This is a genomic window from Microcoleus sp. B3-D7, assembly GCF_036705305.1.
In the GTDB taxonomy this organism is placed as follows: Bacteria; Cyanobacteriota; Cyanobacteriia; order Cyanobacteriales; family Microcoleaceae; genus Microcoleus.
Genome location: NZ_JAUBUE010000032.1, coordinates 1 through 57,671 on the forward strand (window position 1 = coordinate 1; position 57,671 = coordinate 57,671).

Annotated in this window: 40 protein-coding genes and 1 tRNA gene; 26 read left to right on the plus strand and 15 right to left on the minus strand. The window is 46.1% G+C overall.

Translation table 11 applies throughout. From position 1 onward, the window contains the following. Positions 1-89 precede the first annotated feature (89 nt). Both QUB25_RS20135 and QUB25_RS20140 read left to right on the plus strand, forming a co-directional pair. Complete coding sequence (locus tag QUB25_RS20135) at positions 90-521, plus strand: DUF6932 family protein (RefSeq protein WP_333185417.1); 432 nt, start codon at positions 90-92, stop codon at positions 519-521. Positions 522-532: 11 nt separating this feature from the next. Continuing rightward, positions 533-1,084, plus strand: coding sequence for a helix-turn-helix transcriptional regulator (locus QUB25_RS20140; RefSeq protein WP_333185419.1), 552 nt, complete (start codon positions 533-535; stop codon positions 1,082-1,084). An 85-nt stretch (positions 1,085-1,169) separates the two neighbouring features. On the opposite strand, the gene QUB25_RS20145 is transcribed toward QUB25_RS20140, so the two are convergent. Next, on the minus strand, positions 1,170-2,108 hold the full coding sequence (locus QUB25_RS20145; RefSeq protein ID WP_333185420.1) for a serine hydrolase: 939 nt from the start codon (positions 2,106-2,108) through the stop codon (positions 1,170-1,172). A gap of 108 nt (positions 2,109-2,216) precedes the next feature. Between QUB25_RS20145 and QUB25_RS20150 the strand changes: the two genes are divergently transcribed. Together QUB25_RS20150 and QUB25_RS20155 are read left to right on the plus strand one after the other, a co-directional pair. Beyond that, entirely contained in the window at positions 2,217-2,948 is a 732-nt protein-coding gene (locus QUB25_RS20150; protein ID WP_333185421.1) for a C40 family peptidase, read from the plus strand. Positions 2,949-3,000: 52 nt separating this feature from the next. After that, positions 3,001-4,005 (plus strand): glycosyltransferase family 2 protein, encoded by a 1,005-nt coding sequence (locus QUB25_RS20155; protein WP_333185423.1) that lies wholly within the window; start codon positions 3,001-3,003, stop codon positions 4,003-4,005. Positions 4,006-4,138: 133 nt separating this feature from the next. Here the strand turns inward: QUB25_RS20155 and QUB25_RS20160 are convergent, their stop codons facing one another. Beyond that, positions 4,139-5,311 (minus strand): IscS subfamily cysteine desulfurase, encoded by a 1,173-nt coding sequence (locus tag QUB25_RS20160; protein ID WP_333185425.1) that lies wholly within the window; start codon positions 5,309-5,311, stop codon positions 4,139-4,141. A gap of 96 nt (positions 5,312-5,407) precedes the next feature. On the opposite strand from QUB25_RS20160, the gene QUB25_RS20165 reads away from it, so the two are divergent. From QUB25_RS20165 to cheB, 10 genes are all read left to right on the plus strand, one after another. Next, positions 5,408-6,076 carry a hypothetical protein gene (locus tag QUB25_RS20165; protein ID WP_333185427.1) on the plus strand — a complete coding sequence of 223 codons (669 nt, stop codon included), beginning with the start codon at positions 5,408-5,410 and terminating at the stop codon, positions 6,074-6,076. A 192-nt stretch (positions 6,077-6,268) separates the two neighbouring features. Further along, entirely contained in the window at positions 6,269-7,591 is a 1,323-nt protein-coding gene (locus QUB25_RS20170; RefSeq protein WP_333185429.1) for a four-carbon acid sugar kinase family protein, read from the plus strand. Between the two features lie 426 nt (positions 7,592-8,017). Next, a complete protein-coding gene (ldpA, locus tag QUB25_RS20175) occupies positions 8,018-9,169 on the plus strand; it encodes a circadian clock protein LdpA (RefSeq protein WP_333059861.1) in 1,152 nt (383 codons plus the stop codon). Positions 9,170-9,291: 122 nt separating this feature from the next. Continuing rightward, the gene (locus QUB25_RS20180) at positions 9,292-11,058 is read left to right on the plus strand and encodes a R3H domain-containing nucleic acid-binding protein (protein WP_333185431.1); all 1,767 of its coding nucleotides are present in this window, start codon (positions 9,292-9,294) and stop codon (positions 11,056-11,058) included. 389 nt (positions 11,059-11,447) lie between these two features. Further along, positions 11,448-13,124, plus strand: a complete 1,677-nt coding sequence (locus QUB25_RS20185; RefSeq protein ID WP_333185433.1) for a CheR family methyltransferase — start codon at positions 11,448-11,450, stop codon at positions 13,122-13,124. Positions 13,125-13,127: 3 nt separating this feature from the next. Further along, positions 13,128-14,258, plus strand: coding sequence for a chemotaxis protein CheW (locus tag QUB25_RS20190; RefSeq protein ID WP_333185435.1), 1,131 nt, complete (start codon positions 13,128-13,130; stop codon positions 14,256-14,258). A gap of 402 nt (positions 14,259-14,660) precedes the next feature. Next, positions 14,661-16,121 (plus strand): methyl-accepting chemotaxis protein, encoded by a 1,461-nt coding sequence (locus QUB25_RS20195; RefSeq protein ID WP_333185437.1) that lies wholly within the window; start codon positions 14,661-14,663, stop codon positions 16,119-16,121. A 534-nt stretch (positions 16,122-16,655) separates the two neighbouring features. Further along, positions 16,656-18,365 carry a methyl-accepting chemotaxis protein gene (locus tag QUB25_RS20200; RefSeq protein ID WP_333185439.1) on the plus strand — a complete coding sequence of 570 codons (1,710 nt, stop codon included), beginning with the start codon at positions 16,656-16,658 and terminating at the stop codon, positions 18,363-18,365. Between the two features lie 126 nt (positions 18,366-18,491). Next, on the plus strand, positions 18,492-20,990 hold the full coding sequence (locus tag QUB25_RS20205; protein ID WP_333185497.1) for a hybrid sensor histidine kinase/response regulator: 2,499 nt from the start codon (positions 18,492-18,494) through the stop codon (positions 20,988-20,990). Between the two features lie 279 nt (positions 20,991-21,269). Next, positions 21,270-22,355: a chemotaxis-specific protein-glutamate methyltransferase CheB gene (cheB, locus tag QUB25_RS20210; RefSeq protein WP_333185441.1), complete on the plus strand. Its 1,086-nt coding sequence runs from the start codon at positions 21,270-21,272 to the stop codon at positions 22,353-22,355. A gap of 152 nt (positions 22,356-22,507) precedes the next feature. On the opposite strand, the gene QUB25_RS20215 is transcribed toward cheB, so the two are convergent. Continuing rightward, positions 22,508-22,894: a response regulator gene (locus QUB25_RS20215; protein WP_015175702.1), complete on the minus strand. Its 387-nt coding sequence runs from the start codon at positions 22,892-22,894 to the stop codon at positions 22,508-22,510. Positions 22,895-23,635: 741 nt separating this feature from the next. Between QUB25_RS20215 and QUB25_RS20220 the strand changes: the two genes are divergently transcribed. Beyond that, positions 23,636-26,443 carry a GAF domain-containing protein gene (locus QUB25_RS20220; protein ID WP_333185443.1) on the plus strand — a complete coding sequence of 936 codons (2,808 nt, stop codon included), beginning with the start codon at positions 23,636-23,638 and terminating at the stop codon, positions 26,441-26,443. 101 nt (positions 26,444-26,544) lie between these two features. Continuing rightward, a tRNA-Gln gene (locus QUB25_RS20225) sits at positions 26,545-26,616 on the plus strand. 527 nt (positions 26,617-27,143) lie between these two features. Here QUB25_RS20225 and QUB25_RS20230 read toward each other — a convergent pair. Continuing rightward, positions 27,144-28,646 (minus strand): serine hydrolase, encoded by a 1,503-nt coding sequence (locus QUB25_RS20230; RefSeq protein ID WP_333185445.1) that lies wholly within the window; start codon positions 28,644-28,646, stop codon positions 27,144-27,146. A 192-nt stretch (positions 28,647-28,838) separates the two neighbouring features. On the opposite strand from QUB25_RS20230, the gene QUB25_RS20235 reads away from it, so the two are divergent. Further along, positions 28,839-29,945 carry an N-acetylmuramoyl-L-alanine amidase-like domain-containing protein gene (locus tag QUB25_RS20235; protein WP_333185447.1) on the plus strand — a complete coding sequence of 369 codons (1,107 nt, stop codon included), beginning with the start codon at positions 28,839-28,841 and terminating at the stop codon, positions 29,943-29,945. Positions 29,946-30,087: 142 nt separating this feature from the next. Here QUB25_RS20235 and QUB25_RS20240 read toward each other — a convergent pair whose 3' ends face one another. Continuing rightward, positions 30,088-31,473 carry a D-alanyl-D-alanine carboxypeptidase gene (locus tag QUB25_RS20240; protein ID WP_333059846.1) on the minus strand — a complete coding sequence of 462 codons (1,386 nt, stop codon included), beginning with the start codon at positions 31,471-31,473 and terminating at the stop codon, positions 30,088-30,090. 421 nt (positions 31,474-31,894) lie between these two features. Beyond that, positions 31,895-32,230 carry a hypothetical protein gene (locus QUB25_RS20245; protein ID WP_333059845.1) on the minus strand — a complete coding sequence of 112 codons (336 nt, stop codon included), beginning with the start codon at positions 32,228-32,230 and terminating at the stop codon, positions 31,895-31,897. A gap of 567 nt (positions 32,231-32,797) precedes the next feature. Between QUB25_RS20245 and QUB25_RS20250 the strand changes: the two genes are divergently transcribed. Both QUB25_RS20250 and QUB25_RS20255 read left to right on the plus strand, forming a co-directional pair. Then, the gene (locus QUB25_RS20250) at positions 32,798-33,313 is read left to right on the plus strand and encodes an HNH endonuclease (RefSeq protein WP_333059844.1); all 516 of its coding nucleotides are present in this window, start codon (positions 32,798-32,800) and stop codon (positions 33,311-33,313) included. A gap of 269 nt (positions 33,314-33,582) precedes the next feature. Further along, complete coding sequence (locus QUB25_RS20255; RefSeq protein WP_333185451.1) at positions 33,583-33,981, plus strand: alr0857 family protein; 399 nt, start codon at positions 33,583-33,585, stop codon at positions 33,979-33,981. Positions 33,982-34,095: 114 nt separating this feature from the next. Here QUB25_RS20255 and QUB25_RS20260 read toward each other — a convergent pair whose 3' ends face one another. The 3 genes from QUB25_RS20260 to QUB25_RS20270 form a co-directional block, all read right to left on the minus strand. Further along, a complete protein-coding gene (locus tag QUB25_RS20260) occupies positions 34,096-39,915 on the minus strand; it encodes a CHAT domain-containing protein (RefSeq protein WP_333185453.1) in 5,820 nt (1,939 codons plus the stop codon). A 578-nt stretch (positions 39,916-40,493) separates the two neighbouring features. Next, positions 40,494-42,614 (minus strand): ShlB/FhaC/HecB family hemolysin secretion/activation protein, encoded by a 2,121-nt coding sequence (locus QUB25_RS20265; RefSeq protein WP_333185455.1) that lies wholly within the window; start codon positions 42,612-42,614, stop codon positions 40,494-40,496. 428 nt (positions 42,615-43,042) lie between these two features. After that, positions 43,043-43,912, minus strand: a complete 870-nt coding sequence (locus QUB25_RS20270; RefSeq protein WP_333185457.1) for a DUF928 domain-containing protein — start codon at positions 43,910-43,912, stop codon at positions 43,043-43,045. A gap of 423 nt (positions 43,913-44,335) precedes the next feature. Between QUB25_RS20270 and QUB25_RS20275 the strand changes: the two genes are divergently transcribed. Both QUB25_RS20275 and QUB25_RS20280 read left to right on the plus strand, forming a co-directional pair. Further along, positions 44,336-46,027, plus strand: a complete 1,692-nt coding sequence (locus QUB25_RS20275; RefSeq protein WP_333185499.1) for a transglutaminase domain-containing protein — start codon at positions 44,336-44,338, stop codon at positions 46,025-46,027. A 108-nt stretch (positions 46,028-46,135) separates the two neighbouring features. Beyond that, positions 46,136-46,276 (plus strand): hypothetical protein, encoded by a 141-nt coding sequence (locus tag QUB25_RS20280; protein ID WP_190660773.1) that lies wholly within the window; start codon positions 46,136-46,138, stop codon positions 46,274-46,276. A 407-nt stretch (positions 46,277-46,683) separates the two neighbouring features. Here QUB25_RS20280 and QUB25_RS20285 read toward each other — a convergent pair whose 3' ends face one another. Both QUB25_RS20285 and QUB25_RS20290 read right to left on the minus strand, forming a co-directional pair. Then, complete coding sequence (locus tag QUB25_RS20285) at positions 46,684-47,670, minus strand: aldo/keto reductase (RefSeq protein ID WP_333185458.1); 987 nt, start codon at positions 47,668-47,670, stop codon at positions 46,684-46,686. Positions 47,671-47,814: 144 nt separating this feature from the next. Further along, complete coding sequence (locus QUB25_RS20290; protein WP_333185461.1) at positions 47,815-48,708, minus strand: alpha/beta fold hydrolase; 894 nt, start codon at positions 48,706-48,708, stop codon at positions 47,815-47,817. 697 nt (positions 48,709-49,405) lie between these two features. Here QUB25_RS20290 and QUB25_RS20295 point away from each other — a divergent pair. After that, positions 49,406-49,894: an anti-sigma regulatory factor gene (locus tag QUB25_RS20295; protein ID WP_333036929.1), complete on the plus strand. Its 489-nt coding sequence runs from the start codon at positions 49,406-49,408 to the stop codon at positions 49,892-49,894. A 272-nt stretch (positions 49,895-50,166) separates the two neighbouring features. On the opposite strand, the gene QUB25_RS20300 is transcribed toward QUB25_RS20295, so the two are convergent. Continuing rightward, on the minus strand, positions 50,167-50,442 hold the full coding sequence (locus QUB25_RS20300) for a DUF6439 family protein (RefSeq protein WP_006631172.1): 276 nt from the start codon (positions 50,440-50,442) through the stop codon (positions 50,167-50,169). Between the two features lie 118 nt (positions 50,443-50,560). Here QUB25_RS20300 and QUB25_RS20305 point away from each other — a divergent pair, with 118 nt between their 5' ends. Both QUB25_RS20305 and asnS read left to right on the plus strand, forming a co-directional pair. Further along, the gene (locus QUB25_RS20305) at positions 50,561-50,926 is read left to right on the plus strand and encodes a DUF2203 domain-containing protein (protein WP_333185464.1); all 366 of its coding nucleotides are present in this window, start codon (positions 50,561-50,563) and stop codon (positions 50,924-50,926) included. Positions 50,927-51,039: 113 nt separating this feature from the next. Further along, positions 51,040-52,431, plus strand: a complete 1,392-nt coding sequence (gene asnS / locus QUB25_RS20310) for an asparagine--tRNA ligase (RefSeq protein ID WP_333036931.1) — start codon at positions 51,040-51,042, stop codon at positions 52,429-52,431. 80 nt (positions 52,432-52,511) lie between these two features. On the opposite strand, the gene QUB25_RS20315 is transcribed toward asnS, so the two are convergent. Further along, positions 52,512-53,993, minus strand: coding sequence for a pitrilysin family protein (locus QUB25_RS20315; RefSeq protein ID WP_333059833.1), 1,482 nt, complete (start codon positions 53,991-53,993; stop codon positions 52,512-52,514). A 189-nt stretch (positions 53,994-54,182) separates the two neighbouring features. Further along, on the minus strand, positions 54,183-55,778 hold the full coding sequence (locus tag QUB25_RS20320; RefSeq protein ID WP_333185467.1) for a pitrilysin family protein: 1,596 nt from the start codon (positions 55,776-55,778) through the stop codon (positions 54,183-54,185). A gap of 282 nt (positions 55,779-56,060) precedes the next feature. Between QUB25_RS20320 and QUB25_RS20325 the strand changes: the two genes are divergently transcribed. Next, positions 56,061-56,678: a helix-turn-helix domain-containing protein gene (locus QUB25_RS20325; RefSeq protein WP_333059831.1), complete on the plus strand. Its 618-nt coding sequence runs from the start codon at positions 56,061-56,063 to the stop codon at positions 56,676-56,678. A gap of 24 nt (positions 56,679-56,702) precedes the next feature. Further along, positions 56,703-57,224, plus strand: a complete 522-nt coding sequence (locus QUB25_RS20330; protein ID WP_333185469.1) for a GNAT family N-acetyltransferase — start codon at positions 56,703-56,705, stop codon at positions 57,222-57,224. A gap of 8 nt (positions 57,225-57,232) precedes the next feature. Here QUB25_RS20330 and QUB25_RS20335 read toward each other — a convergent pair whose 3' ends face one another. Beyond that, the gene (locus tag QUB25_RS20335; protein ID WP_333185471.1) at positions 57,233-57,595 is read right to left on the minus strand and encodes a hypothetical protein; all 363 of its coding nucleotides are present in this window, start codon (positions 57,593-57,595) and stop codon (positions 57,233-57,235) included. Positions 57,596-57,671 lie beyond the last annotated feature (76 nt).

A 57,671-nucleotide genomic window follows, 5' to 3' on the forward strand; every position in this document is an offset into this window, starting at 1 on the left:
GGAAATCTGTTCGTTGTCATCTTACAATTTTATTCTTGAAGCCCTATTCTATGCAGCTTCATATTAAATTGGTATTAAGGTGTGAGTAAGTGATTCCAGAATTCGATGAAAACGGCAACTTACCCCCAGGAGTTCATTTTTGCGAATGGGAAGAATTTGTAGAACGATTTGGAAGCAACGAGCTGAGGTTGCGTTTAATGCGCGGACTGCGAATGGCAATGGAGCAACTCAAAGCAGGTGGTTGCCGGACAATTTATATCAACGGCAGCTTTGTTACCATTAAGCCAGACCCAGGAGATTTTGATGCTTGTTGGGATAGCGAGGATGTCGATTACGATTATCTCCGAAAAAATGCCCCGAGATTACTAAATCATTTGGATCGTAGCGCACAGAAATCCAAATATAAAGGTGAAATTTTTCGTTCAGATCAACCTGTAGGAGATTACGGCTTAAATTCTATAGAATTCTTTCAGCGTGACAGACAGTTAAATCCTAAAGGCATTATTGCTATAGATTTATAAAGGTGGAACCCATGATTAAAAATGAAAAAGAGTATGAATATAGTCAAGAATGCGCCCGAAAATTTGAATATTCTCTTAGGGCGTTAGAGCAAGATGAGGAACTGAAGAAAAAAGACCCCGAGGGGTGGCAACTTTCTGGCGATGTCAAACAATCTCACCTGATGGCTTTACAAGCAGAAATTGCTGAATATGACAGGCTTACATCTCATGATAGCGACACCCCAATAGTATTAACACTTGATGATATTGATTATTTACCCCAAATCTTGATTAAAGCTCGCATGGCAGCTAAGCTAAGCCAAAAAGAATTGGCAGATTTAGCTGGACTCAAAGAAGAAAAAATTAAACGTTATGAAGATAATGACTACGAAGATGCCAGTTTTTTGGATGTAAGATTTGTAATTGATGCACTGGAAATCCAAATTCACAAATGTGAGTTTCTAGTTCCTTTAGATACCCTAAGAAGAACGCCAGTTACCAAAGAAGAATTAATTTCCTCAACTCATCGTTTTCACAGCCAACAAGATCAACGAATGATGGAGCAAGTTCAATTAAAAAGTTAGCGTTGACAGTTGACGCTGTTAGAGTCCCAACTTTTTTCAGAAGTCGGGAATCTGCGTGTATAGTTTTCAACTTACCAACCTAAGTTTAATTAAGTGCTTTCATCGCTTCGACAAATTGCCGTGATATAAATGGCAAAATCTCTTCATTCTTGCTATTCTCTTTGCCCTCGGTAAATACAACCAACAAATACGGCCGCAAACCCGATATTTCAATATAAGCAGCATCGTGACGCACTTGACTTGTCAGTCCCGCTTTTGACCACAATTTTGCTGATTCTGGCAATCCCCCGCCTAAAAAACCTGTAACTTGATTTTCGGGATCTGCCTCTAATTCTGCTGGGTCTAAACTGCGTTTCATTAAACCCATCATTTCTTGCGATGCTTGGGCAGAAACAGCTACGCCGCCGATTATACTGTGCACCAAACGCGCGGCTGCATTTGTGGTCAGCATATTTCTATTTTCCATTAATTCTCCCAGAAATGCTCGCTCGCGACCGTAGGGGCCGTCACACCAGGTTTTTTGATTGGCGTTAATATTTTGTAATTCCGGCCAATCCAATGATTGAAAGTAACGGTTGACGATGTTTCGCTGCTGTTTCCAAGTTTCAAAGGGGGCGGGTGATAATTCTGGGCCGCTGGTGGTGCCGGTGAGGGCGTCTACTACTAAACTGGTGGCATCGTTGCTGGAATCAACTATCATATCTCGGACGGCGCGTTGTAATTCTGGGGATGTTTGAATCATGCCTTTTTGCGCCCATTCCCAGATGGCAACGAGGTAGAATAATTTGACGATGCTGGCGGGATAAATTCGTTCGGAAGCTCTAGCGCTAAAACCTCGCGGTTGATATTTCCAAAATTCTTCTGGACTCAGGGCGCCGCCTGTATTGACTCGCACCGGCGGATCGTAGACTATCCAGGTAATGGCTGTACGATCGCCACTTAATCCTGTAAATTTTGACAATGCGGAGTCTATAATGCTACTGCCGAGGGTTTCTAATTGTTCGTCTTTGTGAAAAAATGTCATGGTTAATGGCTGACGCTTAACGGTTAACGGCTAGGAGCTAATGGCAATCTATCGTTAAATGCGAACAATAAATGCGAACAATTAACAGCAAACAATGAGCAATTAGCAATGGCCAATTATCAATTATCTGATGTTGTGGAGTACCGAGCCCGATCGCACATAAATATTTACGATTCCCCAAAGTGCGATCGATTGGCCACTCAAGCAGCGCTGGGGCGACATTTGCGAGTAGTTGACCCCCCCCAGCTTATGAAGGGGGCGAGAAATGGCATAGACTCGGTTGTTGAGGGGGATACAACGGCTGTGATGGTGCGACTGTGCGAAGATGATTATCCGGGATGGCTGGATATTCGAGATGTTGAGTTGCTCGATGTGGCAGAAACAGTGTATCATCCTCTGGTGGTTTCTGAGGCAGAAATCAAGGAAAAATTACCACTTGTAATTACTTTCGCTCGCGAGGCTATGAACCAATCCAATTATTATCTTTGGGGCGGTACAGTCGGGCCAAATTATGATTGTTCGGGCTTGATGCAAGCTGCTTTTGTTGCTGCGGGCATCTGGTTGCCGAGGGATGCTTATCAGCAGGAAGCTTTTACTAAACCTGTTAGTATCAGTGCTTTAGAACCGGGAAATTTAGTATTTTTTGGTACGCCAGAAAAAGCAACTCATGTAGGATTGTATCTCGGAGATAATCGCTACATTCACAGTTCTGGAAAAGCACATGGTCGCAACGGTATCGGGATTGATGTTTTGTCGGACGATGGCGATCTAGTCAGTCAAGCTTATTACCAGCAATTGCGGGGATATGGTAAAGTTGTGGCAAGTTATCAACCTAATTAGTTGTTGACGGTTGACGGTTGACTGTTGACTGTTAATATTATCGAATAAAAAAATGGACGCTGCATTATTTTTGGAAAAATTGGCTGCACAGCAGGCTGGCGCGGAGGTTGTTCTCGACGTTTCAGTGGTGGTGCCGGTGTATAATGAGGTGGAAAGTTTGCCTCATTTGATTGAGGCGATCGCCTCTTCTATCCAACCATCTGGACTCAGCTATCAAATTATTTGTGTAGATGACGGTTCTAAGGACGGTTCTGCTGAACTTCTCCAGCAGTTAGCCAGCACTCGCGATGACCTTTGTGCTGTAATTTTGCGCCGCAATTACGGGCAAACTGCTGCCATGTCGGCAGGTTTCGATCGCGCTCGCGGTCGTGCTATTGTTACCCTAGACGGCGATTTGCAAAATGACCCGGCTGATATTCCGCTATTGTTGGCCAAGTTAAATGAAGGCTACGATTTAGTGAGTGGCTGGCGGAAAAATAGGCAGGATAATACAATTAGTAGGTTGATTCCTTCTAAACTTGCCAACTGGTTAATTGGTCGCGTTACAGGCGTAACTCTGCACGACTACGGCTGTTCTTTGAAAGCTTATAAATCCGAGTTGGTAGCAGACTTGAATCTGTACGGGGAATTGCACCGCTTTTTGCCTGCTTTGGCGTTTATTGAAGGGGCGAGAATTGCCGAACTGCCGGTGCGACACCACGCCCGCCGTTTCGGTCAAAGTAAGTACGGAATTTGGCGGACTTTTCGAGTGTTGATGGATTTGTTAACTATTTCTTTTATGAAAAAGTTCCTGACTCGACCGATGCACGTTTTTGGACTTTTGGGACTGAGTTCTATGACGTTGGGAACGGCTTTAGGGATTTATTTGACCGTCTTAAAATTGGGTTTTGGTCAAGTTATTGGGAACCGTCCTTTGCTGATTTTGGCTGTGGTTTTGCTGTTAACTGGCGTGCAGTTATTTTGTTTTGGTTTGCTGGCAGAAGTGATGATGCGGACTTATCACGAGTCGCAGGGAAAACCGATTTATCGGGTGCGCGAGGTGTTTGGTTCTAAATAAGGGGTTGATCCCAATTAGACTCGGTGATAAAAAGAGGAAAAGTTTTGAGTCTTAAGTTAAATCATTTAAAACTCAAAACTCAAAACTACTTCCTAATCTTCAATTCTCCCATCTAAAATCTAAAATCTAAAATCTAAAATTGATTGACTTTTTGAGCTTGTCGGAGAGATTGAATAGTTGCGCTCGCGTGTTCGGCGACTGCATCTATTTCTGCTTCGGTATTGAACCGGCCAATACCAAACCGAATTGAAGCATAAGCTAATTTGTCCGATCGCCCGATCGCTGCTAAAACATGAGAGGGAGATATTTTCGCGGAAGTGCAAGCAGAGCCCGAAGAAACTGCCGCCGCCGGTTGCAAACCCAACATCAACGCTTGACCGTCAACCCCGGCTACACTAATATTGAGGTTCCCCGGCAATCTCTTCGTAGCGTGACCGTTGAGAAAAACATCGCCCAATTCACTCAATTTTTCCCACAAACGCTGCCGCAAATTAACCACTCGTTCTGTTTCCGACGGCATTTCTGCAATTGCCAATTCTACTGCTTTGGCAAACCCAACTATTTGCGGTGGGTAGAGAGTTCCCGATCGCATTCCGCGTTCGTGGCCTCCTCCGTGCATTTGCGGCGCTAGCTGCACTCTCGGTTTGTTGCGGCGCACGTAGAGAGCACCGATCCCTTTTGGTCCGTAAATTTTGTGGGCTGTCAAGGACATTAGATCGATATTCATCTCCTCTACGTCGAGGGGAATTTTGCCGATCGCCTGTGCCGCATCTGTGTGAAAAATAATGTCATTTCCGCGACAAATTGCTGCAATTTCTGCGATCGGCTGGATGACGCCTATTTCGTTGTTAGCCGTCATCACTGAAACTAAAATTGTCTCGGCGCGAATCGCTTTGATCAAATCGCCTATATCAATCAGCCCGTCGCTTTTCACCGGTAAAACAGTAATGTCAAACCCCAATTTTTGCAAATAGGTACAGGGGTCAAGAATTGCATTGTGTTCGGTTTTTACTGTAATAATGTGCTTTCCTTTACTGAAATAAGCTTCAGCGATGCCTTTAATCGCTAAGTTATTTGCTTCGCTGGCGCCGCTGGTAAAAACAATTTCTTCTGGGGAGGCGTTGATCGCTTCTGCTATGATTTGTCGTGACTGTTTTACCGCTGCTTCTGCTTCCCAGCCGTAGACGTGGTTGATACTGGCTGCGTTGCCGAATTGTTCGGTGAAATACGGCAGCATCGCATCAAGTACCCGTGGATCTACGGGGGTTGTGGCGTGATTGTCGAGGTATATAGGACGTGCGGACATAGTGCAGTTTTGGGTGAAAAAAGTGTTAGGTTTATTGTAGACGAGCTCTTTGTTCTACTACAAAACTTTATAATTAACATATATTTGTAAAGATTTATGCGAGCTGACATTCAGGGATTAGAAATTACTCTCGGTGAGCTCAAGCACCTCACCGGCGCGGGGCCCGATCGCGTATACCGGCCGGCGACAGCGACTAAGTTTGCCCGCGAAGCTTTGAAAACAGTCGGTTTAATTGTTTTGGTTCTAATCAGTTGTTGGCTGCTAGTTGCGATATTTCCTAGGGCGTATGTGTGGTGGTTCGTCCTTCACTTCGCTGCGATAGTTGGTTTAATCTTGGAGGATGCCTGGAAAATTTGGTGCAGTCGGCAAAACCAACATTTAATCAATCTTTTTGATGATGTCGATCGCTATAACGGTATAATCAAAGCGATTGAAATTAATGACAAGATAGAAGATGCTGGGAATGCCGAAGTCAAAATCAGCGATCGCGCAAAAGTTATTCAAGCTTTGCAGCTAATCAGAGACGATTTAGTTCGAGCTTTGAAAACTGAAAGGATTCTTAGGGAAAACAAAAAATTTGTCGCTACTAACTCTGAATTGTTTGCCAATAACTTAAAAAATTTGAATGCCCTGCAAATTAGCGATCGAGCCAGCGAACAAGGGCGTTTGCTCAACGAAGCTTTGCAGGTAGCCGTCGGAGTTCAAACAGAAATGAAAAAGTTGCAAGATCAAAACGCTGCTAATTTTAAAAATGGCAAAATTTAGTAGTGTCCAAGGCTGGATGCGCCTCTTACCCAGTAGCAACATGAAGCTTACTGAACCGAGCGAACTCAAACACATTCTCCCAATTATAAGTTATGAGAATTGTCAAAAAAATATCATAACAATTGTAAATTTTTTCCTGTTACGTAACAGGTAACGATATCTTGGAAAGGTGACGTTAACAACCAGGTCAGTATGTCTTCTGTTAAACCCAAGATTATAGTTCTCGACGACGATCCGACTGGTTCTCAAACCGTGCACAGTTGCTTGCTGCTGACACGTTGGGACGAAGACACCCTGCGTTTGGGGCTGCGGGACAAGTGCCCGATTTTCTTCATACTGACAAATACTCGATCGCTAACTCCCGAAAAAGCAGCCAGTGTCACCCGCGAAGTGTGCCAAAATCTCAAAAGGGCGATCGCCAGCGAAGAAATCGAAGACTTCCTAATAGTTAGCCGTTCCGATTCTACCCTGCGCGGTCACTATCCCATCGAAACCGACGCGATCGCCGAAGAACTTGGCCCCTTCGACGCCCATTTTCTAATTCCCGCCTTTTTTGAAGGAGGCAGAATTACCCGCCACAGCGTGCATTACCTAATGGTGAACAGCGTCGCAACGCCTGTTCACCAAACCGAATTTGCCAAAGATTCAGTCTTCGGCTACAGTCACAGTTACCTGCCAGACTACGTTGAAGAAAAAACCAAAGGTCGTATCAAAGCTGATGCAGTCGATCGCATTTTACTCGCAGACATTCGCTACGGAAGTTTAGATCGACTGATGGAGATGGAAGACAACCAATGTGCAGTTGTTGACGGCGAAAGCCAAGGCGATTTAGACACATTTGCCAAACACATTCTCGCGGCAGCCAGTCAAGGCAAAAAGTTTTTATTCCGCAGCGGGGCGAGTATTTTAACGTCCTTAGCTGACCTCGGCCCGCAGCCAGTAGCAGCCGACGAAATGGCAAAATACGTCAGGGATGGCAAACCGGGTGCAGTAATAGTTGGTTCCCACGTTAAGAAAACTACTGAACAATTGGAGCGCTTGTTAAAAGAACCCAATATAGTTAGCATTGAAATAGATGTATCTCACTTGTTAGAAGATTCACCAGAGTATCGCACCCAAATGCTCGATGAAACTCTCGAAAAAGTCCGCACTTCTCATGCTGATGGCAAAACGCCTGTAATTTATACCAGCCGCAAGGAACTCGAATTTGACAATGCAGAAATTAGGTTAAAATTTGGAGAGGCGGTTTCTGCTTTACTGATGGATATCGTGCGGGGGCTGCCTGCCGATATCGGGTTTTTGATTAGCAAGGGCGGCATTACTTCTAATGATGTTTTGAGTACAGGTTTGTCGCTGAAAAGTGTCAGGCAAATCGGTCAAATTATTGCCGGTTGTTCGGTGGTGAAAACCGATGCAGATCATCCTCTGTTTCCCAATTTACCAGTGGTTTTATTTCCGGGAAATGTGGGGGATAGCCATGCTTTGGCTACGGTTTACAAGCGGCTGAGCAAGTAGTATAGCTCGACCAATCGCAGATTAACCCAGATGAATTTAGCTTCGAGTCAGGGAGGAGAATGTTCATCTGCGGTTGGTCGATGGGTTTCAATGCTCGATCGAACTTTATAACTACTGCCACTCCACGGTCACTTCAAAAAAAATCTTTAGTTGACTTTTTTCTTGCCTAATCTACCCAAGTATGATAGGATAGAGAGTCTGTCCGTAACTAAAGCCGAGCGGCAAAGTTGAAAATCGCGTCACCGTTAGGCACTCTCAAAAAAATTAGATTTCTCAAAAATAGTTACCTCCGAACTCTACATATAGGGCCAACAGCACCAGAGCTACTCCTATCAGTAGCGTTTCCAGCTCGTATCAGCCTGAATTTTAAAATTAAGTAGAAATTTCCACATAGTAATTTTCAGCTCAAAGGATTAGCATATAAGGGTGACAGAACATTATCATCCCCTAAACTCATTAAAAGATGGCCATTGGTTCAAGCTGATCTGTGGGGCGAGCTTTCAACACCTGCCTGCTGTACGGAATCTCACTTTGGCTTACACCTTAGCAGGCGCTGACTGTATCGATGTCGCGGCCGATCCCGCCGCCGTCGCTGCAGCGAAAGAAGCCCTACAAGTGGCCAGCGAATTACAGGCAAGAACTCAAAACCGCAGGTTTGGCGGCAAAGGGTTGCCGTTGCTGATGGTGAGTTTAAATGATGGGGAAGACCCGCATTTTCGCAAAGCCGAATTCAACCCAGCCGATTGTCCGGCGGACTGCTGGCGGCCGTGCGAAAAAATATGTCCAGCCGAAGCAATAGTTTTTCAGAGTGCTGGCAGTGGTTTTTCCGGGGTGATAGACCAGCAATGCTATGGCTGCGGTCGCTGTCTGCCGATTTGTCCGAGCCAACTAATTTATACTCGTTCTTACGTGTCTGCTCCCGCCGCGATCGCACCTTTAATCTTGCAATCCGGTGCGGACGCCCTAGAAATCCACACGCAAGTAGGCAGAGAGGCAGATTTTGGGCGACTTTGGTCGAGTATAGCTCCCTGGGTCGGTCAACTCAAGGTAATAGCAATTAGTTGCCCCGATGGAGACGGTTTGATTGATTATTTGCGGACACTGTATCAAATAATTTCCCCCCTTCCTTGTCCCCTAATTTGGCAAACGGACGGTAGGCCAATGAGCGGGGATATCGGAACAGGAACGACTAGAGCCGCGGTCAAACTCGGTCAAAAAGTTTTGGCTGCCCAGTTGCCGGGATACGTGCAACTTGCAGGCGGCACTAATGCTCACACTGTCAGCAAGTTGAGAGCCGAGGGACTGATGAAGGATGGCGGGAAAAATTTGTCAGATCCCCCTGTCCCATACATTGCAGGTGTAGCTTACGGCAGCTATGCCAGGGTTTTGCTATCGCCAATTTTAGAACAGTTAGAAACAATGCAGACCGATCGAGCCTATGCCGTTCCGGTGGCAGTCGCGCGGCCAGGAGCCGGAGTTCCAACATCTCGGCTACCTCAGCTCGAAGCCGTCCCAGAACTTCTCTCACAGGCCGTGAGTTTAGCTCGTTCTCTAGTTTCCCCGCTCAAAGAATTTTAGTCAGTAGTCAGTAGTCAGTAGTCATTAGTCATTAGTTACAAGTAAAAAACAACTGGCAACTGACAACTGTTAACTGACAACTGACTAAAAAGTTGAAAACGTCACCGAACACATCGAGGCGAATGCAGATTACAGACGACCTCAACAGATTATTAGACATCGTGCCAGATGAGATCCGGCAGCCCTTAGAGCAGCACCCGCAGCGCAACAATCTCATTGAGATTGTCATGGATTTGGGCCGCCAACCTGAAGCTCGTTTTCCATCCTTGGCCGAACCTCTTTCCCAAACGCCAGTTTCCAAGGCACACCTCAACTATTGCATCGAGCGAGTCGGCCACTTCGGCGGCGACAACCGAGCCGGTATCGAGCAAACCCTGCACCGAATTAGCGCCCTTCGCAACCGCAGCGGCGAGATTATCGGCTTGACTTTGAGGGTGGGCCGCGCTGTGTTCGGGACGATCGGCATTATCCGCGATTTAGTGGAAACCGGTCAGTCAATTTTGATGCTCGGCCGCCCCGGTGTTGGCAAAACCACGGCCCTGCGGGAAATTGCCCGCGTGCTCGCCGATGACTTGGAAAAACGGGTGGTAATCATCGACACCTCCAACGAAATTGCCGGAGATGGAGATATTCCCCACCCAGCGATCGGCAGAGCTCGCAGAATGCAAGTTTCCCGTCCCGAACTCCAGCACCAAGTCATGATCGAAGCAGTGGAAAACCATATGCCGCAAGTGATCGTGATTGACGAAATTGGCACGGAACTCGAAGCTTTGGCGGCTCGGACGATCGCCGAAAGGGGCGTGCAGTTGGTCGGTACCGCCCACGGGAACCGGATCGAAAACTTGATGAAAAACCCGACTCTGGCAGATTTAATTGGGGGCATCCAAGCGGTGACGCTGGGAGATGACGAAGCAAGACGGCGCGGTTCTCAAAAGACGGTTTTGGAGCGCAAAGCACCGCCAACTTTTGAAATAGCCATCGAAATGCTGGAACGCCAGCGCTGGGTAATACACGAGCGAGTTGCAGATTCGATCGACACTCTGCTGCGGGGACGTGAACCGAGCCAGCAAATCAGAAGCGTCAGCGAGACTGGAGAAGTAATTATCGAGCAGGAGTCTGCCACTCCCCCCGCCCGGTTTCCGGGGATGGCAGCTTCCAGCGGCCCGGCTGCGGTATCGGCAATCCGGCCCGTCACACCGATCTCTGGGTGGCGGAGTGCTGGCAAAATGGTGCCGATGCCCGCTCCCAGCGAGAACTTAGCTGCTAAGAGCGCGCCGGTTTCTGAGACTCGGTATTTCGAGCAACTGCTGGAAGAATCCCTGTCCGTCGAGCCGGTACCTAAGCCCGGACGTTTTTCCCAGAATCTCGGCCCTAACGGCGAAGATTTGCCCCTCCACGTTTATCCTTACGGCATAGCTCGCCACCAGCTCGAACAGGTGATTTCGACGCTGAACCTGCCGGTGCTGCTGACAAAGGATATTGAGAGCGCTGACGTGGTTTTGGCTTTGCGATCGAACGTTCGGAACCAGTCGAAATTGAGGCACTTGGCCAAAACTCGCCAAGTTCCCCTACACACAATTAAGGCCGGCACTATTCCCCACGTAGCGAGAGCTTTGCGGCGGCTGTTGGACATGGATGACCCAGGTACCCCGGAAGTGGCAGACCTCGCCTTATTCGCCCGCAGCGGTTCTTCTGATGAGCTCGAAGCTCTCGAAGAAACGCGCTTAGCAGTCGAGCAAATTGTCATTCCCAAGGGACAGCCGGTGGAACTCCTGCCCCGTTCTCCCAATGTCCGCAAAATGCAGCACGAACTTGTGGAACACTATCACCTGAAATCCCACAGTTTTGGGGAAGAACCTAATCGCCGCCTGCGGATATATCCAGCTTAAAGTGGGAGATTAGTGCCTTTGAAGGCATAAGGTGGAAGGCAGAAGGGATAATTTTTTCCTGGCTTCTGTCTTTTACCTTTTGCCTTTTTCCTTTAAGTAGCTGGCAAGTTTCTGATATGATGTGGTGTAACACTGTTCTTGTTAAGGCGATCGGCTAAATGCCCGATTTCTAATTCCAAATTCCCCAATTCCCAATTCCCAATACTTCTACTACACGAGCTTACAAGTTCTCCAATTTCCAATAGTTCAGCTACGCACTTCCCTTCTGCTCCCTGCTGCTTTGCGAACCGACGAGCCGCAGGCTAGCAGCTATGCTCAGCCCAAACTCAGCACCAGCTCAGTAAAAGTTGCCACTTCCCAAATTATTAAATGAATCTACCTCAGTTGACATGAATGATTCCATAATTCAGCTATTTATCAACTTAATTACTACTGAGATGGGTGTGCGAATTAGGTCTCAAGATCGAGCGGGTTTGTCTCATAAAATCATGACTCGGATGAGAGAACAAAAAATTGCAGAACCAGAAAAATATTATAAACTTTTAACCGCCAAAACTTTTGAAAGTAAAAATGAATGGGCAAAATTAGTATTGCTATTAACAACAACTGAAAGTTATTTTATGCGAGATAAAGGACAGTTTGCTCTGTTAAACAGAGTAATTTTTCCTGAATTGATAGAGCAGAAAAGAAACTTGCACAAAACCTTGGGAATGCAGCCGACACTGCGAATCTGGAGTGCGGGCTGCTCCACCGGTGAAGAACCTTATTCTTTAGCTATTGTTTTAAAACAATTGATTACTGATTGGGAGCAATGGAAAATATTAATTTTAGGTACAGATATCAATGAAAAAGTAATCAAAAAAGCGCCCCGAGGAGTTTACAGTCATTGGTCGTTTCGCTTGGTTGAACCGCAGATACAAATGCAGTATTTTCATCAGAGGCAAAATGATTGGGAAATTAATCTAGAATTGCGCGAAAGTGTCAATTTTAGTTGTGTAAATTTAATCACAGATGACTTTCCTAATATTTACCAAAATCTTTATAACATAGACTTAATTTTGTGTAGAAACGTTTTTGTGTATTTTGAACATAAGTATATTTCACTGGTACTGAAAAAATTTTCCAACACCCTGAGACCTGGAGGGTATTTAATGACCGGTCACGCTGAAGTTTATGGTCAAATTATGAACGAGTTTGAACCCAAGATTTTCCCGGAGTCAGTGGTGTATCAGCGTCGGGATGCAGTACCGGAGGAAGGCTGTCAAATAGAGTCTAGGGTTGCGACGCTACGGGAAGCCAACTCGGCATTTCGGGAATTCCCGAAAGCAGATACTATGGGCGATGATAGTGGTGAGTTGCTAACAGGGGAAACGATGCCACCTCGTTTTACTACTAACAGCAATTTTCCCGAGATAGAGATGCCGCCCGTATTAAAAATAAGTAATCCGCTGGGGAATATGCTGCCCTCTCGCTATCTGGAGGACGGCTTGCCGAACAATGCCGTGTCAGTTACAGAAAAAATACTAGCAGAAAATACTCAAAATCAAACGCCTCAAATGCTAATTTTAGAGGCTAAAAAATTATTTAAAAATCAAGATTATGCTGAGGCAATCAACAAGGCACAAGAGGCAATAGACTTGCAGGGACCTAATTTTGATGCTTATTTTTTAATCGCTCAAGTTCAGGCAAATGCAGGCAATTATTCTCAGGCAATAGAATACTGTAATCGAGCTAGAAAAGTAGAGCCTGGATCAGTATATACTGATTATTTACAAGCTCAAATTGCTGAAGAACAGGGACAATTGGAAATAGCAAAAAAATTATTAAAGAGGACTATTTATATGTGTCCCTCTTTTGTTTCAGCTTATATAGAACTAGGGAATATATACAATAAAGAAGGTCAAGTAAAAAGAGCTCTTAAAATGTACAATTCATCTTGTGAAATCCTGAAAGCACTACCGCCCCACACTCCCATAGATTCCCAGGGGAAAATGACAGCTAGTCAAGTGCTGATGAATGTTAAAAAAAAATTGTTAAAATTATACAGTAAAGAAACTGTACACTAAAATATGGAAACTAAACCGTATCTTATCTTTGAACAGAACGGTTTTCTCTGCGGTATAGAAGCCTGCTACGTTCGGGAAATTTTCTTTTTGCCGGAGTTGACAGCAATTGCAGAAGCACCTCAAGATATTGTTGGGGCGATCGACCTTCGGGGCGAAATTCTGCCCGTGATGGATCTGAATCTTCGTTTTGGATACGTTTGGCAAGAGTATTCTGTGACAGATAGTACGATCGTCATAGAGTGGCAAGAATCGAAAGTCGGTATAATTGTCAATCAAGTTCGCGAAGTTAAGGAACTCTCAGAAGAGGCCATCACTCCGCAGCTATCTTACGGGCGAGAGAATTCAGAAGCCTCTCATTATTTTATAGCTGGACTTGCCCGCAGCGAAGCCGATATTATCATGCTGCTGAATCTCGATCACTTAATTCGATATTCTCCCGAAAAGTCACAGGAAAGCTGGCCTGTTTCTCCAAGCAATGCAGGTAGTGAAGCAGCAGCAGGTGAGGCAGAGACGGAAAATTTACACGGGCAAATAAGTGCAAAATTGTTAGGTAAAACTCCTAAAATTTTGAGCAAGCGTCACGTTTTTTGCCCGCAGGCTACCCCGGAAGAAAAAGCAATTTTTCAATCGCGCGCTAATCATTTGAGGCGGCGAGGCGAGGGGGAAAATGATGCTGCAATTAATATGTCCCTGGCGGTGTTTGTTTTGAATGGCGAATACTTTGGTATTCATTTAGATCTAGTCCGCGAATTTACTGATATCAACCAAGTAACTCCGGTTCCTTGCACTCCCGATCGCATAGTGGGAAATATAAATTTACGGGGAGAAATTGTGACGCTAATTGATATTCGCAGTGTTTTAAATATGTCTTTAAATATGTTAGAGACTGCAAATTATCTCTCTAAGGCGATCGTTGTTGAAGTGGTCGATTTGGTCGCGGGTATAGTTGTTGACGAAATCTTAGATATTATATACTTAAATGTGTCGGAAATTGCTGCTGTTCCGGCAGCACTGCATTCTGCCAACCGCGAATATCTACGGGGGACAGCTATTTACGGAGAAAAAATGATGGCTATTCTGAACTTGCAAAAATTGCTGACAAAAGGGGGAGTAGTTGTTGATGAAGAGGTTTGAATCCAGAACAGGACTTACGCAAAGCATATCTGTCATGAGTCCACTGAAGCATCTCGCTTGATGCTTCATTTCGTTCGCAATCCCGATCCAACGCAGAGCTCAGAACGGGTAACGAGCGGGACTTAGCATGAGATAATTATCTTGAAATGCGTCCAGGACTAAAGAAGTTAGTTATACCACCATACGGTTAAGTTAAGCTCGATCCCTCCTAGCCCCCCTTCTCAATTGGGGACAAGAACTTACTCAAAGTTCTGGCAACGATGCGGGGGATGCGAGGGGGATCTCTAAGGAATAAATAGTTTTAACCCAAACGTATTGAGTTATACAAAATCTGCTTTTAAAGCAAGATGGGAGTAAGCAATTTAATTCGCGTATGCACGTGCATAAATTAAGGAGAAAAATATGTTTTCTAAGTTAGTAAAATTAAATATTAGAAATAGAATGCTGCTGGCTTATGTAGCGCCCGCAACTATATACTTGGGTTTTCCCGTGCTCGTTTATACAACTACTAATCAGGTGTTAAATAATTTTGCAGAAGTAGAAAGGATCGAAAATGTGCTCAGACACACAAATGATATGTCCGCAGGTGCTGAACAAATGGTACGGGGGATGCGCGGGTATTTAATCAATAAAAATCCGCAGTTTTTAAATGATTTTAAGACTGGTGGAGAATTAGCTCGTGAGTCGGGGAATAGTGCGGAGTTGAAGATGGAAAACCCTGAACAGAGAATGCGTTTAGAGAAGATGCTAGAGCTATGCAACGAATATTATGACGGTTCTAACGAAATAGTTGCTTTATTACAAAAAAATAATAGAACCGCAGCATTAGCTCTCTTTAACACCGGAAAACAGACACGATTTGTAGATGAATTTGTGGAAGTAAATAAGCAATTTCGCGCAGTAGAAGTAAAAGCGATTAAGCAAGCTACAGAAAAAACGAAGCAATCCTTAGTTTTCTTGATATCGGCATTGGTATTTGGTTCCGTGTTTTTATTGGTGTTAGGTGCGGTTATAGCTTGGCTGATTTCGTCAGGAATTGCCCAAACCATCGATCGCGCAATTAGCTCGATCGCCGCTTCTTCCACTGAGATTGCAGCCACCGTCGAAGAACAGGAACGGATGGCAAGTCAGCAAGCAGCTTCAGTAAATCAAACTACTACTACAATGGACGAATTGGGAGCATCTTCTAGGGCGACATCACAGCAAATAGAAACCGCCGTGGTTCAAGCAATGCAAGCTTTGAATTTAGCTGGAGGTGGCACCAAAGCTGTAGAACAAACTTTAGAAGCAATGGCAACTCTGAAAACTAAAGTTCAGGATATCCAAGGACAAATTATAGAGTTGAGCGAACAAACAGATCACATTGGTAATATCTCAACTGTAGTTAGCGATTTGGCCAATCAAACTAATATGTTAGCACTCAATGCTGCTGTTGAAGCAGTGCGGGCGGGAGAACACGGTAAGGGGTTTGGCGTGGTGGCGTCAGAAATTCGCAAACTTGCCGATCGCAGTAAAAAATCAGGAGCCCAAATTAATCTATTAGTTGCTGATATTCAAAAGGCGATTAACTCAACAGTAATGGTAACAGATGAAGGAACTAAAACAGTGGAGTCTGGCGTGAATATTGCCTCAGAAACCGCAGCGGCATTTGCAGGAGTTGCCAATGCCATTAACAATGTGGTTTTGAGCTCTCAGCAAATTTCGCTGAATGCCAAACAGCAATCGATCGCGATCGAACAGGTAGTGCAAGCTATGAACTCTCTCAATCAAGCCGCAGCCCAAACCGCTTGCGGTATCAGTCAAACTAAAGTCGGTACTCAAAAATTGAATGAAGCAGCCTTAGATTTGAAAGCAGTTTTGTAGGAGATCGATGAATTATAAATAGTTCCCAAAAAATGCGAAAAAAATATATGCTTAAAAATTAAATCAATGGCTGTGGCGATCGGCCTCGCTACAATTCCAGCGATATTAACGGGAGTAATAACTTGTTTCTTGGCCAATCCGAACCTAATCTCAAATCAGCAGTGTAGTTAGTTGTAAGTTATTATTTGGGAGTTGTTATTTTTACTTTACTACCAATTCCCAATTACCCATACTTGGGCTAAGCGAGCGTACAATTTCCCAATTCCCACTACTTGGGCTAAGCGAACGTACAATTTCCCAATTCCCAATACTTAGACTATGCGATCGTACAAGTTACCAGTAACCAATTCCCCGTAACCAATGATGAACAAATTTTTCCAAAAAATGCAAAACCGACTGCTCCTCCTTCTAATTTTAAGTACATTGATTCCAGTATCTATTGTTGGTTGGTATGGAATTTCTTCTTCAACAGAAGCATTACAAAATTTAGCATTAATAACCCTTAGTGACAGTGTTGATTCCACCGCAAATCAAATGATTAACAAATTTGAAAATCTGAGAGCTGATATTTTGTTTCTTCGTAAAACTCCCCCAGTCCAGGGAATGATTAGAGCTAGAGAAGGAAATGGAGTAGATAAACAAACTAATTCAACTTATAAAGATTGGGTTTATCGAATGCAACTCACATTTTTATCCCTGATGGAAGCCAAGTCATATTATATGCAATTGCGTTACCTAGATAACAGCGGTAAGGAGATCGTGCGCGTAGATTCTGACGGCACAAATATTAAAGTTATTCCAGATTCTCAACTACAAAATAAAGCAGACAGAGATTACTTTATGGCAACTAAGAAGCTAAAATCAGGAGAAGTCTATGTGTCTTCTTTAGAGCTAAATCAGGAAAGGGGGAAAATAGAAATTCCTTACAAGCCAACAATTCGCTACGCAACTCCAATTTTTAATTCCAAAGGAGAAAGACAAGGTATTTTGATTAGCAATGCTCTGGGTAGCACTCTGATCGATAGGGTTAAAAATTTTAATCATGAATTATCAGATCAATCTTTTATCTTAAATCAAGATGGGTATTATCTGGCTCATCCCAATCCTAAAAAAGCATGGGGATTAGAACTAAAAACCAAGGAAAATGTCAAAAATGATTATTCAGCAGGCATTGTTGCTAAAATAATCTCAGGTGGCGAGGGAAATATTGAGAATAGGGATCTAGTGATTAGCTATAATACAGTTTTTCCCAGCAAACAAAATACCAAGAAATTTTTAGTAGTTGTGGATACTTCACCCAAGAAATTGCTATTCAATTCTATTGATGATCTTCAAAAGATAGCAGCGATTATTGCTATAGTTTCTCTGGCTGTGGTGCTGGGATTTGGATGGTTTTTTCTGCAAAAGATTGTTGCTCTCATTCGGGGGCTGATTTACCAAATCTCGTCATTTTCCCGGGAAATAGAATCTAATATGAGTCGGCAAGAGCAAATAGCAGATAGGCAATTTGTTTCGGTTAATCAAACAACTATAACTCTAGAAAATTTGGGCAGATCTTCTCAGCAAACAGCCGAGCAAGCTGAGTCTGTTGCCATTGCCGCTCGCCAAGCTTTAAATCTAGCCGAAGAAGGCACTAAAAAGGTAGATCTAACTCTCAATCAAATGCTGAATCTTAGAGAAGCTGTGGTGGCAATTTCTCAGCAAAATCATCGACTCGACGACAGCACGAGTCAGATTGGCAATATATCGACTCTCGCAAGTTTGGTTAGCGATTTAGCCAGTCAAACTAATATGCTGGCTCTCAACGCCGCTGTCGAAGCAGTCAGAGCCGGCGAGTACGGTAAAGGTTTTGCGGTGGTAGCAAGCGAAATTCGTAAGTTAGCAGATGAAAGCCAACAAGCAGCACAAAAGATTAATGGTATTATTCCAGAAATTAAGGGCGCGATCGACTCAACGGTGAAAGCAACTGAAGATAGTCGCAAAACGGTTGCAGAAGGGGTAAAAACAGCACAAGATACGGCAGAAGCTTTTACGGGTGTAAGGGAAGCTTGCAATCTGGTGTTTGCTAGCAACCAGCAAATTTCATTTAATGTTAAACAGCAGGCGATCGCGATTCAGCAAGTAGGTGATGCGATGATTTCTATGAAGGAATCAGCGTCTCAAACAGTCAGCGGCATTACTCAAGTAAAAATCGGTACTCAACAACTCACAGAAGCTGCATTTAATCTTAAAGAAGTAGTGTAGTCATGAGTCATTAGTCATAAATTATGAGGCATTAGTTATTAGCAAGCGACGGATAATTCAACATAACTATCATTACCAATTACCCATGAGCCATGCTCAATTCCCTATTACTCAACAACATATATGATGATTGAAGATCAAGAACTTCGAGATGTATTTAAAGTCGCTAGTCAAGAACACTTACAGAAACTAGACGACGGATTGCTGTACTTAGAACAACATCCGAGCGACTTAGCTAAGGTAGAACAATTGTTGCGAGAAACCCATTCTCTTAAAGGTGATGCTGGGATGCTAGGCGTAAAAGATGTAGCATCTTTAGCTCATCAAATGGAGCATATTTTGGGAGCTGTCAAGCGGGGAGAAACTCAACTGAATTCCGATATTAGCGATCGACTTTCGCAAGGTTTAGACGCCATGCGAAAACTCGTTAACGAAGCCGTTACCGGCGAAGATTCCGGCGTTAATACTTTTTACATCCTCGCTAGCATGATGGGTGCTTCTAGTGAGTCACAGCCACAGGCAGCAGCCTCAATATTAGATTCCTCATCTTCACAAGTACCAGAACAACCGTTGGTAGAACTGCAATTTACTGAGCCTGCTACCCAAGAACTAGAAACAAATGGTGAAACTTCTGAATTCCTTAACTTAGAGAAAAATTCCTCTTTTTTACCACCCCTACAATCCAAGCCCGAATTTCTACTGCAAGCTCAAAACTTGCCTGCACCTTCTGGGCGCGCCACTGAGTCGGCTTTGCAGTCGGCAGTTACTGCATCATCAACCTCATCTTACCGCATTGAAACCATTCGCGTTGCTACTCAAAATTTAGACGATTTAATGACTCAAGCAGGGGAACTTACTGTCACAAAAACTCGGCTAGGACACCGAGTTGCAGAGATCGAACAAATTACAACTTTGTGGGAAGAGTGGAGCCGAGAATATTTTGTAACGAGCTTGACTGTTGATCGGATGCAAATAGATGAAAACGGTATAAAAGCCAACGGTAAATTTAGCCAATTGCAGGATTACTATCAACGTACAGAAGAACGTTTAGAACGTCTCGGAACTTTAGTCAACCGCTTGAGAAATCGAGTTTATGAAGATACTGCCAGACTCGAATTAATCGCTGAGGCACTAGAATCAGGAATTCGCACTCTGAGACTGCTGCCTTTGTCTACTATTTTTAATTTATTTCCTCGAACTGTTCGAGACTTAGCAAAACGGGAAGGTAAAGAAGTTACATTAGTGATTGAAGGAGGCGAAACTACAGCAGATAAACGCATTTTAGAGGAAATGAAAGACCCTTTAATGCACATGATTAGAAATGCGATCGACCACGGCATTGAAACTGTTGAGGAGCGGAAAAAACTAGGTAAACCTCCCGTGGCAACTCTCCGAATTAAAGGCTATAATATTGCTAGCAATATTATTATTGAAGTTGCTGATGATGGCCGGGGACTAAATCTAGAGAGCATTAAACAAACTGCTGTAAAACGTAATATTTGTACGCTTGAACAACTGGCAGAGATGACCGAAACTCAAGTACAAGCTTTAATTTTTACTCCAGGTTTTTCAACCAAGAAATTTGTTACCGAAGTATCGGGTCGCGGGGTGGGTTTAGATGTAGTTCGCACTAATGTTGAAGCCCTAAAAGGTAGTATTCAAGTAGAGTCTTTACCGGGAAAAGGATGCACTTTGAGGCTGCAAATCAGCACGTCTTTAGCTACAGCAAATGTATTAATTGTCCTCGTTGAAGACATTCCTTATGCTCTGCCAGTCGAGTTTGTAGACACGGCACAACAGGTGGCTCAGTCGGAGATATTTGCTATAGAAGGTAAGGAAACTATACTTTCCAATGGTCAGCCTCTGTCAGTGGCTCATCTGACAGATTTACTAGAATTAAACAATAGAAAATGGTGGGACAAAAATAGGTACTTGAGACAGGAAACCGGAAGCGAAATTCTGAGAAAAAATCACAACTACTTCCGAAATTCAACTTCTTCAAAAATGCCTTGTATTGTTTTAAAAGTTGGGGAGGAAAGATTGGGATTATTTGTAGATGCTTTGATAGACGAACAGGATGTTGTGATGAAACCTCAAAGCCAATTGCTGAAACGGGTGCGAAATGTTTCGGGTGCCACAATTCTCGGTACAGGGGAAGTTTGCATGGTACTCAATCCCCACGATTTGATAAAATCTGTACGCCAGCAAGTTTCGTCCCGTGGGGTTTCTGGTGCGCGATCGCAACTTGAGACTGCCAGCAGAAAACAAGTTATACTATTAGCAGAAGACTCGATCGCCACGCGCACTCAAGAAAAGCGCATCCTGGAAGGTGCGGGTTACGAAGTTGTGACTGCAGTAGACGGATTGGATGCTTTCCATAAATTAAAAACTCGCGATTTTGATGCTGTGATTTCTGACATACAAATGCCAAATTTAGATGGTTTGGCTCTGACTATTAAGATTCGGGAGCAAAAAGAATACAGTGAGTTGCCGATAATTTTAGTGACATCCTTGGCATCGGATGAAGATAGAAAAAGAGGGGCTGATGCGGGGGCGAATGCTTATATTCCTAAAGGTACTTTCAATCAAGATGTGTTGGTAGAGACACTAAAAAGGTTAGTTTAGTCATAAGTCATTACTCCTTGGTTATGAGGCATTTGTTATTTACTACCAATTAGCACAGCTCAATATCAAGTGCCTAGTTCACCATTACCTGTGCATCGATGCCCAATGCCCAATACTTTGACTACGCGGTTACTGAGCGACTCGTGCTGAGCTAGCCACTCGCCCTGGGCGCCTTGCCCGCTAAGCTTCGCCGAAGGGAAGTAAGTCGAAGGTTAGCACAAGTGCCCGATTCCCCATTTCCCATTTCCGATTCCCCATTCCCCATTTCCCAGCAAACTGATGTTATCGCCCATTAAACTATTGTTAGTTGAAGATTCTCCAGTAGTTACGCTCGTCCTCAAACGAATTTTTGAGTCCTCGCCAGACATCCAAGTTGTAGGAACCGCTTGCAACGGATTAGAAGGACTAGAATTAATCCCCAAACTTCAGCCCCAAGTAATCTGTACGGATTTGGACATGGCGCCAATGAACGGGTTAGAATTTACGGAAGAAGTAATGAAGAAATATCCGCTACCAATTTTAGTAATTAGTGCTTCAGTGCAAGCGAATGATACTCAGAATGTATTTCAAGTGTTAAAGGCGGGTGCATTGGATGTTTTTCCGAAACCGATTGGCGGGTTGGTCTCTGATTACGCTCGCCTAGCCAATCAATTAATAGCTAAGGTGAAAATACTCTCAGGAGTTAAAGTATTTACACGGCATCAAAAAAAGATGCCAACAGAAGATAATAATCAAATAGTAAAAATCAACCACGCACCAGTTCCTAATTACAAATTCTCCAACGAAAATGTTAAATTTTCCACTATTAAAGTATTGGCTATAGGGGCTTCAACAGGCGGGCCGCAAGCACTGTACGCGATTATTTCTAAACTTCCCGCTAGTTTTCCAGTGCCTATAATTTGTGTCCAGCACATCAGTGAAGGTTTTTTGCAAGGATTAGTTGATTGGCTGGGTTATGAATCGAAACTGCCTGTTAAGATAGCTGCTTTTGGAGAATTGCCACAAGCAGGAACTGTTTATTTCCCGCCAGAAAAGCGTCATTTAGAATTGGACGCTCAAGGGCGATTTGTTTATTCAGAAGCTGCTCATGCTGCGGGACACTGCCCTTCTGTAACGGTGACATTTAAGTCGGTAGCTAATTTTTATAGTCGGGCAGCAGCGGGGGTTTTGCTGACAGGAATGGGTAGAGATGGTGCTGACGGAATGTTGGCGATCGCCAGAGAAGGGGGGTTGACAATCGCCCAAGACGAAGCTAGCTGCATTGTCTTCGGAATGCCCAAGGAGGCGATCGCCCTTGGTGCCGCCCAATATGTTCTACCTGTCAGTGCGATCGCCCCCCTACTCTTGGCTAAATTAAAAATTTAGGACTTACCTCCCTCGCAAATAGTGCAGAAGGGCCCGCCCCTCGACTTGTTAAAGAAGTCGAGGATCAGAGAGCGCGATCGCAACTTTTTAGTTCATTAATTACTCAAATTACTTCATTAATTACTCAAAATTGATTTTTTTCCTAAGTCCGATTATTTGATTTTGATAAACTTACCAATTACCTCGCGCAACTTATCAGCATCAAACGGCTTAGTTAAATACTCTGTTGCTCCCGCCAAACGCCCCTGTACCTTATCAAAGGCTCCATCTCGCGCTGTCAGCATTACGATCGGCAAATTCTGAAACTGAGGCAAGCTCCGCACCGTGCGGCAGAGTTCCAATCCGTCAATTCCAGGCATCGAAACATCCAGCAACAAAACAGAAATTTGTTCGTGATAAATCGTTGACAAAGCATCCACTGCATTGTCTGTTACGAGAACTCGAAACTCTTTGCTTAAGGCCTGTTTAACAAGTCCTTGCATCACGACGCTATCATCAACTGCCAAAATAGTTGGTACTTGACTGCTACTTGCAGACATATTCTTCTCCCTGTTTATTTATAGTTCTTGAAAATACAAAACATACTTCGTTCAGTTATTTTTTGAGAGTTGCCTCTACCCAATAATTGTCAACTCCGTTGGAGAGTTAGTTGAAACTTTACCCCTGTTTTTTTACCTCAAACTCGAAAAAAGGGATTGGGAGAGTGGTCGATCGGCAATTACAACAGTTGCAAAATGTGCATCAGGGCCCAGAAACCCTAAAAGGTCGAGTTTGAACAACTATTGTTACAAAGTTTAACATCTTACCAATCTTTTGTAATTCATCTCCTAACTGTAGTTGAACTACCGGCTAAGGCACAGCTCGGTAAAGGACACTGGTATTGTGGCACAAACCCCTGATTTAAATCTACCAGCAAGCCAGCTACCCACGATTAGACAAGTCTGTTAAAATACAATTAAACTGATAAAAAAATTCTAGGTAAGCAATAGTCATATATTTTGGAAAGCTGCTTCCTCCCAACAGAGGCTCTTAGATTTAGAGAGCCGGAGGTATTCAAAAGCATAGTCAACTGGAAGTATAATTTATATAGTCTTAGATCTGGGGTGCTCTAACTCCGATAACTCAAAAGTTTCCCGATCAGTCAAGAGGTTAGTCTGAATTTGGCGCAAGCAACCTGCGCCGAACTTGCGCCCCGAGTCTCCCAGCACAGAATTCATAGCTTGTTTTTCAAGGGAAGTATTGAGAAGGGCGGTTGCCAGCAACTAAACGGGCAGTTACACATGATGAAAGCACCCTTGCCTCTTGGTAAAAAAGTGTTCAAGCTCCATAACATTGATTTGTATCAGCTTCTTGGCTCTGATCCAGAGGCTTGCTTGGACAGTTTGGTTGGTTTGGCAGCTCATATCAGCCGAAGTCCTATTGCTTTCTTGAGCTTGATTGACGGTAACCGCCACTGGTTGAAGTCGCAGTTAGGTATCGATCAAAATTTGACCCAGCGTTACCTGAATTTTTGCGATCGCGCCCTAGACCCAACTCCCGAAGATTTCGCCCAGAGTTCAAACTCAAACTTGGAATTTGACCGGGCAATTTCCCTGCAACAACCGCCCGTTGCTCCCGAATTTGCGATCGAACTTCCTATAAATTCCTTTAAAGAACTGCCTGCCGCCATTGTTCGAGACGCTTCCACAGATATGAGATTTGGCGATCATCCGCTGATCGTTTTCTACCCCTTCGTGAAATTTTACGCCGGAATCCCAGTTGTTAGCTCTGAGGGGCAGGTGCTGGGAGTGCTATCCGTCATGGACTCGGTGCCGCGAGACTTGACAAAAGAAACGATAGAAGCTGTGCAAGCTTTGAGTCGGCAAGTTGCGAGTTTGGTGGAGTTGCGCTGGCAATTAGTCCAAGCCCAGAAACAGTTGCCAGAGGTAGAAGATATCACCTCGGAGAGCCCGCAAATCTCGGAGTTAGTTCCTGGCTCGAACCGCGACAGCTTGTGTGCCGTCCATACGCCACAGAGCAGCATGAGAATATACGCAACAAAAGAGCTCCCAACGCTGGGGGAAACAGGCAAATCTCAATATGTGTGGGAAGCTTCAGCGGGCATCGGACACGCGGACGATACCCAACAAATCCGAGAAATCGTTGCCGGCCCCCGCGACACCTCCGATCGCCAACTAACGGCAGCGTCCCTACAAGAGCGATCGCGGTTGGGAACCCTGCAAGCTAAAGTCGGTGCAGCCCTCGGACAAGGCGGGAAAATATCGGTCATCCTCAACCGCTGCACTGAGGCAATGGTAGAGTACCTCGACGCCACAGGGGTGAGCATCTGGACTTTTAACTTGCAGACAGAGCGGTTAGAATTGCAGGCAAATTCAGGACTTAGCAGCCAAGAGTGGGCACCGGAAATAGAAGATTGGGTGCGAACAGAAGCGGGAAACCTCCAAACGGCTCCTGTGTGCCTACTGTCGAACCCGTCTCTGTGCACCATTGCCTATCCGCTGATTGTGGAAGAGCGACTGGTGGGAGTGATGGCTCTGTGCAGTAGCGCTTTGGCAAGCGAGGGAGCGCTAGAAGTTCTCGGCTGCATGACTAACGCCATCGCTGTGGCGATTGATCGCCACGCAGCCCGAGAAGAATTGTTGAGCCGCCGGGAAGGCTTGCTGTTCGGCCTCGCCAGCCAGATGCGAAATTCCCTCGACCTCGACAAAATTTTAGATACGGCTGTCAACGAAATTCGCAGCTTGTTACAGGTTGACCAGTGCTACTTTTTGTGGTACTCCATCTCGCGAGAGGGGCAGCCAAGCTTTGCAATCACCCACGAGGCGGCAAATCCCGAAGTGAAAGACCGGCTTACAGAATACCCGATCGAACAAGTAACCCTGCTGGCCGAGAAAATTTGCCACCGCCAAACGCTCCGGATTGGCGACGCGGCAACAGCACTCTGCATCGAACAGCCGACGCGAGATTTTTTGACCAGTATCGGGATTGTTTCTAACCTGCTGCTGCCGCTCAAGACTCGCTCCGGTCAAATGGGGGCTGTAGTTTGCAACCATTACAGCAGCCACCGTTCCTGGGCGACGAGCGAAGTGGAATTGCTGCAAGCGGTGGTGGATCAACTGGCGATCGCGATCGACCAAGCCGAACTCTACGCCCAAACCCGCGCGGCAGCCTTAGCCGCCCAAACTCAAGCCCGCCAACTGACGGAAACTTTGCAGCAGTTGCAGCAGAAAGAAGCTCAGCTCATCCAAAACGAAAAAATGTCCTCTCTCGGTCAAATGGTCGCCGGCGTCGCCCATGAAATTAACAATCCGGTTAATTTTATTTACGGCAACTTGACTTATTGCAAGCAGTACATGAAAAATCTGCTGGATTTACTGCACTTGTATCAAAAGCATTACCCGGAGCCTTGCCCCGAAATTCTCGACAAAAGCGAAGAAATCGATGTTGATTTCATAGTGCCGGATTTGCTGAAAATTCTGTCTTCAATAGAGATGGGAACTGAACGCATCCGCCAAATTGTCCTGTCTCTGCGGAACTTCGCGCGGCACGACGAAGCAGAAATGAAGCTGGTGGACATTCACGAAGGAATTGACAGCACGCTGCTGATTTTGCAGAGCCGCGTCAAGTCAAATGGGCTAATACCGGGAATTGAGGTAATTAAAGACTACGGTAACTTGCCGAAGGTAGAGTGCTATCCCGGACAGCTCAACCAAGTATTTATGAATATTTTGGCGAATGCGATCGACTCTTTGGAAAATCAGCCTCCACCCAAGACGATCAAAATCTCGACGGCGGTGGTGAACCCAAACTCGGAGGCTGATGAGTCAGGAAAGTCAAGCGGTCAAGTTGTGGTGATTCGGATTCAAGACAGCGGACCCGGATTGGCCGAAAAAGCTAAATGCCACTTGTTTGACCCTTTCTTTACCACTAAACCTGTGGGCAAGGGTACGGGACTCGGCTTGTCTATTAGCTACCAGATTGTGGTGGAAAAACACGGAGGAAGCTTGAACTGTATCTCGAAACCAGGACAGGGAGCGGATTTCAGGATTGAAATCCCGGTAGCTCGCCCCCGTGCGATCAGAGCATAAACCTGCGGGCGATCGCTTCCAAAAACATTTTTAAAATTTTCTTGTCAAAATGCTTGACAGATTGCTGTGTTTGAATGTTAAGATAGTGAAGGTTAAGACGTTGGGGCGTCGCCAAGTGGTAAGGCAGCGGGTTTTGGTCCCGCCATTCAGAGGTTCGAATCCTTTCGCCCCAGTTAAATTGTGTCAGGTCAATCAATTGTTTAACTCATCGTTGAGAGTTAGCGATCGACCGACGGGAGACAAACAACTTCCTAACTACAAATCTAATTAGGACTTACTCACAGGATATAAGAAACTGGGTTTCTTGCTGCGGGTTTTACCTAAAATCCTAGATTTGTGGTCAAGAAATTGTTTTTTTTGGTCGCCAGTGCCCATTTTTCGCAGAAACCGTTGTTTGTGCGTAATCTCACTTCTGACTGCGCCGGAATTGTATAGCAGAAGGAAGAAGGAAGAATCAATAAAATCAATCGTTTCAGCCATTAACAGCGTCCTAACCGTCGGGCGCGGTTGCTATAAAATCGAGTTAACATTCAACACTCATATCAAATCCGGTTGCATTGGAATGATTAAACCAATCTTGATGCAGAGAATACAGAGGAAGAGAACAGAGAGATGAATAATTCCGATGCTACCGGATTTGAGATCAACCATCCTTCAGTTTTTCAACTAATAGTCAACATTCAACAGGCCCTACTCCATATCACTGCACAGTGCTGGGGCCACGAGCATTTAGGCGATCGAAAACGTATCGGGAAATTGCAGGAAAGGCTGTTTCGTCCTTGGCATAAGCCGGATCGTCTGCAAAAACAACTAAGATATAAATCGCGCGATCGTCTAAAGTTCTGACAAAGGCCGCTTCGCTGCGGGATTTGGAAGTATAGCCTACTTTGGAACCAAAATAAATATTAGTTGGTAAAGATTCGCCCAGAAATCCTTGTATCGAATTGCTAGGGTCATTTTTCCACGCCTTGGGGTCTAAGTCTCTCGTTAGCAAGTAAGCCATTTTGCGGCTGGCGACGCTGGAAACGGCTTGTCTAGTATAGATTTCATATATTAATCTGGCGGCTTGGTCGGTAGTTACTTGATTGCGAATCGGCTGAGAAGCATCGCCCCGCAATTGCAAGTCGCGACCGATTGGCCCTTCTTGTCTTAAATAGTATATGGGATAATTTTTGGTGCTTATACGAAGATCATTGTAGCCGGCAGACTGGAAAAATGTGTTAATTTGAGTGCGCTTTTTCAGCCATGTTTGCAACTCTTCTCCTGCGAGCCGTCCGCCGGATTTTGTATCTGTGATTTTGTCTAAAAGCCTGCTGGCAGCATCGTTGTTGGAGATGCGAATCATTTGCTCCAGGTCGTTTTTAAAGGCAGATTCTTTTTGCGTAATGAGGCCTTTTTCAATGGCTGAGTAAAACGCTGCCATCCAAAATAACTTGGCAACACTAGCGGGAAATCGGAGAGTTTGATTTTGATATCCGGCGAAGGTGTGAGTTTTGGAATTGCTAACATCAAATAAGGTAATTGATAGCCGTTCTGCAGGCAATCCTTTGCTGGTTGCAATTTTCACAGATTCATCAACAATCCCTTGCAATTCTTGAGAGTAAACGGGATTGGGAGGTGTTTTGATGTTGTAGCTAAACGTAGGCTCGCTTTGACGATCGGCTAAATTTTCCGATGGTTCAATTGTTGGAGGCGAGAGTGCTTCTTGAGGCGAGACGGCCTGTTGAGCCAAGATGACTGGCGGTTCTGGGGGACGGCGAATTCTGAACGGTATTGTGACAATCCAACCGATCGCGATCGCCCCGGCGATTAAGCACAGGATGTTACGGTATTTTAGCCGAGAAAATTTCGTCCTCACTCGGCGACGAGATGGCACTGGGCGTTCGCTGCTTTGGCGTCGGCGTCCGACTGGGCGCTGGCTGCTTTGGGGTCGGGATTGGATTAGACCTGTTGCATGAATCTTTGCTCGATCGGTCAACCGCAGATACAAGGGAGATGAACGCAGATTAACCCAGATAATTTCAAGAATTGAGAGCGACTTTTGCAAGAGGTCTATGGGGCGTCGGGTCTGGATTGGGCGACGAGATGGGACTGGGCGCTCGGTGCTTTGGCGTCGCGACTGGACTGGACGCTCGGTGCTTTGGCGTCGGGACTCGATTGGGCGTTGGGGCCCGATGGGGCGGGGTCGGCGTTCTACTTGCATTACAGTTTTGTGCTATCAAACTCGCACGATCAGTTTATAATAGGGCGGCATCTAAATGACAAGTGTATCGATCTAGTCCGCTGTTGCCAATTTTATCGGTCTACTAGGCTGATTGAGACTTCTAGTAATTGTAAAATGTAATTGTAAAATTTTCAGGATAGCACTGAGTTGAAGCAAAATCCTTTGAAAAACATGAGAAATTTTTGGAGTCTGGCTGTTTTGGGATTTGCGATCGTCGGCGTGAATAACTCTTTGATACCTGATGTTTGGGCATTTCAGTCTCAATCTGCTACGGGATATGTTGTCGAGCGACAAACAGCAGGACAGGGCGCGGATTTAGCGTTTTCCTTGACGGGAAAAAGCGAAAATCTGGAAATAACAAACAACCAAACTGTTTCCACTTTTCCGAGTATGTTTTGGGACTTCAACAATTTAGCGGAAATTTCCTATTCCGAATTGCTGAAGGTGCTGGCGAGACGCTCGGACTCAAATAATACGGAGAGAGAAACCGTTGCACAACCTGAAGACATAGCACGTTTTGAAAAGGTTGTACAGTATGCAAAACAACAAAATTTGCACGATCGCTCGATGGGAGAAATCGTCCAGGCGATCGCCGATAATTTCCTAGGAAAGCCCTACGCCGCAGGTTTACTGGACAAATCCGGCGAAGAAAAGTTGCTCATAACTTTGAATAAATTTGATTGCGTTTTGTTTGTTGAAACCGTTTTGGCGATCGCGAGGGGCGTAGCAGTACAAGATTACGACTATCAAAATTTTGTAAATCGCATAGAAGAACAGCGGTATTTAAACGGTAAAATCAACGGTTATTGCAGCAGATTGCACTATTTTTCCGACTGGATTAACGACAATCAAAAACGGCAAACAGTAGAAAATATCACGGCTGAATTAGGCGGAGTGTCCATGAATAAAACACTAAATTTCATGAGCCAGCACCGCAGCAGTTACCCGCAAATGGTCAAAGACGAAGCAACTTATCAGTGCATAGTCAGCCAAGAAGCAGAATTAGCAAAAACTACTGTTAATTACATTCCGACAAATCGGATAAAAAGTGTTTATTCTCAGTTAAAACCAGGGGATATTGTAGCAGTAGCTACGGATGTTAAAGGATTGGATGTCACGCACACGGGTTTAGTTTACCGCAATGCTGACGGCAATATGGGCTTAATTCACGCTTCGCCGGCTGGGGAGGTGACAGTTGCTTACGACTTGCAGAGATATATTAGGAGAGTCGAAAGTGCGATCGGCATTGTAGTCGCTAGGGCCAAAACACCTGATTAAATTAGTTTGTACTCCTAGGGTGCATCAGCTTGCATTATTTTAGCTGAAAATTTAAAATTTCTGTGCTGACGCACCCTATAAACTCTCTTGTGGGGTGGGCACGCGAGCTCGCCCGGAATATACAATTTCAATGCACAACAGCTTATTGAACAATTTCGCTGCGAGATACCTTACTACTTCTAGCAGGATTTGGCGTTAATTCCGGCGGCGAAACTTGGACACTTCCCCACTCATTCAAAAAGCTTTTCAGCAAAACCTCTTGCTGAGTGCGAAATGTCTCGACATTTGCCCCTCCATTCATAATCACAAACCACACAGTTTCTTGTTTTTGAGTTGGCAGGGCTCCGCCCAAAGCGCTAACATTATCCAACGTGCCAGATTTGACTACTGCTAATTTGGGAAGCGCCCGTTCTGCCAGTATTCCTTGATCTTTCCCAACTACAGTTAAGACATCCGCAACTGTCATGCTGTAAGGTTCAAGATAGCGTTCTAAAGCTATAAATAACGCGCAAGCAGCCCGGGGAGAAATGAGATTTTCTTCGCTCAATCCCGAACCGTTGACGAGTTGAATTTCTGCGGGAGGAACTCCGGTTGCTGCTGCTGCTTTTTGCGCGACTGTTTTGGCGCCGCCGACAGTATCAGCTAGCATATCTGCCATGAGATTGTTGCTGTACTGATTCATTTTTTTGATCAGTTCGGTAAGGGGCAAAGAATAATGTTTGACTAAAGGCTGCACATCGTTGGGAGATGCTGGCAAAACTTGTACAGTACCCTCAATGGCTATTTGGGGTTTCGGCGTATTGGGAGGCAGGGTTTGATACTGGGCGGCGGCTTCGCTGGCCCAGATTTGACTGTTCAATCCTTGTTTGAGCAATTCTCCAGATTTGAGGGGATCGAGTTCAAAGTTCATGTAAAACTTATCGACAATTATCAAATTGCCACTGACTCGCTTGATCCCTTTTTGATTTAAGGCGTTACCGAGGGCGATCGCCTCTTCCCATACAAACAACGGGTCGGCGTTTCCCTGTACAATTAAATTGCCTTTTAATACGCCGTTTTCAATTTTTCCAGTTGTACCAATTAAGGTGATAAATTCATGTTCGGGCCCGAATTCTTGCAGTGCTACCAGAGATGTTGCTACTTTGGTAATAGAAGCGGCTGACAGAGGAACTGTACCTTGGTGATTGGCTAGCAAAGTATTGCCAGATTGTATCCAGACGCCTTGGTTTTCTTTGGCAAAACCTTGGGCTGCCAACCCGTTGAGATATTGCTGGATTTTGGTATTTGTGGGGGTTTCGGGATTGGTAGCAGAGACTATTAAGGGCTGAGGCTGACTTGGTTTAACTGGCGGCGGGGAAGATTCAGCTACAAGAGAGGGAGATGCAAGTTGAGGTGATTCAGTTACAGGAGAGGGAGATGCAAGTTGAGGTGATTCAGTAGCTGCACATCCGCCAATAATTGTGAGAAGGGCGATCGAACTCGCAGCAGTTAAGTAGGGGTTTTTCAGCATTACCTTAATTTTTTTCATCAAATGTACGATCGTCTGTTCGGCACGCCCGATGGAAATTTTAGCACTAGCCAGCGCGTTTTGGAGCCTCTGGAGCTGCGTTACCAGAATTGCGAACTGCTAACATTAGCTATCTTCTTATCCATCTTCCTTCGCGTTCTTTGCGTCTTCGCGGTTCGTTAAATAGAGATTGTTTAAAGACTGCGGAATTTTATACCAATAGTCCGGACTGTTTTTAGTTCGTAGTCTGAAACCATGGATTTTCCGTTGGTATCTCGATTGCCTTGGAGCCGGGAAACCCTTATTCTACGGTTGGTAATCAAAAACTGTCCGAAGTATTGAAATCTAAAATCTAAAATCTAAAATCTAAAATAGTCTGATCTTCAGCGCCTGGGGCCTTCACCCCAGGCCGATCGCTCTCACAAATTTTCGATAAACTGGTTTATCCGGCCATACTCCCTATACTCAGCGGCACCATTTCGCCGTGCATCGTCAGGCCTAATAACATCGGCCCGCCCGGTCGAATCAACTCTCCTGTAAGCGCGCAGCGTTCTTCCTGCTGTGCTGTGGCATTAATGCTGGCTCGAATATCCGATCGAGAAAACATCTGCCGATACTCTCCAGACTTCTGCTGCACGTAATTCCAGAGCAAATCTCGAATCAAAGCTTGATAGCCTTGATTGCCTGCGAGATCTTTAAGTCTCTCTTTGAGTTCTCTTTCGAGTCGAATGCTGGTGACTTCCATTTCGGTGGTTGAGGTTCTAGGTAGGGTATGCATAATTTTTTCTCCGTGACGGGTGGACATATGTGTAATATCAGTGTAGTATGTTTACAGCTAGATTGAAAGCCTCTTAACCACCTTCTGCCGACAGTGAAATTTCTCCCCACCTACTCCACCTATCAACTGAATTGCGATCACCCCACGGGTCACTCCGAGTCGTTAGAGCACGTCTTTAGGACGGGTTTTGCGACTGTCGCAGCGACCTCGTGGGCGGGCTTGGGCCTAATTAAACCCGGTTATAGTGGATTAGGACAAATTGCAGAAATTAATTACAACGAGGTAGACCGGGACGGTCTGCAAGTGGCACACCCATATCGAGATACGCGAAGCGGGAGGTACAGCTAAACGACTGTACCAAGACAGGATGAAAATTTGCCTTTAGCAGTTTTTCTAGCCCCCGCTTCTAAGTAAGAGAAGCGGGGGCATTTGATTGGATATTTGAGAAATTCGATCCGCTTGGGGAACTGGGAAAAAACCAGATGTAGCCAATGCTGAGGAAGCAAGCAAAATTCAAAATTCAAAATCTAAAATCTAAAATCCAAAATTGATGAGGAGGAGCAAGCCGTGACCGTAGTAACTGATGTATTGAGGCAATCTGTGGTGGTGTTTTCTCAGAATTACCTACCAATGAGCCGTGTCAACATCAAACGGGCGATCGTACTGTTGGTAACAGGCAAGGCTGAACCTCTCGATTTTAGCATCGGCAACGGCTGGCTGGTACGATCGCCCAGCACCAGCATCCACGTACCCGAACAAATCCGCTTGACTTTTGGTAACAGGGAACGCCTTTGGAAAGTGCCCCCGGTCAATCGCCGGGAAGTTCTGCGCCGCGATGCTCATTCTTGCCAATACTGCGGTAGCAATCGGCATTTGACGCTGGATCACGTGATGCCTCGATCGAAGGGCGGCCCGCATACTTGGGACAACGTGGTGACTGCTTGCGAACGGTGCAACTCTCGTAAGGGCGATCAAACTCCCATAGAAGCCGGAATGTCTCTGCGAACTAAGCCGAAAGCCCCCATACACCCCACTGTTGCTTTTGCCGAACTGTTTTGGCACGAATACCAAATTGGGGAATAGGGCATGGGGAATAGGGCATGGGGCATTGGGGCATGGGCCAAACAGGTAATTGGTAATTGGTAATTGCTAATAGTTAATAGCTAATTAAGTCCTGTAATTGAAAAGGATTTTAGGTCGCAATAGCAAACTTTTCATTCCGACCTATCCAATGCCCGATGCCCGATGCCCAATTCCCAATTCCCAATTCCCAATTCCCGATGCCCGATGCCCAATTCCCAATTCCCGATTTTCAATTTTAAACTTTCAATTCCAAATTTAGGGCTGTCAATATGCTGAAGTTGACTTACACTGAAACGGGCTTTAACCTGGAGCGTTTGGCTCAATCTCCCGAACAGTTAGTGGCGCTGCGAGTTGTGCTGGCTATGCGAGTTGGTCAAAGCATCAGCGTCGAACCGAGCACTGCGGCATTTTTGCTGCCCGCGAATTTGTCGGCGCTGCCTCTGTTGGAATCTGAGGCCCGCCGAAACGACAACGATGCGATCGCCCTTTGTGTTGCTGATGCTGACTTTGTAGAAGTGACTCTGCGCGGTACGTGGATTTCTGGGGCGTCTGAGGAGGCTGACGGCGTGTTTGCGACTGTTTTGGGCGATCGGGCAGAGCTCTTGCTGCTCAAACTCTGGCTCGAAACTCAGGCTGCTGCGGAGGTTGTCGGGGAAGTCGGCGATTAATATCGGATGTGGAAGGAAGAGGGAAGAAGCAAGAGGGAAGAAGCAAGAAGAAAATATTTTCTTCATATCGGACTCGGCCACTTTTTCCCCTTCTGTCGATCGTCAGTGGCGCACTCAATTCCATTCTCCTTGCAGCCCAAAAGCAGCCCAATAATAAGGAGATTGCCATTCTGGAAGCTGTAGCACTTCGATTTGCGCCGCTCGCAGTGCCGCAGCAGGCGCCAATTTATCCTGGAGCATTTTTTTGTAAAATCGTGTCATCAGCTCAGAAGTTACTTGGTCTTCAACACTCCACAAAGAAACCACCACACGCGGCGCCCCCGCATACATAAACCCCCTCGTCAAACCCACCAACCCTTCTCCTTTAACTTCTTTTCCCAAACCCGTCTGACACGCGCTCAGCACCACCAATTCTGCCGGTAAATTTAGATTGAAAATATCATTGAGTCGCAAGTAGCCATTTTGTAAAGTGCCTTTCTCATCAACCAAAGATAACACCAATCCCGATAATTCTGGATGTCTGCTATTAACAAATCCGTGCGTAGCGAAATGAACAATGCGATATTGAGATAAATCGGAACTGGTTGCCGTGGTACGATTAGCAGTAAAGTCAAGGGCTTGTTTTTCCAAATCATCGGGAACCAAAGCCAGAATTTGCTCAGCTTCAGTTCGCGAGAAAGGTAAGCGAGTCCAATAAATTTCAGCCTCTGATGCGGATCTTTGTAATTGTTGCGCTTCCAGGGGCAGACTTTCAACAGTTTGATTCTTGGTTGCAGGCGATGTACTCGTGCCTTTGAGCCGTTCGTCGTCCGGGCTAAAAACTGGATCTGCAAACAAGGCGATCGTCTTTGGAGCCGGTTGACGAGTCGCCATATCCCGCCGCAGAATAGCTAAAGTTGAAGCAGAAGGCAGATTAACAACTTCATGCTTAACTATTAGCGGTGCTTCAGATTTTTCCAGCGTAAGGGCGCCAAAAGGGATGTATTGCAAAGCGCCATCCGCAACAATTAGCAAGCGCTTGTTGCCCAACTCAGAAGCAACTGGAGCGAGGATCATTTGGCTTATAAGTGCAGCAGATTCGGCAACGATTTGAGGAGAGGTTCTCGTGGTCTCTTTGGTTAAAGTATCGCGGAAATTCTTAGCCGCGGCTTCAATCTCAGTGCGAGAAGGAAGTTCGTAACTGGTGAAAGAAGTTTTCGTCACCGCCCACAAGTAACTGCGCTCCTCACCCAAAGAATATTCTAAAAGTAGCGTATTGTCATCGATTACCTGTTGTTGAATTTGTTGCAGGTTGAGAGGTTCGGGATATTTGAGAGCAGCGTAACGAGGACTGCTGGCGCGAATTTTAGCTTCTATTTGAGCGAGTTCCTTGAGAACTGTGTCGATTTTTTGTTGAATTTCCTCCCGAGCTTCTTGCGTAGATTGAGCGATGACAATTTGGTATTTGCGAGTCTGAAAATCACTGAGTTGTTGTTGCAAATTTTGTTCTTGTGCTAGCAGTTGCGGGTCAACTCCTTGGCGAATATTTGCGCTGGCTTCGCTGAGGAGTTCAAGCAGACTGCGGGCGCGAGCACGTTCGCTAGCATGAAAGGCTTGTGCGTCGTAACCTTTATCTGGATTTTTCGGGTGCAGTTGCATCAACAAATCGATGTAAAACTGGTAATAATCTTGGTTGCGGGCAAAGTAAGACTGGCGCAGTTCTTGGCTAGCGATTTGGGTGCGGAGGTTTTCAATAATATTAATTGCGGTTTCGATTGGTGTTTTGGCGGCGGCGAGGTTATTTTGTTTGCGGTTTAAGATGGCAAGATTGTAGAGGATGTGCGCTTCTTCTGTTTTGTAACCGAGTTGTTGGGATAAAGATAAAGCTTGGTTGTAGTTTTCAAGGGCGGTAGAATTCTGACCTAAAGCAGCTTGTATTTTCCCCATCTGATTGAGGACTGTGGTTTCTTTTACTTTGTCGTTTAAGTGTCGGGAGATGCTCAGGGCTTGGTTGTAGGCATTTAGGGCCGTTGACCATTCTTTTGAAGCGATGTAGGTGCTACCAATGCCAGTTAAGGCAGTAGCTTCTGCTGCTAAATTACCTGCGGGTCTGGAGATTACCAGGGCTTTGTTGTAGGAGTCTAGGGCATTTTTCCAGTTTCCTGTAGCAGCCTGAATATTACCAATGTTGTTGAGGGTATTGGCGACTGTCGCTTGGTCATTTAATTGATAGAATAAGGGTAATGCTTGGTTATAGTAATCCAGGGCGCTTGTCGGGTCAGCTAAATCGATGTAGAGTTGACCAAAACTGTTGATAATGGCGGCTTCTTCGGCTTTGGCACCGGCTTGTTGCGATAAGGGTAATGCTTGATTGTAGGAGTCGAGGGCCGATTGAAATTGTCCGAAATGGGCGTAAATTTTACCCATTGAAAGGAGAGTGCGTGTGGCTTGGGCGTAGTTTCTATCTGCACGATAGAGTGCGAGGGCTTCTTCTAACTTTGCCAGTGCAAGTTGTTTAGATTCGACTGTGCTTTGGCTAGAAAGTTGAGTTCCTTTGATAAATGCTACTTCAGCAGCAGAAACTTTTATCCCAACTGATAAATCCCACAGGCGAGCAGTTCTATCACTACTAACAGTGAGGATTTGGCGACCATCAGGGCTAAATTTTGCATGGTTGACCCCATCCTCATGTCCTCGAAATATCGCTAGAAGATTGCCTTTTGCATCCCACAGATGGGCGGTTTGATCCTCACTGGCGGTGAGGATTTGCTGGCCATCGGGACTAAATACGGCGCTGTTGACAGAACTGTCATGATCTCGCAATACTGCTAGGAGATTGCCAGAAATATCCCACAGGCGGGAAAGTCTATCGTTACTGGTGATCAGGATTTGACTACCATCGGGGCTAAATACTGCACTCTCATCGTGACTGGAACCTTTATCTACATCCTTTTGCCCTCGAAACTCTGCTTTGAGATTACCTTTTATATCCCACAGGCGGGCATTTCCGTGGAAATCACTGCCTAGAGTGAGAATTTGGCGACCATCAGGGGTAAAGATTGCACTTTCGACACTCTTCTCATGCCCTCGGAACACAGCCAGGAGATTGCCTTTGGTATCCCACAGACGGGCGGTTTTATCTAAACTGGCAGTGAGGATTTGCCGGCCATCGGGACTAAAGACTGCACTGTTGACATCAATCTCATGTCCTTGGAATATAGCCAGGAGATTGCCTTTGATATCCCACAGGCGGGCGGTGTTATCACTACTAGCAGTGAGAATTTGACGACCATCCGGGCTAAATACTGCACTTTCAACCTCCTCCTGGTGTCCCTGGAACTCGGTGAGGATATTACCTTTGGTATCCCACAAGTGGGCGGTTGCACCACCACTTGTCAGGATATGGCGCCCATCGGGGCTAAATACTGGTTTTCTGACCTTTTTCTTAGGGGCTTGAAACTCGGTTAGAAGAGTGCCTTTGGTATCCCACAAGCGGATGGTTTCATCCCAACTAAGGGTGAGAATTTGGCGACCATCCGGGCTAAAGACTGCACGCTCGAATCCATACTTATCGTCCCGTAACTCTGCCAGTTGAGCGTTATTTTTAGATACGCTTTCCCGAAAAGTTTGCACTGCTGCCATTTGCTGGGCTTGGGCAGCAATTGCTACTGATACATCCCACAGACGGGCGGTGCCATCAGAACTAGCGGTGAGAATTTGACTACCATCGGGGCTAAATACGGCACTTATGACACCTCTTTCTATGTCATGCCCTCGGAACACAGCCAGGAGATTGCCTTTGGTATCCCAAACTTGTGCAGTTCCATCATAGCTAGCGGTGAGGATTTGGCGACCGTCGGGACTAAATACGGCACTGGTGACTCCTTTCTCATGGCCCCGAAACTCTGCCAATACATTGCCTTTGATATCCCACAGGCGGACTGTGTTATCCAAACTGGTGGTGAGGATTTGGCGACCGTCGGGGCTAAATATGGCTGTTTCGATCCGCTTCTTATGCCCCCGGAACACGACTAGGAGATTGCCTTTGATATCCCACAGGCTGGCGGTTTCATCTCGACTAGCGGTGAGGATTTGGCGACCATCCGGGCTAAATACTGCACTTCTGACGCTCCCCTCATGCCCGAGTGGGAATTCGGCCAGGAGATTGCCTTTGGTATCCCATAAGCCGGCGGTTTTAGAGCCACTGATTGTAAGGATTTGGCTGCCATCAGGACTGAATACTGCACTATGGACTATCAACTCCAAAACCCCCACTGCCATTTTCTGAAGCACCGAGAACTGAACGAGGAGGTTGCCTTTGCTATCCCAAAGGCTGACCGGGTAGCACTGGCAATCGCTGGGGATGATTTTGCTACCATCAGGGCTAAATACTGCATTGATGGAACTGTGCCCTTGCAATACAGAGAGGAGATTGCCTTTCGTGTCCCACAAACGGATGTTCTTACCATTGGTGGTGAGAATTTGGCGAGCATCGGGGCTAAATATTGCTCTATAGACCCCTTCCTGATGCCCCCGAAACTCGGTTAGGAGATTGCCTTTGAGATCCCACAACCGTGCAGCTTCATCTCGACTAGCGGTGAGGATTTGCCTGCCATCGGGACTAAATACGGCACTGGTGACAGAACTATTGTGTCCTCGGAATATTGCCAGTTGAGCGTTATTTTTGGACACGCCTTCCTGAAAGGTTTCCCTGGCAGCTATTTGCTCGGATTCGGCAGCAATAGCGGCTGATACGTCCCACAGACGGGCGATTTTATCCCCACTGGTGGTGAGGATTTGCCTGCCATCGGGACTAAATACTGCCCGTATGCTATTGTTATGCCCCCGCAACTTTGCCAGCAGATTGCCTTTGGTATCCCAAATTTGAGCGCTGCCATCCCTACTACTGGTAAGGATTTGGCGACCATCCGGGCTAAATCCTGCTAGACTCTCGACAGAACTCCAGTGGGAATCTCCATGCTGGCCAAACACAGTCAGGAGATTACCTTTGGTATCCCAAATGCGGGCGGTTCCCAAACTAATGGTAAGGATTTGGCGACCATCGGGGCTAAATATTGCACTTTCGACATGATATTCATGCCCCTGGAACTCGGTTAGGAGATTACCGTTGGTATCCCACAGGCGGGCAGTTTTATCCTGGCTGGCGGTCAGAAATTGCCTGCCATCGGGACTAAATACTCCACTGAGGACAATAGCCGTATGCGCCTGGAATTCTTTGAGAAGATTACCTTTGGTATCCCACAAGCGGATGGTTTCATCCCAACTAAGGGTGAGAATTTGGCGACCATCGGGGCTAAATACGGCTTTTAGGAAGCCTCCTGGTCCGTCACTTCTGGTCTGGAACTCTGCTTTGAGATTGGCTTTGGTATCCCACAAACGGAGTTTATCCCACCTGTCGGCTTTATCCAAAAAGGTACTAACGGTGAGGATTTGGCTACCATCGGGGCTAAATACGGCACTTTTAAGAGCAAACTGATCCTCAGACGCCCGGAACTCGGTTAGGAGATTGCCTTGGATATCCCACAGGCGGGCGGTTTTATCCCCACTGGTGGTGAGAATTTGGCTGCCATCAGGACTAAATACTGGAGCGAAGACTAATTTCTCATACCCTGGGAACACAGTCAGGAGATTACCTTTGATATCCCACAAGCGGGCGGTTCGATCTCCACTAGCAGTGAGGATTTGCGGACCATCGGGGCTAAATACTGCACTTATGACTCTCCCCTTATCCCCCACAAACATGGCGACTTGCCCGCCAAATGCTTGCACAGGTTGCTGCGTTCCTGATGCGCCTAGGTTTTCTGTTGTCGGTGATTGGGATGGTGTGGCAATCCTGGGTTGGCCGCTGATGGGGATGCTGTAGGTAGTAGCGAATACAACTCCGATCACCAGAGGGAGACAGCGATGCACTTTTCGGTATTTCTCTGGCAGCATAATTGTTTTTTGGGAGAGTTAAGAATTGGGAGAGGGGGGTCAACTAAACCTGTCTCTAGCGAATCCCTAAAAGCCAAAAGCTATAGTTTTTTGGATAGGCAAATCTGCTTAGCGTTGGCTCTTTTTTTACCGAGGTCATCAAAATTAAGATGGGCTGGGGGTTAGTTGTCAGAAAAAATTATTTATGTTAAGGACAAACTCTATCATTTTTCATAATCTTTGTCTGTCATTGGCTGCGTCAAGGGTGAGAAAAAGACGTTAAGGGATGTAACTTGAATCGATCGGCGGGGCGTTGGCTCGTCGATGTTATTATTTTTTGACTGGCTGAGTGTGGTGTGTAAAGCGAGCTGATTTTTCTCAAGGGACTCCTACCTGGGTGTAATACCAACTCCGGTAGCGTGGGAATTAATATTACCCCCAGTCAGGACACCGCGAGTGCCTAAGTCCTCATATGTTGCACCATTCTCAATTAGCCTTTTAGGAACAGGCAAGATGCCTGTTCCACAAGAAAATTTATATTTTGTGGAACAGGCATCTTGCCTGTTGCTGACAATGCTCCCAGATATCAGTAAGTCCCTTTAGGGTGTATAAATTATGTTGAAGTAAATGCCCTTATCTTGCAGATTGTCGCCTTTATCGCTAATTCTCACCAATGGGAAAGCGTAATCTACCCGCAGGTTCACTCGCTGTATCGGTTCCCAGATTACCCCTAAACCCACACCTGCTAAAAATGTCTGATTTGTTAATTTATTAGGATTGTTCGCAACGTTCCATACCGTACCTGCATCCAAAAATGGAGCTAATTGTAGTTTAGGATTTCCCGAAGCATCGCGCTGCAAAGTAATCCGATCTTCGATAGAAACTCGGAAGCCGTTATCGCCAGAACGGACATTTTGGCGGTAGCCACGCAAAGATTGCCCGCCGCCAATTACAAATTGCTGGGAAGGCAACAAACTATTAGCTGACAACTGCAAGTCTGCCTGCAAAATTAATAAATGTTTGTCATTCAATCGCTGTACTCGCTGCACTTGACCCAGCCAACTAAAAAATTGTCCGTCGGGATCGGAACCTTCGTTTTGAGTAGCATCAAACAAGCTAGTGCCGATCGTAAATTGCGATCGCAAAGCCCAAGCGCCCTGCGGGTCCCGCCGAATGTAGTCTTGTCCCAGCTTAATTGCACTCGTAGTGGTGACACCATTGGAGTCCGGACCGATGCCAAAAGGAGTCGGTTCGCCGGCGACAAAAGTTCTGCCTGTCTGATAAGTAAAACCGGCAGACAAGGCAAATTCTTCGATCGGCGTTCTCCGCAGTGGCTGGCGGTAACTAACTTCAAATAAATGCGATTTTCCCGAAATGTCAAAAGCGTCAAAAGGTTCTTGCACAATACTGTTGCGGTTCGGGGCCGCCCTCAATTGCAAAGTGCCGTTCATCGCATTTAGCGGCACGCGATAGCTGAAATCAAACACGTCTGAATCGCCGAGCGAGCGATAATAAGCCCCTGCCAGTTCGTCGCCATTTCCTGTTATATTGCGGTGCCGCAAACTAACTCCCAATCTTTCGGAACCGACACTGGGAGGCGAGTAATTGTCAATGCTGAAAGTAGGTTGAAATGGATTAGCTTCCGAGATTCGGACTATCAGAATGCTCTCGCCTTCATTATCCCCAGCCCGGAGACTGGCTTCTACATTGTCAAATAAAGGATCGACTCGCAGCAGCCGGAGTTGGTCTTCTAATGAAGCTGTGCTTAAAGGCATTCCGGCACCGAGTCGAATCCGGCTGCGGATGTAATTTGGATTCAATCTTTTAGTTCCTTCTACCTCAATTCTGGCTAGCTTGCCTTCAATCACTTGAATTTGGACTACCCCTGCGGTGATAGTTTGGGGCGGCAAGACTGCCCTCGAAGTGATGTAGCCACGATTGAGGTAAATTTCGGTAATTTTGTCTGCGATTTGTTTGAGCTGTTCTAGGGTGGTAGAACGGCCTTCTAAGGGGTTGACTAAGGCATTAATTTCATCTTGGCTTAAAATTGTGCTGCCAACTACTTGAATTTTCTGCACCTCAATTGGTGTATTCGGGAGGGTTGGGGGAACTGGCGACGGGGACGGCGGTGCTACTGTGGGTGGTACTTGGGGAGGTTCTGGAGAAGGCTGCGGGGCTGGTTGCAGAAATCGATCGCGATTTGGATCGGGCTCCGTAGGCGGCGGTGGCAGGTTTGGAGGCAGCGAGGGTTGGTTCTGGGCTAAAAGATGATTGCAATCTAGCTGGTTCTGACATTGGGGATCGTTGTCAACGAGATTTGTTTGTTCGGGCAAGATGCCCGCACCACAAGCAGTTTCATCGATTGTGGAACAGGCATCTTGGCTGTTCTCGGCGGGGTTCGATTGTGTTTCTGGTTCAGGGTTGGTCTCGATCGAATCGGGAAGCTGATTTAAGTTGGTCGCTGTTTCATCCTGGTTGATTTCCAGTTTTTGCAGTGCTAATACTTGATTGCCCGTATCTGCTGAGTTGTCAGCGGCGACGGGCAACTGAGAAATATCGTTTGTTTGGGATATAGCTTTATTGGCATAAAAGCAAGCCATCGGGAGCGCAGTTAGAAGTGAAAGCCCCAACCGAAATATTGCAATATTTGCATTCGGGCGCATAATTAATAATTTCTCTAAAATAAGTTTGTCGGCTGCTTGACTATGCCAGTTTATCATTTAGTATTAGACGAAACTTGACCCTCAAAATTTCCACAGTCTGGCTTTCAAGATGTCAGAAGTCCGAACGGCTGATCAGTACACAAATTTTAATTTATTTAGGACGATCGACCAAACAACCAGGAACCGGCAAAAATCATCTGTGGCGCTGCCAAATACCGCGCTCGAAACCGAGTTTTTCGTACTTGCTGCACCAGTCATACCATTTGAGATTCGAGATTTGGCAATGACTCGCCCAAAAACGGATACCGTGCCCCGAACGCTCATCAGTGTAGATCCTAAAATTTTAGACTCCTGTTCCTCCTCCCAGATTCAATGCAGCAAGTAAATCTAAAATCTAAAATCTAAAATCTAAAATCGACTGACTGATGGCTATCACCGTTTGGGGCTTGCCTACCGTTGCATTCTTTTTTGAAACTGGTGTTGAATTATTTTCTTGTGATAGGTGTTAACTCACTTGCGACTAAGGGTTCTTGGGCTATTTTGCCGAGTTGGACGGAGTTCAACACTGCTGACCACTCGATCGCTAAACTGGCATCGCTGGGAGACTCGATACGCAATTGAGCTAGAGTTGCTAGGTACTCGTACCAGAGACCTTGTTGGGCGAAGATGCTGAGGTGGGCGCGACGATCGGGCGATCGATCCAACTCTGTTTTCACGGTTGGGGCGAGTGCGGTGCGGTTGATCCACCCGGAAACGAGAACATCATCCGTTGTATTTTTTGGGTTGCATTTGATAGTAAAGTACCATTGATAGTTTTTGCCAACTTCCAGGGCTGGCGAGTTGTCGTCGGAGCCGAGGCTGACGCTAACTACACCTGCACGGCTAGTTACCATGCGAAAACTTTTTTTGTATAGTGTTTTGTCACTTTCGTCGGCTAACTCAAACTGAACTGTTTTGTCGATGGCTACGGGAAGGTAGTAGAAAAATGTTGGTTTTGCTGATATGGTTTGCCCCATAGTTGATTGGGGAATCAAGGCAGTTAAGGCAGTTGTGGCGGAGGGGCATTCTAAGCCACGGGTTCCTCCCCCTTCCCGCCTTCCGGGTACTCCGTCCTCCGGCGGTTGAAAGCTATTCCACGTGACTCCCGTTGGCTGAATGTTCGGTCTGCTTCCGCTGGGGTCAGGGAGTTGAACTGTTTGCCAGTTGAGGGGTAGCTGCGGTGGTGAGGCGCGCTGGACAATGTTTGCGGGGCTGTTGAGAGCCTCTGCTGGTATTAAAAAACTACCGGCGGCAACTGCCTCTAAAGACAGAATTAAGGAAAGAGCACCGATATTTAGAGCAGACTTCAAAGCCATGACGAACCTGCCTTCTGATGAACCTAGGAACTTTATCTCACGGTTTTATTCTATCCAAGGTTTTGGCGAATCTAGTAATCTGTTGTACTTAATTTATATCTTTAGGCAGATACGATTATTTGGCTCGCTGTGCTCAACATAGAATTCTGTGTCGCCTTTGTCAGTGGTAGCTTAGTAGTTATACTTACTTGCATTGACGGCAGCAGGTTGGGTTGAGCTTGTTAAACCCAACTTTGACCCAGGCTAATATTCCGGGTTTTTTAACTCAGACAAGAGGCTAAAACGAATTATTTTCGTAAAAACACCTGGTTGATGCGTCAGTCCTGGATATCAGGAAACTCGGCAATTTTGCTGGTGAACCTCAAGCGATCGGCTACAAGTTACAAATCAGGTTTTCTGTACAATACCGGCAAGAAATTTAGCATGAATCTCGATTCACCTGTTCTCTCGGACAAACAGCCTTCGGGGCTGCGGATGGTCAGACCCATCGGAGTCTTGGCACTGCACGGCATTGCTTTTTTAGGAAATAGGTTGTTCGCTGTCGATCGCGCCGAAGGGCTGCTATTGGAGATCGATCGAGAAACTGACAACACTACAGTTTTGAATCCTTATCAAACGGCTAAGTTTGCGGGCGCAACGGGGCTGGCTATTTCGGAAGATACTCTCTGGTTTGCGCGGGATGAGGATATTTGTTGCTGTCGGGGCGCAGTTCGGGACGGGGCGATAACTGAACTCAAGCCGGAACATTTTGTTTCACTTTCTTATCCTGCTGACGGGATTGCTGTGTGGAAATCTACGCTTTATGTGACTTGCCAGAGATTAAACTCGATTCTGGTTTTTGACCTGAAAACTGGTCGGGAAATTACTCGGTTTTACGCTCCCGGTATTGGGGTAGAAAATATCACAGTCCGGGATGAGGAAATTTGGGTTTGCGACAAAACTGAGCAAACTGTTTACTGTTTGGAACGGGGAACTGGGGAGATTAAATTTAGCGTTTTGACTCCCTTTGAGTCGCCTTCTGGTTTGGCTTTTCACAAGGATGCCGAAACCGGGGAGGAGGTTCTGTACGTGGCTTATGCCGGGGATGAACTTTACATCCGGGATGACCCGAATTCGGAAGATCCTTTTCAGTTGACGAAGCGCGATCGCACTTTTATTCAGCCTTTGTATTTTCACTACAATGAAGCCGAGCGCTACGCTCTGTCAAACGGTTTTTTGATGGAAATGTCTTATGTGGAGGAACTGTCTCCTCTCGATGAGGTAGAAATCGAAAATTTGGAGTGGCGGATTGCTTTGCCTTCGGAAACTCATCGGCAAAAGGTAAGGAGTGTGACGCCTATCGGAATGCCTTTTACGGAGGAAATTCTGGAAGGGGAACGGGTGGCGGTGTTTAAGTTCGATCGCCTGCACCCTGGGGAACGGCGAATTTTTGGCTGGAAGGCATTGTTAGAAGTTCGATCGATTAAGTATCAGTTGTCGCCTCGGGATGTCGAAAAGATTCCGAAGCTGTCGCCGGAGTTTGCAGCTAAGTATTTGGTGGATAATGACAATTTGGCGATGGAGACGGATATTGTGCGATCGGCTGCTGTGGCTGCCATTGGCTCAGAAACTAATATTCTGAGGCAGTTACTGAGCATTCGCAATTTTGTTTACGACCAACTTTCTTACGGGATTAGGCCTCACATTGACACTCCCGATATTGTATTACGCCGCGGCATCGGTTCTTGTGGCGAGTACGTGGGCTTGTTGTTGGCTTTGGCTAGGTTAAACGGGATTGCTTGCCGCACGATCGGGCGCTACAAGTGTCCGGCTTTTGCTGACAGAAAAGGTGTGTCGCTGGAGCCGGATTTCAATCACGTTTGGCTGGAATTTTACATTCCGGGTTTTGGCTGGGTGCCGATGGAATCTAATCCTGATGATATTCAAGACAGAGGCCCTTATCCTTTGCGATTTTTTATGGGTTTGGCTTGGTATCACGTAGAAATTGGCAAGGGAATTCGGTTTCAAAGTCTCACGAGCGGCGGTCTCCCTTTGAACAAGGAGGATGTTTCCGTGGGGAGTCTGGCAATTAATCATGTGAGGTTTACAATTTTGGAAGATTTGCCAGCAGTTTGAATCGAGTGTTAACAGTTAACAGTTAGCCGTCTATATTCAACTGTTAATTGTTAACATTTTTCATCTAAAATCGAAAGTAGACAATGTAACATCAGAGGAAGAGGGGTTGTGGAATTTTCGATTGCTAATATTCTTGTTTTAGTGGCCTTTGTACTGCTGGTGACGGTGACTGGCGGGGTCGCTTATTTGACTTCTGTTGAGTGGCGCGATCGCAGGCGGTTAGATAAGGCTAAACGGAAAAAAAAGTAGCTTTTGGCTGTGGACAAATTGCATTTTTTATGATATAAGACAAGGCGACCAAATCAGGTCGCCTTGTTTTTTGACTTGAGGTATAGCAGAAGGAAGAAGGAAGAAGCAACAATCGCAATCGTGTCAGCAATTTAAAATCTCCTAACCGGCTTGGCGGTTGCTATATTTTCACCGCAGATAAAAGAAAGTTCGCTAACCTAAACGTTGTAGGTTTGTAGTCAGGATTTGAATTCTAGTAGTTTTATGAGGGATCAAGTCCTGACTACAAAACAATTTGATTGCATTCGTTCGTTAGCGAAGCCCTCGAAGAGGATCGCACATAAGATGATTCACCGCCAGGACGGCCGCGCCACAATAAATACACTACAACGAACACACAGGAAAAAAGGGATTTTGGAGTTGGTATTTTAAGTCCACTGTCTGAAAAATGTATTTTCTTGCCAAGCCGCGGCGGTGCGTTTTTCAAGTGCTGCCATTTCTGTTGTGTTCAGAGGTTTGAATGCTTGGGCGACTTTGAAGTTTTCTTCTAATTGCTTTACTGAGTCGGCGGCGATGACGCAGCAGTGCACGCCGGGAAGTGAAAGCGTGTAGCCCATTGCTTGGTGCATTCCATCTAAAACACCGTTCTGAAATAATTTGCCGTAAGCTGGTATTTTCATGGCTATGACGCCGATGTTTTTTGCTTTGGCTACTGGTAAAGCGCTGGTAACAAAGGAGCGCGGGTGATGTTTTTCGGCGGCGTTGAGGGAGATTAATGTTGTGTCGAAAGGATACCGCTCCAAGCCGGCGGCAATAATGGCTGGTTCGTGGTGTCCGGTGATGCCGGAAAAACGAATTATTTTTTGCTGTTTGGCTTCTTCGATCGCCTTTATTGCTCCTTTGGCACTGAAAATTTGGTCTAATTCGGCTTGGAATGAGACGTGGTGGAGTTGCCACAAGTCTAGCCGATCAGTTTTCAATCTTTTGAGCGATCGCTCTAAGTCTCTCCACGCGCCATCTCTGTCTCTGGCGGAGGTTTTTGTGGCTAGGAAGAGACGCGATCGATATGGTGGCAAAACTTTGCCTAAGTTTTCTTCGCTGGGCCCGTACTCGGCCGCGGTGTCAAAATAGCGAATGCCTAGTTCGATCGCGCGTTCAATTTGCGCCGCTGCTTCTGCTTCTCTTCCCGGCTGCGACAGCGGTGTTTGTCCGGCCCCACCCAAACCGAAAATCGGCACTTTGACCCCGGTTTTGCCTAACACTCGTTCTGGCATTTTTACTGTGGCGGCCGCCTTGTTATTGGGTGCGGCTGCGATTTCCCGATCCTGCTGTTCGATCGCCTTAGCACCTGCAATGCCGCTGGCAACAGCTATACTGCTCAATATAAAATTGCGGCGAGTCTTTTTGCGGGTCATTGTTTCCGTCTCCTCAGAATATTTGAGTAGAATTTAACCGCGTTTGTGTTGGCACAATACATAAACTTTTACTGCAAATCGGATAATTTTCCCCCTCTCCGAGGGAGGAGATGGCCGGGGGAAAATTATCAATGTGCCGATCGACTATTGGTCAATTATCCATGCGCGAATCAGTTCGTTTATCTGTTCTGGTACTTCGTCGTGGGGACAGTGACCAGCTTTGATAAAGTGTTCTGTTAACTGCGGATAGTGTTTGCGAAATTTAGCGCTTCTTTCTGTGGAATTCATCCACGGATCGCCTTCTCCCCAGAGCATTAGCAACGGGCAGGTTAATTGACTAAGTAATACGTCAATTTTTTCGCCTTGGGGTGTTCGGAATACGGAAGCGAATACTTTGGGGGCACCGGGATCGCAGGAGGGAAGGTATATTTCTTCTACTAATTGGTCTGTAACGGCGCTTTGGTCGAGATATACTTTTTCTAGGGTTTTCCGAATTGTCGATCGCTGGCGCACGTACTGGAACAGCAGAAAACTTGCCCAATCTTGCTGAAATAACGTTTTAGCTACCGCAGATATGGCTTTTTGCAAGGGCGGGGCTTCGGGTGCGGGCTGCGGTTCGCTGAAGGGGCCGGCGCTGTTGATTAATATGAGTCCGGCTGCTGATTCGGGGCGCTGGGCTGCTACACACAAGGCGGCGTAACCTCCGAGGGAGTTGCCGGCTAGTACGGCGGGCCGGCCGATGATGTTAGTGATAAAGTCGTGGAGTTGGTCGCGCCAGAGGTCGCCGCTGTACTGTAATTCTGGTTTTGCCGATCGCCCAAATCCGATCAGGTCGATCGCCCACACTTCAAAGTCTTTGCTCAGCCCGCTGATATTTTTGCGCCAGTGGTCTGTGGAGGCTCCAAAACCGTGAATTAACAGCAGCGGAGGGCGTTCTGGATGCCGATCGCTGGATCGAACGTAGTATACTGAATGCCCCCGCCACTGCCAGTAAGTGCCGGCTATGGGGGCTGTGGTGATGGCTGGGGTTGTTTGCATGATGTAAAGAAATAATTATTTACTTTAACTATTGTATCGCGACGCTCAGATTTATAAAGTTTGGCATCCGCGCCGGGCTTCCGCTAGCAAAGGATTCGTCAATGTGAGCGAGTTGGGATCTGGCGATCTTCCGCACTCAGGATTAATAAGTTTTGTAACGAATATTGATTTTGTGAGGGTCGTAGCAAGCGGAGATGTTTTGCCCGATCGCATTTAGGAAAATAAATCGGGTTTTGGCTGCAACATACCTAGGTATGATGATTTTGCTGTTTGGCGGCCTGAGCAAGTTCTGGGCAATGGCGCTTGCCCAGGGGCTGCGAGGGTAGAATCTGATGGGCGAGGGTCAAGGGATCGACTTTTTTATAGTTATTTCCGAGCTTTTCAAGGTGGGGATCGTTTATTCAAAAGGTGTTGACGGCTTCGCGGATGCAGCTAGCCTCAGCGTTGGTAGTTGGCAAAAGTCAACCTCAAAAATTTCGCGGCTAGGAGAACTTATAAGTAAAATTACTGATGGTTCTCTGCAGAAGTTTCTCAGAATCGCTGAATATTTTGTGACGTTGTTTGCTGTTCTTAATTGCTTTGATACTCTAAGATAGAAGTAGAGCTGCGCCGCTCAATTAATTAGCATTTTGAATACTAGGGAGCCAACTATGCAGGGTGTGAACTTTATCCACCTGAAAGTTAGGGAGTTTTCTGAGTGATTGCTATTTCACCTCGTCCCGTCGGACGCAATTGGATTACGATTAGCTTCGCTTCTACCCTATACCTTTGTCCTATTTTGGATCTGCTCCTAGCAGAGCTTCCGGATCACTGGCAAGCGGAATTGCGGTTGGGGCTTCAAGAAGCTTTGGTAAATGCTGCTAAGCATGGAAACAAATTAGACCCCGGTAAAACTGTTGGAGTCCGTTTTTCGATCGTCCAAAACCAATATTGGTGGGTGATATCGGATGAAGGTTCTGGCTTTAAAGCCCCTTGCAGTTGTAACCTTTATACCGATGATTGCGACAGTCTCCTAGCAGAGGATGTTGCAGATGACTCTGGACTACCCCATGTGGAACAGGAATGTGGTAGGGGGTTGTTTATTCTTTACCAAATATTCGATCGGGTAGAGTGGAATTCTCAAGGTACAGAGTTACGGCTGTGCAAAGAACTTCCCAGTCGCTACCGACTGCCTCGCTTGCGCTAGCACCGCTATGAAAGCAGCAGTTTTCACCTCAGCTAGACCTGGAAATTTTTTCGTTTCCGGACTGAAGTTTGCAGTGAGAATTTGAACGCTCTAGCTATTGATAGCTGATCATAATGCAAAATGTGAGTTTTGAGTTAAAAAAGTATAAATCTTTTGAACTCACAATCGCGCTGCTCGATCGAGCGACGCGATTGTCTAAGTTTTGAGCGACTAATCAAGTCAAAACTTCAAACTCTAAACCGCCCAGCGTTACGAACAACGAAGCAATCTAATTATTTGCCGTGGGTGGGACAGGGAGGAGCAGATATCGATCGATCCAGCCATCCTGCTGCTTGGTTTAAGCGCGGGAGAGCTTCTTCTGGCTGTTTTTTAAGCAAAAAAACCAAAGCGGCTGCAGCTTGTTCGCAGGCCCGCGCGGAACGGTTGGCTTTGAGGCGGTGCCAATCTTTTTCGTGGATGGCGAGGCGCGCGGCTAGAGCTTGGGCTAGTTCTACCGTGCTCAGCTCGTTGAGGTTGACAGTTTGGGTTGTTTGTGTAGTTTCAAGCATAGGTGGCAATTATAGAGATTTGGCTGCCGTTTCTGAATTTAAAAAATATACTGCATATAATAACAACTTAATTGGAAATCGGTTTTTTTTATTATTATTGTCAGGTTTGCAGATCGAAATGCCTCAACAGCCGTCAGAGTTAAATCCGGAAGAGCAAGAAAGCGAGTTTGTTCAAGCGCTCGCAGCAGTGGAGCAATCGCTCGCGGCAGTCAAAGAACGGTACACTCAGATTCAGGTCGATCGACAGCGCCAAGTCGAACTCGGCCATCGGCGCGAAGAAATCCTCCAGTCGGGGCGCCGAAATCCATTGCCGCAACTCAAAAAAGAATTGCGGGAAATTGAGCAAGAATTGGAAACTATCGAGTTGAATTTAGAAAGCAGCCTGTTTTCTTGGGGAAGCATAAAACAACCTTTTTGGCAAGCAGTTCGCTTTGGGGGACTCGGTATTTTGATCGGTTGGATTTTGAAATCCTATGCAGGTTGAACAATGTGGGGATTTTTGATTTTTTTATTTACCGCAGAGGGCGCAGAGGACGCAGAGGAAGAGAAAAGAGAGAAAGATGGTGCAAAATAAATATTAAATAAACAGGAGTGGATATGACAAATCAACGAATTGCAGCAATTTTGCGCGCAGGTGAACCCGACGAAACTGTAACTGTTCAAGGTTGGGTTCGTACCAAACGCGAATTGAAAGAATTTGCCTTTGTCGAAGTCAACGATGGTTCGGCCATGGCTAACTTGCAAGTAGTCATAAATTCCGATTTGCCAGACTTTGAAAATGTACTGAAACAACTGAATACAGGTGCATCTCTAGAAGTGTCGGGAGTGCTGGTAGCATCTCCAGCAAAAGGACAGCGAATAGAGTTGAAAGCCTCACAAGTACAAGTTTACGGGGATGCAGACCCGCAAACTTATCCGCTGCAAAAAAAGCGGCATTCCTTTGAATTTTTGCGGACAATCGCGCATTTGCGGCCGCGCACAAACACCCACGGTGCTGTCTTTCGAGTCCGCAATGCTTGTTCGGCGGCGGTACACCAATTTTTTCAAGAACGCGGTTTTTTGTGGGTTCACACTCCGATTATTGCTGCTAGCGACTGCGAAGGTGCGGGGGAAATGTTCGCCGTTACCAACTTTGATTTAAAGAATGTGCCGCGCACTGATTCGCAAGAGGTTGATTATGCTAAAGACTTTTTTGGAAAGCGCGCCTATTTAACAGTTAGCGGCCAGTTGGAAGCGGAAGTTATGGCGATGGCTTTCGGAAATGTTTACACTTTTGGCCCGACTTTCCGAGCGGAAAATTCTAATACTTCGCGACATTTAGCTGAGTTTTGGATGATTGAACCGGAAATGGCTTTCTGCGATTTGCAGGGAGATATGGATTTGGCTGAGGCGTTTTTAAAGTACATTTTTAAATACGTTTTGGAGCATTGCCCCGAAGATATGGAGTTTTTCAACGAACGCATTGACAAAACGGTTTTGGCTACTGCTGAAAATATCATTAATAATCAGTTCGAGCGGATTACTTATACCGAGGCGATCGCACTTTTGGAAAAAGCAGACAAAAAGTTTGATTTTCCGGTCAGTTGGGGTTTAGATTTGCAGTCGGAACACGAGCGTTATTTGGCTGAGGACTTGTTTAAAAAGCCGACGATTGTCAGCGATTATCCCGTCGGCATTAAAGCATTTTATATGCGTTTAAATGAGGACGAGAAAACCGTCCGAGCCATGGATGTTTTGGCTCCTAATATTGGGGAAATTATCGGCGGTTCGCAGCGGGAAGAAAGGCTGGATGTGTTGGAGAGGCGCATGGAAGCCCAGGGTATGAATAAGGAGGAATTGTGGTGGTATTTGGATTTGCGCCGCTACGGTACTGTGCCTCACGCTGGCTTTGGTTTGGGATTTGAGCGCTTAGTGCAGTTTATGACTGGAATGGGGAATATTCGGGATGTGATTCCGTTTCCGAGAGCGCCTTTGAGTATTGATTTTTAGTTGAAAATTGTGAGGCAAAGAGGAGGGACACGGCATTGCCGTGTCCTTACTCGAATCTGCGACTCCTAATCACAAATAAATTAAGTGGCTGGGGGAATTGTGATATCAACAGATTGCACTTTTACCGAAGTTCCCAAACTCGATAACGGCGGTTCAATTGCCGCACTATTTCCCACTACTAATGTTACCAAATTCTCCGGTTTCAAGTAAGTCTTAGCTACGCGCTGCACGTCGGCAATTGTTGCTGCTTCGATGCTACGGCGGTAGCGAAAAATGAAATCTTCGGGATAACCGTAGTATTCGTAGCGCATTAATCGCGACAAAGTTTGACTGGGATTTTCAAATTTGAAAATGAAAGAATTCAGGGTGGAATCTTTAGCAAAAGCTAATTCTGCCGGGGTAATTGGTTCGGTACGGATACGATCGATCTCGGCGCGAATTGCCTGGATAAACGGTACTGTGGCGTCCGATCGCGTTTGGCCTCCAGCGACAAACACCCCCGGATAGTCATATCTCGGACTCCAAGCCGCGTATACTGAATAAGCTAAGCCTTGGCGCGATCGCACGTTATTAAACAAACGGCCACCGAAACCATTGAGAACCCCATTCATTACGTCCAAAGCACCGTAATCTGGACTGCTGAGCATTCCGCCCAAATGTCCCATTTGCACGTAACTTTGACTTAATTGCGGCTGATTTACCAAAAATATGCCGCCCCCATTTGCGGGCGATACGGTTGGTAGTGCAGGCACTTCTGCACTTTGACTCGGTTGCCAGTTACCGAATTTTTGCTCGACGAGCGATCGCATTTTAGCTGTATCAAAATCCCCAGAAATACCCAAAATCATATTCTTGGGATGGAAATATTTCTGGTAGAAACTCACCACATCGTCGCGGGAAATATTGGCGAGGGTTTTGTATTCTACCGTACGCGCGTAAGGACTGCGAGATCCATAAATTAACTTTTCAAACTCGCGGCCGGTAATATCGTCAGGATCGTCATTGCGGCGGGCGATCGCACCTTGAGTTTGATTCTTCGCTAAATCTAACTTTTCCTGAGCAAATATTGGCTCCCGAATCACTTCCGCAAATAAGTCAAACACGGGTTCCACATCTTCAGCTAAAGCACTAAAATTAGCGCTGCCCGAACTAACATCAATCCCCGTTTCTACGGAAGCTGCTCGCTGTTCTAGCAATTGATTTAGTTCATCAGCCGTATGTCGGCTCGTGCCCCCAGTTCGCATCACTTCTCCCGTCAATCCTCCCAATCCAATTTTCTCGGCAGGTTCAAAGCGCTCGCCAGTGCGAAATAGCGCAGTTCCCCCGACTAACGGGAGTTCCCGGTCTTCCATCAGATACACCCGGATGCCATTTTTTAGCTCGAATCGAGTATATTTAGGTAATTTAATTTCTGGCACCGCCGGGAATGTTAATTCGTCGTAGTGTTTGGGTGCCGCCGCAAAGGAAGGTAACAAATTAAACGTGCCCAGTGAAACAGTAAAAAAGCAAAGCGACAGCAGAAATAACTTTACTTTTTTCAGTCTCAATTTAGTCCTTTTCATTCTTTCTCCAATGTTTCATAAGTTGACAATTCGAGGCAGAGCCTCGCCCATATGCGTTCCCAGGCAGAGCCTGGAAACGAGTGTTTCTTCCCTCTTCCTTCTTCCTTCTTGCTTCTTCCGACGGACATCGGACTGACATCCGTTACATCCGTTACATCCGTCGAGCGAATCCGTTGCCGAACCTTCTTCTTACAGTGGCAAAAGCTTACCAATCGTGCGATTTTCCGGGCGGAAAGTTGCCTGAGCCACACGTTGAATGTCAGCGGGAGTAACAGCCGCGATCGCATCCAATTCCTTGAACAAATTTCGCCACGAACCGGTGTTTACTTGATAGTCCACCAGCGAAAATGCCATGCCCATATTAGAATCGAGCGATCGCAACAAATCGGCTCTCGCCTGAGTTTTCACGCGATCCAATTCCAAAGCAGAAACCGGCTCAGTTTTCAGGCGCTCGATTTCCTTGCTCAAAGCTGCAGCTACTTCATCAACCGTACGACCCGGAGCAGTTTGAGCGTAAAATAACATCAAATTCGGATACTTTTCCCCCGGATAACCGCTGAAACCTTGAGCCGCGAGCGCCAATTGCTGTTGTTCTACCAAAGATTTGTAAAGCCGAGAAGTGCGGCCATCGCTGAGCAAAGAACCAATCATTTCATAAATCGCATTGTCGGGATGATTCATCGCCGGTTTGTGGTATCCTTCCAAATACCAAGGTTGAGTTTTTAATTTCAGCGTGACTTCCTGAGTTTGAGTTTGGGGAGGTTCGACAATCTGCAATTCTGGAGGCGCTGTTTTCGCCTTGTAACGGCCGAAATAAATTTGAGCGAGTCGCTTCACCTCCGAAGCTTTCACGTCTCCTACCACCGCCACAGTCAGCTTGCTGGGGACGTAGTGAGTCTCGAAAAACTTCTGCACGTCGCTGCGGCTGAGGTTTTTAATGTCTTCAGTGTAGCCAATTACGGGGCGGCGGTAGGGATGAGCAGAGAAAGCTTTGTTGGCAAAAACTTCAACCATTTGTCCGATCGGAGAATTCTCGGTTCGCAGCCTGCGCTCTTCTAAAATTACCTGTTTTTCTTTGTAAAATTCCCGAAATACTGGTTCTAGAAATCGCTCGGATTCCAGCGACATCCACATTTCTAACTTGTTAGCTGGAAGGCTGTAAAAATACATTGTGGCGTCGGTGGAAGTAGCGGCATTTAGTCCGACTCCGCCTGCTTGTTCCACTATTTTTCCGAGTTCATTGCGCTTGACAAATTGCGAAGCTTCGGCTTCAACTTTGTCAAATTCTGCTTTTAATTGGGCGACTTCTTCAGTTTTGCCGCTGGCTTTGGCTGCTTGCATTTGCTCGAAGAGTTGGTCTTGTTTTTCTAGCAGCGGCTTTTCGGCTTGGTAGTCGGTAGTGCCGATTTTTGGCGTGCCTTTGAAGGCTAAATGTTCGAGATAGTGAGCGACACCTGTTTGACCGTCGGGTTCGTTTGCGCCGCCCACATCGGCGTGAATCAGAAACGATGCTACGGGGGCTCTGGGCCTTTCGAGTACGATGAATTTCATGCCGTTGTCGAGCTTAAATTCGCTGACTTGGCTGATTACTCGATCGAGCGACGGTTGAACAGAGACTGCTTGGGAGCCGCTAGCGGGGTTGGGGCGGGCGAGGGCGATTTCGGGAGAAATGCCCCACCACAGCAGTACAGCGGCCAGCAGGGAGGCGATGAATCGAGTTTGGCGATCGGGCGATTCCCTACGGGATAGCTTCGCTTCACGGGGTTTTTGGAACTGCGGGGTCATTCGATTTTGGATTTTAGATTTTAGATTTTGGATGGTCAAACAAAAAAATGTTTGTGCTCGGTGGCCAGAGATTCTTTTCTCAGGATAAAGATTTTTGGAGGCATAAGCGATCTGTTGCGCCGCAGATGTTAGGCTGATACAGCAAATCTCAAAAAGGGTCTGGGGCCCGGCGAGGAGTTTTAAGTTTGGGATAAAAGCCGCGCACAACTTAAAACTTAACATTATTTAGCGCTTCAGTCCCGAACCCGTAGTTCCAAGTCGCAAATTACCGATTGCAAAGCCATGCGAATTTTTAATCAGTCTCCTCCTTCTGAAACAGAAACCAAGAAGCGGATTTTACAAGCCGCTCAGCGGTTGTTTGCCCGCAGCGGATACGACGGCACGACAACTCGCGATTTAGCAGTGGCGGCGGGGGTGGCCGAGGGTACGCTATTTCGGCATTTTGATAATAAAAAAGCGATTTTGATTGAGGTGGCGACGGAAGGATGGGTGGAGTTGCTGACGGATTTGCTGACTGAATTAAGCGAGATGGGCAGTTACAAAGCAGTGGCTCAGGTGATGCGGCGACGGATGCTGAATATCCGCGAGAATAGCGACATGATGCGGGTGTGTTTTTTGGAGGCGCAATTTCACCCGGATTTACGCGACAGAATTCAGTTGGAAGTCATCGGAAAAATGAGCGATGTTGCTGAGGCTTTTTTTGAAACAGCGATGGAAAAAGGAGTTTATCGGAAGATGAATCCGAAGATTGTCGCTCAGGTATTTTTGGGAATGTTTGCAGTCGCGGGTTTCAGTCAAAATACGATTATGGAGCCGAATGCTTCGCCGCAGCAAATGCAGGAAATGGCTGAAGGATTAGCCGATATTTTTCTGAATGGGGTTTTGCTGAAAGATGAATAATTAGGGCAACAGGGAAAAGTTGTTATGGGCAAAATTTTGCACTATTCTATTCGATCGCTAACCCAGGAAGACGAGCCTTTTCTCTGGAAAATGCTGTATGAAGCGGCGCACATGGCAGAAGAAGGCGAATCAAGGGTGCAAGGGGTTGTGAATCATCCTTTAATTGCGAAATATGTCAAGAATTGGGGACGTGCAAACGATTTGGGCTTCGCAGCAATCGAATTGAACGGGAGCCAGCCAGTAGGAGCCGCCTGGCTGCGTTTGTTTACAGAGGATGACAAGGGGTTTGGCTGGGTTGATGATACTATCCCGGAATTGGCGATCGCCGTTCTTCCAGAATATACAAATCAGGGTGTAGGAACGCAGTTGCTGGATCGTTTGTTGTCAGCAGCAAAAGTCTCTTATCGATCGGTATCCCTGAGTGTCAGAAGCTCGAATCGAGCCCTGAGTTTGTACGAGCGATCGGGATTTAAAGTAATTGACGGAAGCGAGACAATCAACCGCACAGGAGGGACATCATTCACCATGAAAGTGGATTTTAATTAAGTGAATTATTACTCTATAAAATCGTACATCTTTTGTACCCACTTCTCGCGATTATCCTGCCATTCATCCGTCACTACTTCCCAAGTTGTATTGCTTTCTAGTTCCAGCAATAGACTTGATACTTCTTCTAGCGTCGATGCTATATGACATTCTTCTACCCAACTTTCACGGATCATTTTCCAGAGACTTTGTACCGCTTCTCGCTGAAAATTTGATTCTAATTCAACTAGCAATTTTGCTAAATGTTTTTCGTCAATTGCTGCTGACACCTCGCTCATCCAACAGTTGCGACGTTCTTTCCATTCTTCCGTCACTGCGTCCCCGTTTAGGTGGGCTTGAAACTCTAACAGTAATTGGTTTATTTCTACCATATTAAATTTTGTATTGTTTGCAGTTTGTGCTATTTTTGTACAAATTTTAGTAATTTAGAATGTGGGTTTTTTATAA

Coding starts and splice junctions, on each gene's coding strand:
- QUB25_RS20260 (WP_333185453.1), bottom strand. CDS start 39,915: ATGCTGCCAGAGAAATACCGAAAAGTGCATCGCTGTCTCCCTCTGGTG.
- QUB25_RS20330 (WP_333185469.1), top strand. CDS start 56,703: ATGGGCAAAATTTTGCACTATTCTATTCGATCGCTAACCCAGGAAGAC.
- QUB25_RS20145 (WP_333185420.1), bottom strand. CDS start 2,108: ATGACATTTTTTCACAAAGACGAACAATTAGAAACCCTCGGCAGTAGC.
- QUB25_RS20235 (WP_333185447.1), top strand. CDS start 28,839: ATGAGAAATTTTTGGAGTCTGGCTGTTTTGGGATTTGCGATCGTCGGC.
- QUB25_RS20215 (WP_015175702.1), bottom strand. CDS start 22,894: ATGTCTGCAAGTAGCAGTCAAGTACCAACTATTTTGGCAGTTGATGAT.
- QUB25_RS20335 (WP_333185471.1), bottom strand. CDS start 57,595: ATGGTAGAAATAAACCAATTACTGTTAGAGTTTCAAGCCCACCTAAAC.
- QUB25_RS20255 (WP_333185451.1), top strand. CDS start 33,583: ATGCTGAAGTTGACTTACACTGAAACGGGCTTTAACCTGGAGCGTTTG.
- QUB25_RS20290 (WP_333185461.1), bottom strand. CDS start 48,708: ATGCAAACAACCCCAGCCATCACCACAGCCCCCATAGCCGGCACTTAC.
- QUB25_RS20160 (WP_333185425.1), bottom strand. CDS start 5,311: ATGTCCGCACGTCCTATATACCTCGACAATCACGCCACAACCCCCGTA.
- QUB25_RS20230 (WP_333185445.1), bottom strand. CDS start 28,646: ATGCAAGTAGAACGCCGACCCCGCCCCATCGGGCCCCAACGCCCAATC.
- QUB25_RS20150 (WP_333185421.1), top strand. CDS start 2,217: ATGGCCAATTATCAATTATCTGATGTTGTGGAGTACCGAGCCCGATCG.
- QUB25_RS20245 (WP_333059845.1), bottom strand. CDS start 32,230: ATGCATACCCTACCTAGAACCTCAACCACCGAAATGGAAGTCACCAGC.
- QUB25_RS20240 (WP_333059846.1), bottom strand. CDS start 31,473: ATGAAAAAAATTAAGGTAATGCTGAAAAACCCCTACTTAACTGCTGCG.
- QUB25_RS20270 (WP_333185457.1), bottom strand. CDS start 43,912: ATGGCTTTGAAGTCTGCTCTAAATATCGGTGCTCTTTCCTTAATTCTG.
- QUB25_RS20170 (WP_333185429.1), top strand. CDS start 6,269: ATGTCTTCTGTTAAACCCAAGATTATAGTTCTCGACGACGATCCGACT.
- QUB25_RS20305 (WP_333185464.1), top strand. CDS start 50,561: ATGCCTCAACAGCCGTCAGAGTTAAATCCGGAAGAGCAAGAAAGCGAG.
- QUB25_RS20200 (WP_333185439.1), top strand. CDS start 16,656: ATGATTAACAAATTTGAAAATCTGAGAGCTGATATTTTGTTTCTTCGT.
- QUB25_RS20285 (WP_333185458.1), bottom strand. CDS start 47,670: ATGACCCGCAAAAAGACTCGCCGCAATTTTATATTGAGCAGTATAGCT.
- asnS (WP_333036931.1), top strand. CDS start 51,040: ATGACAAATCAACGAATTGCAGCAATTTTGCGCGCAGGTGAACCCGAC.
- QUB25_RS20195 (WP_333185437.1), top strand. CDS start 14,661: ATGTTTTCTAAGTTAGTAAAATTAAATATTAGAAATAGAATGCTGCTG.
- QUB25_RS20205 (WP_333185497.1), top strand. CDS start 18,492: ATGATTGAAGATCAAGAACTTCGAGATGTATTTAAAGTCGCTAGTCAA.
- QUB25_RS20320 (WP_333185467.1), bottom strand. CDS start 55,778: ATGACCCCGCAGTTCCAAAAACCCCGTGAAGCGAAGCTATCCCGTAGG.
- QUB25_RS20315 (WP_333059833.1), bottom strand. CDS start 53,993: ATGAAAAGGACTAAATTGAGACTGAAAAAAGTAAAGTTATTTCTGCTG.
- QUB25_RS20190 (WP_333185435.1), top strand. CDS start 13,128: ATGGAAACTAAACCGTATCTTATCTTTGAACAGAACGGTTTTCTCTGC.
- QUB25_RS20265 (WP_333185455.1), bottom strand. CDS start 42,614: ATGATAAACTGGCATAGTCAAGCAGCCGACAAACTTATTTTAGAGAAA.
- QUB25_RS20275 (WP_333185499.1), top strand. CDS start 44,336: ATGAATCTCGATTCACCTGTTCTCTCGGACAAACAGCCTTCGGGGCTG.
- QUB25_RS20325 (WP_333059831.1), top strand. CDS start 56,061: ATGCGAATTTTTAATCAGTCTCCTCCTTCTGAAACAGAAACCAAGAAG.
- QUB25_RS20165 (WP_333185427.1), top strand. CDS start 5,408: ATGCGAGCTGACATTCAGGGATTAGAAATTACTCTCGGTGAGCTCAAG.
- QUB25_RS20300 (WP_006631172.1), bottom strand. CDS start 50,442: ATGCTTGAAACTACACAAACAACCCAAACTGTCAACCTCAACGAGCTG.
- QUB25_RS20140 (WP_333185419.1), top strand. CDS start 533: ATGATTAAAAATGAAAAAGAGTATGAATATAGTCAAGAATGCGCCCGA.
- QUB25_RS20220 (WP_333185443.1), top strand. CDS start 23,636: ATGATGAAAGCACCCTTGCCTCTTGGTAAAAAAGTGTTCAAGCTCCAT.
- QUB25_RS20180 (WP_333185431.1), top strand. CDS start 9,292: ATGCAGATTACAGACGACCTCAACAGATTATTAGACATCGTGCCAGAT.
- cheB (WP_333185441.1), top strand. CDS start 21,270: ATGTTATCGCCCATTAAACTATTGTTAGTTGAAGATTCTCCAGTAGTT.
- QUB25_RS20185 (WP_333185433.1), top strand. CDS start 11,448: ATGAATGATTCCATAATTCAGCTATTTATCAACTTAATTACTACTGAG.
- QUB25_RS20155 (WP_333185423.1), top strand. CDS start 3,001: ATGGACGCTGCATTATTTTTGGAAAAATTGGCTGCACAGCAGGCTGGC.